The sequence below is a fragment of the Parapedobacter tibetensis genome (assembly GCF_024704835.1).
Classification (GTDB): domain Bacteria; phylum Bacteroidota; class Bacteroidia; order Sphingobacteriales; family Sphingobacteriaceae; genus Parapedobacter; species Parapedobacter tibetensis.
In genome coordinates, this window is the sequence record NZ_JAMXBE010000002.1 from 57,672 (window position 1) to 115,342 (window position 57,671).

Sequence of the window (57,671 nt, forward strand, 5' to 3'; positions counted from 1 at the left end):
GCGTAGCAAAACAATTGTCGACATTGAGGATGATATTGGGGTATTTTTCCTTGAATTTACCCAACCATTCCAAATCCACCAATTCCAGCCCGGGGTTTGATGGAGTTTCTAGAAAAATCATCCGCGTATTGGGCTGGATGGCTTTTTCCCAGTCATCCGGCTTGGATGCATCCACATAGGTGGTGGTGATGCCCCAACGTGGGAGCAATTTGGTGAATAGCTGGTGAGTGGATCCGAAAATTGCCCGGCAGGATACGATGTGGTCGCCGCTTTGGAGCAGCGCCGCAAATGAAGCGAAGACAGCAGCCATCCCCGAAGAAAAGGCAAGTCCAGCCTCAGCACCTTCCATGGCGCAAATCTTGTTGATAAATTCCGTGGTATTGGGGTTGGAATATCGCGAATACACGTTGCCTTCTTCCTCCTCAGCGAATATGGCACGCCCCTGTTCGGCATTATCAAAGACAAAGCTGGAAGTAAGGTATAAGGGTACTGCATGTTCGCGATATGGAGAGCGGTCTGCCTGCTCCCGAATGGCCTTTGTCTGTTCGTTCATGTCCGATTTTAATTGGACAAATTTAGCCAAAGTTGCGGGGATATGCAAATTAGCTTGATTACGGCAGGGTTAAAATGCTTTGGAAGAATTTAACCCTTCCTTTTATCCATCACCTATTTTTTCGTTCCCGCATTTGGTGATCCAACGAATATGGTCCTGACCCGATCACAAAGAAAACGACGAGCAGTGTAAGCACAATAATGGAAATCCATAATTCTGAATTGAGGAAGGTAAGTCCCCGTGTAATGTTTACGAAAAAGACGGCCCCAAATAAAATGGGTAGCTGAAAACCGATTGCTACACGGGTGATCAGACCAATGGCAATCAGTATGCCACCCACTAGATGAGAGAAGGCAATATAGTGCACTGCTCCCCATGTGTAAATGATGTGGGTTTCTTCGATTAGCCGCCTCAGTGACGTTGTATCGGCAAGGAATGTCACCCCTTTGAGAAAAATAATTATCCCTAATGCAATGCGGAGCACATCTAACCACCGGGGATGGTGGGTGTCGCCCCAATATTCGATTCTTTGGATGAGTTTCATGACTGGACCTCCTTTCAGATTAAACCGGCATTTGAATAAACTAAAGTTAGGGAACTTAAAATGAAATTCCAAACGGCGAGGTCAAAAGAGGGGATAACATATTAGCGGCATCTTATTGCCGATTGCTTTGTAACAAAAAAGCCTGCTTTTTGAGTCAAAAAGCAGGCTATCTACTATGAATAAATAATCACATGGTGACTATTTTTTAATATACATGACTTCTTTCACGGTTTTAACTACCTGAGTAATGCTGGGTAGCGCAGCTTGGAGCAAGGTAGGTGCATAAGGTATTGGCACATCCGCAGAGTTAATCCGTGTTACCGGAGCATCCAAGTAGTCAAATGCATCGCGTTGCACCTTATAGGCGATTTCAGAAGAGATAGCGGCCAATGGCCATGCTTCCTCCACGATGACTAAACGATTTGTTCGCTTTACGGAATTGATAATGGTGTCATAGTCGATGGGGCGTACTGTGCGCAGATTAATCAGGTCTACATCGATACCTTCTTTGGTCAGCTCTTCAACCGCGGGTTGTACCACGCGGGGCAGCATTTTGCCAAACGTTACCACCGTTACGTCGTTACCTGATTTTACAGTATGGGCCTTGCCGAGTTCCAGGTAATATTCCTCTTCGGGTACCTCACCCTTATCGCCGTACATCACTTCGGATTCCATGAAAATTACAGGATCCGGATCAATAATGGATTGCTTCAACAGGCCTTTCGCATCATAAGGATTGGCAGGCACCACCACTTTAAGCCCTGGCGTATTGGCATACCAATTCTCGAAATTCTGAGAGTGCTGAGCAGCTAGCTGGCCAGCATTTCCCGTAGGGCCGCGGAAAACCATGGGGATAGGGAATTGGCCGCCACTCATGGAGTACATCTTGGCGGCAGAATTGATCACTTGGTCAATGGCAACCAGTGAAAAGTTGAATGTCATGAATTCAATGATAGGTTTGAGCCCATTCATGGCGGCACCAATACCGATACCTGTAAAGCCAAGCTCCGAAATAGGCGTGTCGACAATGCGTTTGGGCCCAAATTCGTCAAGCATGCCTTGACTCACTTTATAAGCCCCATTGTATTCCGCCACTTCCTCACCCATCAAGAATATCTTTTCATCTTTGCGCATTTCTTCGTTCATTGCCTCACGAAGCGCTTCTCTGAATTGTATTTCTCTCATCAGTTGTATATCGTGTCAAAAATTTTCAGAACGCAAACCTACTACAAAAAATTGATATTTTTGATGCCCTCCTTGTCAAATTTTTGATAACCCTCCTAGGTTTTCCCAATGAGGAGATTCCCTTGTAGACCTCCTAGGTTTGCATGGTTATTGCAAATCGGCAAAGGTAGCCAACCAATGGTTTAGATTTGCTATGGCCAAAGGGATTCGCCAATTGTCCTTGTTACGGCGTTCTATATAATTTGAAATAGCGCGCACCTGTATGGCGGGTATCCCGGCCTGCTGGGCTGCGTAGAAAGCTGCGGCCCCTTCCATACTTTCTGTATCGGGGTTAATGCGGCGGATGACCTCATCAATCGTTCGTTCATTTCCATGCACTTTGTTGACCGTAATTCCTTTGCACGTTCGCAGTTCGCTGATAAGGGTATGACCATGATCCGTGCTGCCATAGAACGTATGTTGAGCCAGCCCCAACGTTTCGCTGTCGATAAAATGCGCTCCGTCTTCAACCCCCAATTCTGCCAATGTATCCTGATGGATGTGCACCACCTCGCCGAGGGCGATATTGTTGTCGAAACTACCGGCAATGCCCACATTAAGCAGCAGGTCATAACGAGTTGTGGCGAGTTTTTGGCCTACAGCAAACGCAGTGGCGATCATGCCCACACCAGTAACCAATATATCCATGCCCCGCCGTTGCTGTTCGGGCAATTGGATAAAAGGCAAAACCTCGCCTTCTGTAGCGGCTATGATCAATATGTTTTTCATGTTCTACTGACGAATGTACATAAAATGCACGGAATTTATACATTGCTGTGAGCTTAACCTTATAGCGCTATTATTTTACTACTTTTGCTAACCATGGCTTACTTCAGATTGCTATTATTGCCCTTTTCGGTATTGTATGGCCTTATTATATGGATGCGCAACCGGTTCTACGACTGGGGGTGGATTGGCAGTACGTCTTTCAATAATCCAATCATCGTGGTGGGCAACCTTGCCGTAGGTGGTACTGGAAAAAGCCCGATGACGGAATACCTGATCCGCTTGCTGGCAGGGAAATACAATATGGCAACACTGAGCCGTGGTTATGGCCGAAAAACCCAAGGTTTTTTGGAGGTTAGTGTCAATGATTCGGCAACCAAATGCGGGGATGAACCATTGCAGTTTAAGCACAAATTTCCTCACATCACCGTGGCTGTGAGTGAAAATCGGGTTAAGGGAATAGTCCGGTTGATCCAGAGCGGCCATGAAGCCATCGTTTTGGACGATGCATTCCAACATCGGGCATTACGCCCGGGATTTGCGATCTTGCTTTTCGATTACCAGTCCATGTGGCAACCCAAATGGCTGTTGCCTGCGGGCAACTACCGTGATTGCTTCCAAGAACGTCGCCGAGCTGATATCATGGTGGTGACCAAAACACCGGTCGAAGCCAGTAATCAGGAAAAGGAGCGTATCCGGCATAACCTATCCACATCACTAGATGTACCTGTGTTGTTTTCGAGTATTGGTTATGGCCCACTTATACCTATACTGCCGGAAGTAAGGGACGGAGCCACTCTTGACCGGGACATCTCCGTATTACTCATAACAGGTATTGTCAATCCCACACCATTATATGACTACCTTGCAACTCAGGTAAAGGACATCGTCCAACTACGTTATCCTGATCATCATCAATACACTTTGGCAGATATCCAAAAGATGGTCAATCGGTTTGATGAGCTGAAAAATCCACGTAAACTCATCATCACCACAGAGAAAGACGCTCAGCGTTTCTTGACACCCACACTTTCCAGCCATTTAACGAGTTTGCCGATGTATATGGTGCCGATTCGTATTACCTTTGAGAACGAGGATGAAGACACCTTCAGGGAGCTGGTATTAAACTACTGCGCAAACACTTTGGCAGATAATAACTTTTAAATCACTAACTTTGGGTATGGCCATGAATACCCATACCGCATCTATGCAAGCCTTGACAGCATCCATTGGCGCCCATCGCCCGTTGGACGAGCAGGAAATACAATTGATCTCTTCATTTTTCAAGCTGAAATCCGTCAAGCGGAAGACGCCGCTGCTACAAGCAGGTGAGGCGGCGCACCACCTGTATTTTGTCGTGCAGGGCATACTGCATATGTATTATGCCGATGAACAGGGATCGCTGCATTCGTGCTATTTTTTTATGCCCGGTGAATTGGCTACCGATTTGGAAAGTTTTTCCAAGAAGATTCCCGCCGGGAATTACATCGAAGCGCTGACCCGCGTAGATTACCTATACATTTCATGTAAAGATACGATATTGCTAATGCGGGAGTCTCCTGCATTCAATAAGTATATTTTAGATATTGTGGAGGCTACGGCAACGCAGAATATCAACCGAACGAAAGACCTGCTCAGTTTACAGCCGGAATCCCGTTACCAAAAACTACTGGCCACGCGGCCTGATATTATAAAGCAAGTCCCCCAGAAATATATCGCTCGATTTTTGGGCATGAGCCCCGAGAGTCTTAGCCGTATCCGTAGCCGCATTGTAGCGTAGTGAGCGTGATGCAGATTTCTTAACGTTCGTCAATCTTTTTAAGCGCCGTTCTTCCCAACTTTGCGGTAACAAAATAATGATTATGCATACTATATTAGGAGCCGGGGGCGCGATAGGTACCCCATTAGCCAGGAACTTGAGGGAAATCCATGGCAAATCCGTACGCATTGTGGGACGGAGACCGCAAAAGGTGAATGACGATGACGAAATCGTTGTAGCTGATTTGCTAAAAGCCGATGAGGTCCACCGCGCGGTGGCCGGATCTGCAGTAACCTATTTGTGTGTAGGGTTGCCCTATAAGCATAAACTTTGGAAACGCGATTGGCCGCGCCTGATGCGACATGTTATCGATGCCTGTAAGGCATATGGCTCCAAGCTGGTTTTCGTGGATAATGTATATATATATGCACCGGAGGCGTTGCCGCATATGACCGAGCAATCGCCTGTAGGTCCGGTGAGCAAGAAGGGTAAGGTGCGCCGACAGGTGAACGATATGCTCATGGCTGAGGTAGCCAAGGGCGAGTTGCAGGCGCTTATTGCACGCTCGGCAGACTTTTATGGTGTAGGTATTCGCAACAGTCTTTTGCTCGAATTGGTGTACAATAACCTCAAGAAGGGGAAATCGGCATTGTGGCAATGTGATAAAAATAAAATACATAGCTTTACCTACACACCCGATGCCGCCAAGGCGATTGCAGTACTGGGCAATAGCGAGGGAGCCTATGGCCGTGTATGGCATTTGCCCACGGCCAAAGACAAGCTTACGGGACAAGATTGGGTAAGGTTATTTGCGGAAGAACTCCAAGCTAAACCCAAGGTGTTTGTGTTGAGACGGTGGATGATGAAGCTGGTTGGTGTTTTTGTGCCACTGATGCATGAACTCGAAGAGATGAGTTATCAATATCAATATGATTATTTCTTTGATAGCAGTGACATTGAACGCACATTCGGATTAACAGCAACCCCAGTTGCGCAAGCCATCCGTGAAATTGTGGCGGTGGAACATCAATAGTTTGACGAATAAAAACTATTTTTCATCTATAAATGTAAGTTCTCAGTGGCAGATGAGAGAACGATAACTTGCATATAAGAGGCAAGTTATCTAAGTTTGCAGCTATGGATAATGATAAACCTCGCTTGGCGATCGATATGGACGAGGTGCTGGCCGACACCCATTATAAATTTCTGACCTTATTTCACCGTGATTTCGGTATCCCGATGGACCTTCATCAGGAACCCGGGAAGGAGCTTCATGAGAACCTTCCTGAGGAAATAAATGGACAGTGGGAATTGTATGTTAACGAAAAGGGATTTTTCCGAGATATCCCGCCAATGCCTTATGCTATAGATACCGTAAAGGCCTTATCTGAAAAGTATAATGTGTATATTGTCTCAGCTGCCATGGAATTCAGGAATTCATTGGAAGATAAATTTGATTGGCTCGGCGAGTATTTCCCCTTCATTGAATGGACCAATATCCTCTTTACAGGCGACAAAATCATATCGGCCAATATCTTGATTGACGACCGTACAAGGAACTTAAAAAATTTCAATGGCCGGAAATTGCTGTTCACCTCTCCCCATAATTTGCTTTTCAAGGAGTATGAACGGGTAAACAACTGGCAAGAAGTAGCAGAATTGTTACTTTGACATCGGTTAAACGCTCTCCCTTGATATAGGTCTTATCTATTATTACAATAACTTAAATTTGATAGACCATGAAAGGAAGTATCTTAACAGTGATGGTGGTATTGATGGCCATAGGGCTTTCATTCGCCCAGCAGCGGGGTGGCAGGGGCTTCGGTAATCCAGAAGAGAATGCCAAGCGGACCAGCGAACAATTGGAGAAGGAACTCAAGCTTTCTGCAGCTCAAAAAGATTCGGTGTATGCCTTTACACTAGAACAAAGCAAGGCGATGCAGCAAGCTTTCCAAAACAACCAAGATGGAGACCGGAGCCAAATGATGGGGAAAATGCGTGAACTTCGAGAGCAGACGGACAAAAAGATCCTTTCTGTGCTGGATGATGACCAAAAGAAGGGGTATGAAAAGATGGTGAAGGAACGGGCAAATCGGATGAGGCAAGGAGGTGGCCAGCGTGGTGGCGGCCGTAATGGATAACCAGTGGTTAAACGCAAAAAGCGGGCTGTTGTATATACAACAGCCCGCTTTTTTTATGTTATTCGCTTAGCTTGTCTTCAATTTCTTTTGGATATCCTGCACGTAGGATTTGAATTTCTTGTCTGTTTCAATGAGGTCTTCTACGGTTTGGCAAGCATAGATGACGGTGGAGTGGTCTCTACCCCCAAAGAAAGCACCGATGGATTTTAATGAGGTTTTGGTGTGGTTTTTGGCCAAGTACATGGAAATCTGCCGCGCCTGCACAATTTCACGCTTCCTCACCTTTGACTTGACCATTTCTATGGGCACCTCGAAATAGTCACATACCAGCTTCTGGATGTAATCCATCGAGATTTCCTTATGGGTGTTTTTGATGAAATTCTTCAACATGGATTTGGCCAGGTTAAGGTCAATCTCCTTTTTATTCAAGGTAGCCTGCGCCAATAATGATACCATGGCCCCCTCCAATTCCCGCACACTGTTGTCGATTTGGTTGGCCACATATTCAATAACGTTTTCGGGCAACTCGATGCCATCGGAATACATTTTCTTTTTGAGGATGGCCATGCGGGTTTCCAAGTCAGGGACCTGCATATCTGCAGAAAGCCCCCATTTGAATCGGCTCAATAAGCGTTCTTCTAACCCTGCCAAATCTTTTGGCGGCTTGTCGGAAGTGAGGATGATTTGTTTGCTGGATTGATGCAGGTGATTGAAAATATGGAAGAAGATGTCTTGCGTGCGTTCTTTTCCGGCGAAATTATGTACATCATCCATGATGATGACATCCATGGCCTGATAGAAATTGACAAAATCGTTGATGGTGTTGTTTTTCAACGAATCCACGAATTGTTGGCAGAATTTCTCGCAAGAGACATAGATGACCAATTTATCGGATAGGTTGCGTTTGATTTCATTGCCTATGGCCTGGGCTAAGTGTGTTTTGCCAAGCCCTACGCCACCGTATATCATCAATGGATTGAAAGAAGTACCTCCGGGTTTGCTGGCTACCGCAAATCCTGCCGACCGCGCCAAACGATTGCATTCGCCTTCGATGAAATTGTCAAAGGTGTAATGTTGGTTCAATTGTGGATCTACCTGTAGTTTTTTAAGACCGGGGATGACAAATGGATTCTTGATGTCTTTGTTTAAAGCCACGGGCACAGGGATGGACTGCCTTTTGGCTTCTGCCCCATTGCCACTTGAGGGTATATTGGTGGTATAAGGGTTGCTTGTGGAGGATTTTTCAACCACAATATTGTATTCCAATCTCCCATTTTCGCCGAGATGCTTCTTTATGGTCTTACGCAACAAACCTACATAATGTTCCTCAAGCCATTCATAAAAAAATAAACTGGGTACTTGAATAGTCAAAACGTTACCGTCCAATCGTACGGCCTTAACGGGCTCAAACCAGGTCTTGTAACTTTGGGCGGGAATATTGTCTTTAATGATTTGCAGACAACTATTCCAGACACTCGTGCTCGTTTTTTCCATTCGTCAATTCTTAATAAGTTGATTTACAATAAATGACCGAGAAAATGTTGATAACTCCTCTGTGAAACGAAGATGGCAAAAATTAATCAGCTAAAAAATTAAAAATTAAAATATTGGTTGTTTATCTGTAAATCAATAACTTAGATGTATTTTTTCGTAAAATTATTCAAGCAAAACACGGGCCTCGAAAATTCTTAACATTGTCTGGAAAGGGCATCAACAATGAATGGCAAACAAAAGCGGTCTCGCTATTGCATGCGTTAAAGTTAAGTAAAATTAAAGCAAACAAATAGTAAAAAAATAAATAAAAATGGAATCAGGTCAGGTAAGCCCAGCAGGGCTATTGGCTCTCTTTGATAATCAAATATGGGGATGCTGTTTCCGTATTGTTTGATTGACGCACCAAAAAAATGGAGGAAGCAGGTGTTATCGGGTTGTTATCCGTTTACGTTTCCAACCAACAAACCAATTGATTGCCAATGTCACAATGAGTATCAATAGTCCACCCAACTCTCGGGTTTCCTCTATCCACGGTTTGTCGGCCTTCATGCTTTGCACCAGATCTTTGGTCGGATGATGCTGAAACCAATCGATTACTCCCTGACTGAAAAAAAGGAGATATGCCGCATAGCCTAAGTAAACCACGATGCCTAGCAAATAGGCTTTTGGCAGGTATTTTTTTCTGGCAGCCAAATAGCATAGCAAAGCACCGTAAAGGTAAATAGGAATCCAGATATAGGGGTCTTCGTCGTTATACTGTAACGCTGCGCTTAACACAAACAGGATGCTGCATATGATATTGAAAGCTTTCATTTCGTTTATAAATTGACTAAAGGTATGAAAAAAACACCAATATGGGTTATTCCCCACTGCTTATGCCTCCAGTTCTTCATACGCACTCATCGGAGGGCAAGCGCAAATAAGTACCCGATCACCTTGCGAGTCGTTGACGCGACCCACAGATGGCCAAAATTTATGTTCACGCACAAAAGGTAAGGGGAAAGCCGCTTGCGATCGAGGATAGGGTTTATCCCAAACATCTGCACTCACCATGGCTACGGTATGTGGTGCACGCTTCAGCAGGTTGTCCACCTTGTCTGACCGACCATCTTCAATGGCGGCAATCTCTTCCCGGATAGCAATGAGCGCATCGCAAAAGCGATCCAATTCGGCTTTTGACTCTGATTCAGTGGGCTCCACCATGAGGGTGCCAGCCACGGGGAACGACACCGTAGGGGCATGGAATCCATAGTCCATGAGTCGTTTAGCTATATCGCCCACTTCCACTCCTGCTGTTTTGAAGGAGCGGCAATCCAATATCATCTCATGTGCACAACGGCCATTGGCCCCGGCATATAGTACCGGATAATGGTTTTCCAGCCGTGCTTTGATGTAGTTGGCATTCAAGATGGCATATTTCGTGGCGTTGGTGAGCCCCTCGGCACCCATCATGGCAATGTAGGCGTGCGATATCAGTAAAATCGATGCCGAACCCCAAGGTGCTGCTGATACGGCACTGATGCCTTGCTCACCGCTGACATCCACCACTTGGTGGTTGGGCAAGAAAGGCACGAGGTGTGCGGCCACTCCGATGGGTCCCATGCCAGGGCCACCTCCACCATGTGGGATGCAAAATGTCTTGTGTAGGTTAAGGTGGCATACATCTGCGCCGATAAGGCCTGGGCTTGTGAGGCCCACCTGTGCGTTCATGTTGGCGCCGTCCATATAGACCTGTCCGCCATGTTGGTGGATGATATCACATATTTCAATGATGGGCTCTTCAAAGACACCATGCGTAGAAGGATAGGTAACCATCAATGCTGAAAGATTACCAGCATGTATTTCAGCCTTGGCTTGGAGGTCGGCCACATCGATATTACCGCGTTCATCACATTTGACAACGACCACTTTCATGCCTGCCATGCTGGCGGATGCTGGGTTGGTGCCGTGTGCGGATGCAGGGATAAGCACCACATCGCGGTGCATGTCTCCCCGGCTTTCATGGTAAGCACGAATAACCATCAATCCGGCATATTCACCTTGCGCCCCTGAATTAGGCTGAAAACTCACCTTGGCGAAACCTGTAATTTCGCTCAGCCATTGGTCCAATTCACTGATGATTTGCATATATCCGCCAGTTTGGTCAGCTGGAGCGAAAGGATGCAGGCTGCCAAATTCCGGCCATGTGATCGGAATCATTTCGGTAGTGGCATTGAGCTTCATCGTGCAGGAACCCAAAGGAATCATCGAGTGGCAAAGCGAAAGGTCCTTGGTTTCCAATGACTTGATGTATCGTAGCATCTCATGTTCAGCATGGTAGCTGTTGAATATAGGATGCGTAAGGTATTCAGATGCACGCTGCAGCGATGGCGGTATATGGGGATGGATAGCAGCTGCGATAGCGGCCAAATCCACATCAGTGGCAGTTTTGCCCTTTATTTTGGCAAAAATACGCACTAATATTTCGATATCTTGGTAGGTGGTAGTTTCATCCACAGAAATTCCAGCGATCGTGCCTTGATAATAGAGGTTTACCTCATTGTTGAGCGCTTCGGCATGAAGTGGGCCGGCCAACTCGCCGAGTTCTATGCGTAGTGTATCAAAATACGTTTCATTGAGCTGTGTATAACCAAGCTGTTGCAAGGCATCATCCAAGAGGACTGCCAAACCATGTGTACGTTCGGCAATATTCAGTAAGCCCTTCTGCCCATGGTAAACGGCATAAAATCCAGCCATGATGGCAAGGAGCGCTTGGGCCGTACAGATGTTGGACGACGCTTTGTCCCGGCGGATGTGCTGCTCACGTGTTTGTAAAGCCATGCGTAGTGCATAGCCTCCGGTAGCATCTACCGTAACACCGATGATGCGGCCGGGAATGTTGCGTTTGTAGGCCTCTTTGGTCGCAAAATAGGCCGCATGTGGACCGCCGAAACCCATAGGGATACCAAAACGTTGGGTGCTGCCCACCACCACATCGGCTCCCCATTCACCGGGAGGCGTAAGGAGCACAAGGCTCAATAAATCGGCCACGGCACAGACCGAAATGTCTCGGGCATGCAATAGTTCGACAACGGTTTTATAATCCTGCACGGTTCCATCTCCCGCTGGGTATTGTACAAGTGCTCCAAAAATATTAGCTTCCTGAGGTATGTCATTGAGATTACCTACCAACAATTCTATCCCATAGGATAGCGCCCTGGTGCGTAATACATCCAAGGTTTGAGGGAAAATAGTTGAGGATACGAAGTAGGCGTTAGCTGCTTTGTTTTTACGGAGCCCATATTGCATAAACATGGCCTCAGCAGCAGCGGTGGCCTCATCCAATAAGGATGCATTAGCGATTTCCATGCCGGTGAGGTCGATGACCATCGTTTGGAAATTCAGCAGCGCTTGCAGCCGTCCCTGCGCAATCTCAGCTTGATAAGGCGTGTATTGGGTATACCAACCTGGGTTTTCAAACACATTGCGCTGGATAACTCCTGGAAGGATTACATCATAGTAACCTTGTCCGATATAGGATTTGAAAGCCTTATTTTTATCAGCTACTACTTTCATCCTGTTCAAGTAGGCCGTTTCTCCTAGGGCATTGGGCAAAGCAAGAGGGGGCTTTGCTCGGATTTGCACGGGCACGGTTTCGTCTACCAGCTGGTCGAGGTTTTGGAGGCCTAAAGCATCCAACATGGCGGTGGTTTCATCGGCGCTGGGGCCAATGTGCCGCTCTTCAAATTTTTCCTGAAAATGTATCTTACTCATTGGGTGTATGAAAAAGTAACCCCCTGTCCCTTTCTTCCGGCATACCTGAATATGGCCAAGGTGTTTGTCGGCAAGCAAACGAGTGGTTTTGCGCGTGCAAAGATACGGCTTTTGGAGCGAGAAATAAAGCGGAGGAAGCTTTTTGGAAATTAGTAGCGAAATACTTGGAATGTTACGAAATCATCAAACCACATAGGTTTCCATTGCATAGGTGATAACAAAAAACCTCATAGATTAACCCGCTAGCCTATCGCGCGGAAATCTATGAGGTTCGTCTTGTTAACTATTATTTAAGCTAATATCCGAATGGGTTCCTCCAACAGTGATTTGAGTGTTTGCAGGAATGCGGCGCCTGTGGCACCGTCTACCACGCGGTGGTCGCAAGTCAGGGTCACTTTCATGATGTTGCCGGCTACCACAGCTCCGTTTTTTACAACGGGTACTTGGTCAATTCCGCCGATGGCCAAAATACAGGAATCCGGCGCGTTGATGATTGCTGTAAATTCATCGATGCCAAACATGCCGAGATTGGACACGGTGAAGGTGGAGCCTTCCCAATCAGCTGGTTGCAATTTTTTTGCTTTTGCCCGTTGCGCAAATTCCTTCACTTCAGCGGAGATATGCGACAGGGATTTACCGTCTGCGAACCGGACAACAGGAACCAATAATCCTTCTTCCACAGCCACAGCCACACCGACGTTCACATGCTCATTATAGCGTATTTTATCACCTTGCCAAGAAGCATTTACATCAGGATGTTTTTTCAGCGCTGCCGCCGCTGCCTTGATGACGATATCGTTAAAGGATACTTTAACAGGGGCCACTTCATTGATTTTGGCCCTCGCCTGGATGGCGCTATCCATATCAATTTTTATGGTCAAATAGAAATGCGGGGTGACGAATGTTTCAGAGAGCCTTCTGCTGATGGTTTTCCGCATCTGGGTGACTGGTTTCTCCGTATAGCGCTCTTCCCCAACAAATTGAGGGATGCTGATGGTTGTGGCAGGGGTCTCGCCCGCTGCTGCTTGTGAAGCCGAAGGAGCCGCCTCCGCTTTGGCCGATGGTGTATACGATTCCACATCCTTTTTCACAATACGCCCACCATCGCCCGTGCCTTTGACGTCACCAAGGCTGATACCTTTATCCTTGGCAATTTTGCGGGCCAAAGGCGAAGCTTTCACCCGTGCACCGTCTTGCGTGGATGCTGATTCATCGCTTTCATCGGCCTGCGCCGGTTTGGGTTCTGCCGATTCGGTAGCCTCGTCTGTTGGTTTTTCTGCCTTTTTTGGTTTTTCCGGTTGTTGTTTGAGTAATGGGGTTATATCGGTTCCTTCCTTACCTACAATGGCAATGATGTCGTTTACTTTCGCCGCTTCGCCTTTTTCCACGCCAATGTACAACAGCGTACCATCGGCATAGGCGGTCACTTCCATGGTGGCCTTGTCGGTCTCCACATCGGCAATGGCATCGTCGCTTTTGATGGTGTCGCCTACCTTAAAGTGCCATTCGGCGATCACTCCTTCGGTCATGGTATCACTCAGCAATGGCATGGTGATGACCGTGGCACCTAATGACTCAGCGGTCACTTCTTCGCCTCCATCGTCTGCATTGTCTTCTACGTCGCTATCTGCCGCCTCTGCTGGTTCTGCCGGTTCTTTTGCTTCTTCCTTGGCGTTATCACCATGATCACTGGGCGAGCCTTCACTTTCTCCCTTCAACAATTCCTTGTAATCTTCACCTTCTTCGCCTAGGACAGCGATAACCGCATCTACCGGTACCGCTTCGCCCTCTTTGGGGCCAATATATAATAATGTTCCTTCTTGGTAGGATTCGAAATCCATGGTGGCCTTATCGGTTTCCACCTCTGCTATCAAATCGCCAGAACTGACTTTGTCGCCCACTTTTTTGTGCCACTTTGCGATTACCCCTTCGGTCATGGTATCGCTCATCTTAGGCATTTTTACTACTTCAGCCATGTTATCTTGAGGTTACTCCTTGTAATTATAAACGTTAGTTAGCTATTACCTAATCTCAGGCAGTAATAAATGGATAGTCAGTTTGCACATATACGTCTTTGTACAGCTCTTCCGGTTCAGGGTAGGGGGATTCTTCCGCAAACTTGACACATTTTTCGATGGTTTCCTTTACATCGGCTTCCACTTTGGCAAACCAATCTTCATCAGCATATTTCTTTTCTACGATGGCGGCCTTGGTGGTGATTAGTGGATCACGGCCCTTGTATTCTTCCAACTCTTCCTTGGTGCGATACTTTGCGGGGTCAGACATGGAATGACCTTTGTACCGGTAGGTGCGCATTTCCAAGAACGTAGGGCCTTCACCGGTGCGGGCACGTTGTACGGCCTCATCCATGGCATTGTGTACGGCTATCACATCCATGCCGTCTACGGGTGCACTAGGCATGTCAAATCCGAGTCCCATCTTGTAAATATCGATCATGTTGGTCGTACGGGCCACGGATGTGCCCATGGCATAGCCGTTGTTTTCACAAACGAAAATAACAGGCAATTTCCACAGCATGGCCATGTTCAAGGTTTCATTGAAAGCCCCTTGCCTAACGGCACCATCGCCCATATAACAAACGCATACATTGTCTGTGCCGTTGTATTTCTCAGCAAAGGCGATACCAGCGCCTAGGGGGATTTGCCCACCTACAATACCATGTCCGCCCATGAATTTATGCGCTTTGCTGAAAAAGTGCATCGAACCGCCCTTGCCTTTGGAACATCCGGTGGCTTTGCCATACAATTCAGCCATGGCAGCATTGGCAGGAACGCCTTTGGCGATGGCATGAGCATGGTCACGATAAGCCGTAATCATGGAGTCCTCTGGCCGTAGTGTAGACATGGCCCCAGCTACCACAGCTTCCTGACCGATGTATAGGTGACAGAATCCTCTGATTTTTTGCTGCCCGTATAATTGCCCGGCTTTCTCTTCAAATTTGCGCATGAGTAGCATGGTCTTATACCACTCCAAATAAGTCTCTTTTGTTATAGCTGTCGAACTCATTTCAAAGTTTTAGAAAATTCATTTTTTCGGAAGGCAAACTTAGGCAAAATTGTTGTTATATGCAATTTTACAGAAAGGCATACGACACAATTATTCACCACCTGCCAACGGCAAGAAAAGGATAAAATATAGGGGACAACAATGTTTCCAAGGCGATGCTATTGGTTTTGCATATAAATTATGTTAACTTTATTCGTTTTTTAAATTTTGATACACTATAAAATGGGATATCGCAACTATCGGCTAAGCGCAAACCGCATTGCCATTTTATCTATAGTTTTCTTGCTTTTCTCTGCTTTTATTGCCGTCAAGGACGACCTGTTCCTTATCAGCAAAAACCTAGATATTTTTTCTTCGGTTTACCGCCAAATAAGCCTCAATTATGTGGATGAAACGGATCCTAATACATTAATCAGAACTGCTGTGGATGCCATGCTTGACGACCTCGACCCTTATACCGAATATGTGCAGGAAACGGACGTAGAAGATTACAGGCTGAAATATGTGGATACCAAATACGGAGGTATTGGCGCGTCTATTTTTGAGCGAAACCGTCGCATCTATATTTTGGAACCCTATGCCGGATACCCAGCAGATCAAGCGGGGTTGCAGGCAGGAGATGAATTGGTAACCATCAGCGGCACAACGTTGGAGAACATGACAACCAGTGAGGTGAGCCATTTGCTACGGGGAATGGATAATAGTCAAGTCCAACTCCAAGTACGAAAAGCGGGAGGTGATGAACTGGAGGGGCTAACGATAACCCGTACGTCTATCCGCCAACCCAATGTGAGTCATGTGGCCATGCTGGACGAGGGGATTGGCTACATTAAGTTGGACAAATTTCTGGAGCAGTCGGCAAAGGAAATGGGAAATGCATTGGCTGATTTAAAACGGGAAAATGAACTCAAGGGCTTGGTGATCGATTTGCGTAATAACGGTGGCGGCATTTTACAGGAGGCTGTAAAAATCGTCAACTTGTTTGTGCCCCAGGGGGAGCTTGTGGTGAGCCAACGAGGAAAAAATGCTTCCAAGACCCATAGCTACCGTACAATGGCTGAACCCCTAGCCCCTGAAATCCCTATAGCGGTGCTTATCAATGGACATTCTGCCTCCGCGGCCGAAATCGTGGCTGGCGCATTGCAAGACTTGGATAGGGCCATTGTTATTGGCGAGCGGAGCTTTGGCAAGGGGTTAGTGCAACAGACATTCAATATCCCGTATAACAACTTGGTGAAGGTGACTGTCGCCAAATATTATACGCCATCCGGTCGATGCATCCAAGCGTTGGATTTTATCCATAGAGACACTGAGGGAAAATACACCAGGGTATCCGATTCGTCAATTAATTCGTTTAACACCAAAAATGGAAGGGTGGTATATGATGGCAGTGGTATCTATCCAGACATATCGGTAGAGAACGGGAAATACAGTCCCATTACTCAAACCTTGCTTAACCGCCACTTGATCTTTGATTATGCGACTACGTTCAAAGCAAAGAACCCGAGGATCCAAGGGATAGATAAATTCCATGCTGACGATATCCTGTATGATGATTTTATTCATTTTCTCGAAGACAAGGATTATCAATATTTTACCAAAACCGAAGAATCGCTCAAACGGCTGAAAGCACAGGCAGAGGCGGAAAAGAAACCAGCAGAAATCCTTCAGGAATTGGAATCGCTGGAGCGCAAAATCTATCAGAGTAAACAACATGACCTCATCAACCACCGTGAAGAAATCAAGGAAGTGTTAGGCAATGAAATTGTATCCCGCTACTATTATAAGGAGGGGAGGGTTACATTTTCCTTTGCATACGACGACCAATTACAGCGTGCCCTGAATCTGCTGAGTACCCCTATTAACGAATACCACAGTATTCTTGCCGGAGAAGGGCAGTATAAAATTATTGGTCGGCCTGAGACGCTTTTTGCTGTGGCGGAAACAAAAAATTAGGTATACGGGGGAGATTATACGCCGGAGGGATTACTCCCCTATGGCGTAATAATTAAACCCGATATCCGAAAGGTTGTTGTTTGCTAGGAGCTTCCTTCCATCGAACACGAAGGCAGGCTTCATCATGTTATCCTTGATGCGCTTCCAATCATAGCCCTTGAATTCATCCCACTCGGTAAGTACGGCGATGGCATGAGCACCTTGTATGGCTTCATATGGGGTTTCGATGACAGTTACCAGCCTCCGGTTTTCTTCTGGACTCCGGGTGCAAAGGTAATCAAGATCGGCATAGATTTGCTTGGCTGAAACCTTTGGATCATACACGATGATATTAGCCTCTTCGTCCAACAGGCTATCAGCCACATAGATGGCGGCCGATTCGCGGGTATCGTTGGTATCTTTCTTGAAGGCCCACCCGAGGAAAGCGATTTTCTTCCCCGATACGGTGTTATACATCGTCTGCACGATATTATCGGCAAAACGTTGTTTCTGGTGATCGTTCATGATGATAACCTGCTCCCAATAATGGGCCACTTCATGGAGGCCATAGCTGCGGGCGATGTACACGAGGTTGAGGATATCTTTCTGAAAGCATGAGCCGCCAAACCCTACGGATGCCTTTAAGAACTTGGACCCAATGCGGCTATCGGTCCCGATTGCACGTGAGACCTCGTCGACATTGGCTCCGGTTCGCTCACAGAGCTCGGAGATCGCATTGATGGACGAGACGCGCTGCGCAAGGAACGCATTGGCGGTAAGCTTGGAGAGCTCCGACGACCAGAGATTGGTCGTGAGCACCCGTTCGCGGGGCACCCATGTTGCGTAGATGTCTACAAGCGCATTGACAGCCTCAGGAGTTTCTCCGCCAATAAGCACACGATCGGGGTTATGGAGGTCTTGTACGGCAGTTCCCTCGGCGAGGAACTCGGGGTTAGAGAGAATATGGAAGTTGACACCGTTGCCGGTGTTATGTAGGATGCTTTTGAGGGCTTCGGCGGTACGGACAGGTAGTGTGGATTTCTCCACGACAATCTTGTCAGATGTGGCGGCGGCGGCAATCTGACGGGCGCAAAGCTCGATGAACTTGAGATCGGCGGCCATGCCCTTTCCCTTACCATAAGTCTTGGTCGGTGTATTCACGGAGATAAACACCATGTCTGCCTCGGCTATAGCGGTGTCCACATCAGTAGAGAAAAAAAGATTGCGTCCGCGCGCTTCGGCGACAACCTCAGCCAATCCGGGTTCGTATACGGGTAATTTGGTGAGGTCAGAATCGTTCCAAGCAGCGATCCGCGCTTCGTTGATGTCAACAATGGTAACAGTGATGTGCGGGCACTTTTGGGCAATGACCGACATCGTGGGGCCGCCTACATAGCCTGCTCCGATGCAGCAAATCTTTGTGATGTTCATGTTGGATGTACTATTATTTTGTGTTAATGCGTTGTCCGAATACTAGATACTAGGTAGTTGCACTGGGTCGGAACAAGTTCAATACCATTTCAGTAATGGTTATTTTCTTCGACAAGCAAAAATAAAAAAAAAATGCGGTTTTGAAATTAAAATTGCAGCTAAAGCGAATTAGTGAGATTAAATAAGGCCTAATTACCCCATAAGGCCTCGTTTTTTTTTGTTGTTTACCATAAATTAACATTATCTTCTTGATACTTGTTGCTTATTCTTTAATTTTACCATGCCAAATTTAGGAGGGCATCCGTGATAAAACAGGAAACAGTCGATAAAATATTGGATACAGCCCGTATTGAGGAAGTAGTGGGAAATTTTATGGAGCTCAAAAAGCGGGGTACATCACTTATTGGCCTCTGTCCGTTTCATAATGAAAAGACACCATCCTTCAATGTATCTGTGAATAAGGGCATCTACAAATGTTTTGGATGTGGAGCAGGGGGCGATGCTGTACGTTTTGTGATGGAGCATGAAAAGTATTCTTATCCTGAAGCCTTGAAATACCTTGCCCAAAAGTATCACATCGAGGTGGTGGAAACCGAGCGTACCCCTGAACAGCTTGCGGCACAAGATAAGCGGGAGAGCCTGTTTATCGTGACGAATTGGGCTGGCAAATTTTTCAGGGAAACATTGTGGGACACGGAGGAAGGCCGTACCATTGGCCTCAATTATTTCAAGGAAAGAGGTTACCGCGAAGATATCATCCAGAAATTCGAACTTGGCTATTCACCTGAAGGGTGGGCCGCGCTTTATGACCAAGCGAAGATAGCAGGGTATAAAGATGAATTCCTCGAAACAACGGGTTTGGTCATCCGCCGGTCTGCGGATCAGGAAGGTGCATATGACCGCTTTCGTGGGCGGGTGATGTTTCCCATCCATAACCTTACGGGAAGGATACTAGGTTTTGGTGGCCGTACATTGAAGACCGACAAGAAAACCCCGAAATATGTAAACTCACCGGAAAGTGAGGTATACCATAAATCGGATGTGTTATATGGTCTTTTTTTTGCCAAAAAGGCAATCCTCGATGCAGATCACTGTTACCTGGTGGAGGGCTATGCCGATGTGCTATCCATGCACCAGGCAGGTGTAGAAAACGTGGTGTCCTCATCAGGCACTTCGCTGACTAGTGGGCAAATACGGCTCGTTTCTCGATATACCAAAAATGTAACCATCCTTTATGATGGAGATGAAGCTGGTATCAAAGCATCGCTGCGTGGTACGGATATGCTTCTTGAGGAAGGACTCAACGTGAAGGTGCTGCTTTTTCCCGACGGCAATGACCCGGACTCCTATGTGCAACGATTTGGCTCTACAGCGTTCAAACAATACATCGCCGAACACCAACAGGATTTCATTTTCTACAAAACACATGTGTTGTTACGGGGTGCTGGCAACGACCCCGTGAAACGGGCGGAGATTATCCATGATGTGGTGGAAAGTATTGCGTTGATTCCTGATGCCATCAAAGCATCCGTGTTTGTACGGGAGTGCAGCACATTACTTGACATCGAGGAACGGATTCTGATTGCTGAACTCAACAAAATCCGTATTGGCAACGCGCGGAAATCCGGTCGGAAACCCGATACGTTACCGGCGCAACCAACCGCTATAGACCCTCCTGCCGAAGCGGGTGTCGAAGACAAAAATAGTGGCATGTCTTCTGATGTATTGCAGGAACGTGAAATTGTGCGGATTTTGCTGCACTACGGTAGTACGGCCGCCGCATGGGAAGCCAACAGTGAAATCCCGATAGCGCCGCTCTTACTTAGTGGATTGAGTGACCTTTCATTTGATGATCCGGCATGTTTGTTGGTGATCAACGTGTTTAAGGAATACATCGCGCGCAACGAGCTTCCAGATGAACGGGTTTTTGTAGCCCATCAAGACAGGCGTATCGCAGACTTGGCAGTTGATTTGCTTTCCTCAAAATATAGCCTTAGTCCAAATTGGAACGATGAAAAACGCAAAATATATGTTCCGCACGAGTCAGAGCGATTGGAAGATCTGGTGTATGGGGCTATTTACCGGATTAAGAAGCGGAAGGTAGAACAACAGATGGTCCGGATCAGGGAGGAAATGAAGACCGAAAAGGATGAAACCGATATGGAGCTGATGCTTGCAAACTACCAAAAGCTGAAAGACGTTTCGAAAATAATAGCCGAGAAATTAGGCACCATAGTCATAAAATAAATGCTTGACCACCTTCAAAAGGGTAAGAATGGAGAAGAAGTAGCGGCAGGGTTGCTGAAGCAACGAGGCTATCGGATTATCTGCCAAAACTGGCGCTATAAAAACCTCGAAATAGATATTGTAGCCCAAGAGGGCGACATATTGGTTTTCGTGGAGGTAAAAACCCGTTCACATCATGCGTATGGCATGCCCTACGAAGCTGTGGACAACGTGAAACAAGCGAAGCTTACCCGCGCAGCCAATCATTATATCGCTACCCATAGATATGGAGGGGAAATCCGGTTTGACGTGGTATCTATCTTATATTCCTCAAAGAATAAAACCTATGATACACGGTTGATTAAGGATGCGTTTTGGCCGGATTAGTTAGCCGTTATGAGACTGAAAGTGCTTATGTTTGCAACCATGAACAAATTCATTTACTTCCCAGCAGTGCTGATTGCGTTCATTGCATCATGCAATACGCAGAAGAATGCATCGAAATTCCGGTTCACAACACCGGAAGCAGGCATGGTGGTTAAAATCGGTGATGCCATTCCGCTGAAGTTGGAGTTTCCCAGTGATGTGTCCATCGATTCGATCGTATATTCGATGGATGATGAGGTACTGGCTCGAAAGACGGATAGCACACCTATAACCCTTGACACCGAAAAAGCGGCTTTTGGGAGCCGAACGATTAGTGCTCGACTCTATTATGGTGGCGAAGAGCGGATAGCATATAGCAACATTGTGGTGGTGCCCCCCACTCCGAAGCGCTATGGGTTCAAGGTTGTGAACGAATATCCCCATGATCCCAAAGCCTATACACAAGGACTGGAGTTCGATGACAATGGCGCCTTGTATGAGAGCACGGGAAACGAGAGTACCGGCCAAAATGGTAAATCTTCACTCCGTAAGATTAATTATCAAAGCGGAGAAGTGTTACGGCGGATTGATTTGGATGAAAATTACTTCGGCGAGGGGCTGACGATTGTCGGTGACAAAATCATCCAGCTCACTTGGCGCGAAAAGATCGGTTTTGTTTATAGCAAAAATAACTTTGCCAAGATTGGAGAGTTTCCATACGGTCAAAGCCCCGAAGGTTGGGGGCTTTGCTACGATGGCAATCGCCTCATCAAATCCGATGGCAGCAGCAAACTCTATTTCCTTAATAAGGACACCTACGTTGAGGAGGGGTTCGTCGAAGTATTCAATGATCGAGGGCCTGTAGATAGTCTCAATGAACTGGAATACATCGATGGCAAGGTGTACGCCAATGTTTATCAGGAAGATACCATTGTCATTATAAACCCGCAGACAGGGGCCATTGAAGGAGAAGCCAATCTTATTGGTATCTATCCGGATAAGGCAACCAGTAACAACGAGCTTAATGGCATTGCGTATGACCGACAGGGTGATCGACTTTTTGTGACGGGGAAACTTTGGAGCAAGCTTTATGAGATTGAGTTGATAGCACGGTAATGTTTAGTGATATCAAATACTTTTTTAAGTACCGGGAGAAAGCGGTTGACCGGACCATGCTGTATATCAGTTTGCTCTGTGCATTGGCGGTCTTGTTTCATGTGGGTTACAATAAAGACAAGGTTACCGCCCAATATTTCGATACCGTTAGCATCCGGCTGTTTTACGGGCTCTTTGCGTTGAATGTCCTTCGCACGATATTGTCCATTATCGTGGCAAAACGGGTGGAAGTGGCTCATTATGGTGGGCTGATACTCATGCTGTATTTTTCGATCGTTACATTGGCAAGGGTATCGGAGCATGGGGCTTTATCGTTTTTACAACAGGAAGAGTGGCTGTATCTGGGGGTTTTTGCCGTTTTTCTGACCGAACTATCCAAGAATAGCCTGTTTTTCGACAATTTTTATTTTAATCCCACTATTCTTTTCGTCATCAGTTTTTTGGTGCTGATTCTGATAGGTACGTTGCTCCTGATGTTGCCACGCACCACACACGATCAACCCTTGAGTTTTGTGGATGCATTGTTTATGGCCACAAGTGGGGTATGCATTACGGGGCTGTCGGTCATCGATGTATCTTCGCGCCTTACGATCTTTGGCCAATCCGTATTGATGGTACTCATTCAGGTAGGGGGCTTGGGCATCATGACCTTCACAGGCTTTTTCGGGTATTTCTTTTCGGGCGGGTTTTCGTATAAAAACCAATTGATGTACAGCGAAATCCTTGGACATAACAAGGTCGCCTCGGTAATCAATACCTTGTTTAAGATTGTATTTATTACCTTGTTTTTCGAAGCAATTGGAGCGGCGTTGATCTATTTTAGTATGGATGCTTCGGATTTTTCATCCAATGGCGAACGCTTGTTTTTCGCGGTATTCCATACCATATCGGCCTTTTGCAATGCGGGGTTTTCAATAATTAATGACGGTATGCACAACCCGATAATGCGCTTTAACTACAACCTACAGCTTGTCATCGCCATGCTGTTTATATTGGGAGGCTTCGGATTTGCCATTGTGCTGAACACCTATACCTTCATCAAACGCTGGGCAATCAATATTTTTAGGCGGATGTTTTATGGACGACCCTTTGTCTACAGGGCGTGGGTCATGAGTTTCAATTCGCGCCTGATTGCGTGGACAACCGCTATACTCATTGTTTTTGGGACAATAAGCACCGTTGTGTTGGAATATGACCAAACGCTGGCTGAACACAATACGCTGTGGGGTAAATGGGTTGCGGCCTTTTTCTCCGGGACCTCAACGCGTACTGCGGGTTTCAACGTATTGGATATGGAAGGGGTTACGTTTCCTACCGTTATGCTGACGATGTTGCTGATGTGGATCGGAGGGTCCCCAGGTTCTACGGCGGGGGGTATCAAAACCACCACATTTGCTGTTGCATTCCTCAATATTATCAGCTTGGCCAAGGGGAAGGATAGTTTGGAGATTTTCAAGCGAAAGATATCAAACGATGCCGTGAACAAGGCTTTTGCCATCATCATGTTGTCGTTGCTGGCCCTTGGGGTTTCTGTGTTTGCACTGACCATCACGGATGGCGACAAGGGACTGATGGATATTGCTTTTGAGTGTTTCTCGGCTTACGCCACCTGTGGACTCAGTTTAGGCATCACACCTGAACTCAGCGACGGGGGTAAAGTAATCATTACCTGTACCATGTTTATCGGTCGGGTTGGGCTATTGACCTTGTTGGTGGCCCTAATAAAAAACACCAGGAACATGAATGTTGCATATCCGCAAGAGAAGGTGTTATTTTAACGCGCTAAATTTATTCATATTATGAAGTACATTGTTTTAGGCCTTGGGAATTTTGGGAAGTCATTGGCCATTCGTCTCACCGAACTGGGGCATGAAGTGATTGGTGTGGACAACCGTATGGCTAAGGTTGAGCAGTTGAAGGAAAAAATTACCCACACCGTATGCATGGATAGCACGGATGTGGATGCGGTAAGTGCACTCCCCTTGAAGGATGCGCATGCTGTCATTGTGGCTATCGGAGAAGATGAGGGTGCTTCATTATTGACCACCGCGCTGCTGAAGCAACTCCCTGTGAAGCGGATCATTGGCCGGGTTGTTTCCGACCTCCAAAAGACGGTATTGGAGGCCATGAGCATTGACGAATACATCATGCCAGAGGAAGAGACGGCCGGTCGCTTGGCGATGCGTTTGGACAATATCGATATTGTGGATTCCTTCAAAATATCGGATAAGTATAGCATCATCGAAACCAAGGTGCCCGCGAAATATGTGGGGATGACCCTGAAGGAGGCCAATTTGACCAATAAATATAAAGTAATTGTGCTCACCACGCTTCAAACATCCGAGCGGCTTGAAAAGGGGAAAATGAAAATTTGCAAGGAGGCTACGGGCATAGCTAAGTCTGATACGGTGCTGGTAGAAGGAGACATCTTGGTCTTGTTTGGTGAGTTGAAGGATATCAACCGGCTTATCCAAAAAGGAGAGTGAACCTCTCCATTGCCATTTGCATATAAAAGCCATTTTATCTATGTTTGGCACTTGATCATTACAACCAATAGCAATACATGAAAACCTGGTTCAACAGTAATTCAACCCATCTGGCCATCATTGGCATATTCATCGCCATCAGTTTCCTGTATTTCCCCTCCGCGTGGCAAGGCAAGGTGCTGTATCAAAATGATGTGCTGCAAGCCCAAGCGGGACAAAAAGAAATCTTGGACATCAAGGAACGCGATGGGGATATGCCACTGTGGACCAATTCGATGTTTAGCGGGATGCCGACATACCAAGTGTTGATTGACCTGCCAAATAACATCGGCACCTATATCATGAGGGGGTTCAAGGGAATTTTTCCACATCCCATCGATGTGGTGTTGTTGTACTTGCTCGGATCTTATTTATTATTCAGTGTTTTGCGCATAAGGCCCTGGTTAGCCGCTGTTGGGGCTATTGCTTTCGCGTTCTCCTCGTATAATTTTATTTATATCGATGCAGGGCATGCCAATAAAACCTATGCGATTGCGTTCATGGCTCCGATATTGGCGGGAATCCTGTTGGCTTTCCGGGGTAAATACCTGTTGGGAACCGTCATATTGGCGTTTGCTATGGCCCTGGAAATCCGGGTAAACCATATCCAAGTGACGTATTACCTATTTTTGGTGGCGCTGATATTGGTGGGGATAGAACTCTATCATGCCGTCCGAGAGAAAAGGGTGCTAGGATTTGGCAAAGCCATAGCCTGTCAGGCCGGGGCTGTGATTATCGCCCTTGCCGTAAATGCATCCCTCCTTTGGCCTACTTATGAATATAGTAAGGAATCAATACGGGGGCAGGCAAATTTGAAGACGGAAGGTACTCAACGGTCCGATAATGGTGTAAGTCGCGAATATGCCTACCAATGGAGCCAAGGGGTGGGTGAAAGCCTTACGTTCTTGATTCCAAATGCCTACGGTGGAGGGATATCTACGCAGTTGGATGCAACGTCCAACGTGGCAAAATTGGTGATGAGCAAGGGGGTTGATCCCAATCAGGCAATGCAGTTTGTGGCCAATTTGCCAACCTATTGGGGAGAGAAAGAGTTCACCTCGGGTCCATGGTATTTTGGAGCAGGTATTGTCTTCCTGTTTATATTGGGGCTGGTCATCGTCAAAGGTCGGCTTAAGTGGTGGCTAGTGGGAGCTACAGCGTTGGTATTGTTGCTATCCTTTGGTAGACACTTTCCGTTGGTTTCCGATTTGTTCTTTGATTATTTCCCCATGTACAATAAGTTTAGAGCCGTCGAATCCATCTTGATTATGGCCGTGCTATTGGTGCCCATATTGGCTATATTGGCTATAAATGCAATTATTACCGATGGCAATACAATCAAGAACCTAAACAAAAAAGTACTATATGTTTTATATGGCGTGGGTGGTGTGACCTTACTTATTGCCATCCTGCCGGACCTCTTTTTGAGTTTCAAAAGTTCCAGCCACCAAGCCATGATTCAGCAATATGGCCAGCAGATGCGGGACAATACCTTTGCCAATGAAATGGTGGCAGCTTTGGTCAAGGATCGGGCAGCTTTGGCAAGGGCCGATGCTTTCCGTTCGCTGCTTTTCATTGTGGTTACATTTGCATTGGTATGGCTGCTGGTCAAAAACAAACTCAAGGCGCAAATGGCCGTGGTGTTACTTGGAGCAGTCACATTGATTGATTTATGGGGTGTTGATAAACGGTATTTGAATGAAGAGGGATTTGCAGACCAGCTGCAATTGACGCGGCAATTCAATGTGGAGCGCGAGGTGGACAAGCTCATCCTGATGGACAAAGATCCCAACTATCGGGTAATGGACCTGACGACAAATCCATTTGCCGATGCCCGTACATCCTATTTTCACAAGTCTATCGGTGGATACAGTGCTGCCAAGCTTATGCGCTACCAGGAAGTCATTGAAAGGCAGTTTGCAGGGGCCATCAATGAGGATGTGTTGGATATGCTCAATACACGCTATTTGATTACAACAGATAACCAAAACAGCCAACGGATCCAGCGGCGGAGTACGGCGGCTGGCAATGCTTGGTTTGTGGAAAAGGTGACCTTGGTGAAGGATAACGAGGAGGAGATGCAGGCCATCAACGGGTTTAACCCGCTCAAGGAAGCATTTATTCATGAGGAGTTTAAGCTGCACTTGGACGAGAAGCGATTGGGGCAGCCTGGGAATGCGAGTATTAAGCTTACTTCATACCGCCCCGATCGGCTGGTATACGAATACTCGACTCCCAATGATGCATTGGCAGTATTTTCTGAAGTATGGTATGACAAGGGGTGGAAGGCTTTTGTGGACGGGGAAGAACGCCCGATCTTACGGGCTAATTACCTATTACGGGCACTGCAATTGCCGGGAGGAAATCATGAAGTTGAATTTAAGTTTGAGCCGCGGTCCTATCACCTCGGCGAAACCATCTCCTTGATTGCGTCTATTGTGCTATTGTTGGGCTTGGGGGCTGTCATTTGGCTGGAGATCAAGCGTAAACCGGAGCAAGTGCCAACTAAAAAAGCTTAAGCTGCGGATCAGTTACCCTGAATGATCGTCGATGATGGGGGGTGAAACCATGTTGTAGAATGGCACTGCGATGCTGTATGGTGGGATACCCTTTGTTTTGCAACCAACCGTACTGCGGAAATCCATTGGCAAGCTCCCTCATGTGGTCGTCACGGTAGGTCTTGGCCAAAATAGAGGCAGCAGCGATAGACAGGTATTTGCCATCCCCTTTTACGATGCAGCAATGTGGGGTTTGCTGGTAGGGGATAAATCGATTGCCGTCAACGATAATGTATTCAGCCTTTAAATCTAATTGATCAAGTGCTCTATGCATGGCCAAATAGGAAGCATTATGGATGTTTATTTTGTCGATTTCCGCCGCGCTTACGCTGGCCACGGCAAAGGCCAAGGCTTCCGATTCGATGATGGGCCGCAATTCGTAACGTCGTATAGCGGACAGCTGCTTGGAATCTGTAAGTATTTCATGCCTGAAATCTTTAGGGAAAATCACTGCCGCGGCAAAAACAGGGCCGGCCAAACATCCTCTGCCTGCTTCGTCACAACCAGCTTCAACAAGAACGTCCTGGTGCTTGGATAGTAGCATTGTTTTCTTTCATTTCGTTAACAGGTAACAAAAATATACTTTTATCTTGAGGAATCAAGCGTATGTTTGATTTACGAGGAAGGCAATTAATCAAAGTTTAAATGCCTATATGTAATAATTCTTATACAATTAAACTTATCAATTATGCTAGTGTCAAAATCACACATTTTGTTAGTAACCATGGCTTTGAAAGCGCTTACAATAATTGTCTTGATGTTTGCTGTAACGAATCCCGTTTCCGCCCAGCGGAATAAAGGCAACGTACAGCAATCGTTGGATCGGGCTACCGACATTGTTATTGACGGCAAACTTGACGACTGGGGCGATACGTTGATTTACGAGTATACAACCCAAAACCTTCGATATCACATCAAGAATGATGACGACAACCTATATGTGGCCGTACGAGTGAACGATAAAGACCGGCAGATGCAAATTTTTGCGCAAGGGCTCGCCTTCATGGTTAATACCAGGGGCAAAAAAAGAGAGGGTCCTACGGTTTATTTTCCTGTTGCCGATCGATTGGCCCTCCGTTCGATCATGTCTGCCGACAACGATGACCGCCCCGATGACATGCGGAAAGGGGCACTGAAAGCCATCCGCGCCATTTATGTCATGCGGTTTGACGATGTGCTTGACGGACAGATTTCCTTGGAAAACACCTATGGTATCGATGCTCAAGCGACATTAGATACTACCGATGCAATGTGTGTAGAAATGGTGGTGCCGCTGGAGCGATTGGGTGTATCCATCAGCGACCAGGATGAGCTGGCCTTCAATGTGAAGATTAATGGGGTAATGGTGCCGGGGAGCGGCAGTTCGGCCAGCACCATGCGTAGGGGATACCCTTATGGCTATGGCTACGGTTATCCTTATGGTTATGGGCAGCAAACACCATCAAAGCCCCGGGAGGAGTCGGGCGTATGGGTAAAGGCTCCTTTGGCAAGAGAATAAAGATTTTTTTATAAATAACTAAATGACTACTTTCAATCAATCAGGTCTTAAACAAACCACGAAAGCATGCCTATTGGTTGCTTTATTTTTATCACTCGGTTTATCGGGGTTTTCGCAAATTAAGAAACGGGTTCAGGGTACGCTGAATAACCAAAGCGGGGAGGCTATCGTGGGAGCGTCCATCAAACTGATATCTGACCTCGATTCCGTACAGACAAGCTCGGGCAGAGGCGGACTTTTTTCCTTCAATAATATAAAGGGCGAACGTTTTGTGCTTACGGTGACCAGCTTGGGGTTTGATACCTTCCGGCAAAACTATGCCTTTGAATCAGGCAAAAGCGAATTGATGATGTCCATCAGCCTTAATGAATCAAGCCAGATGCTTGCAGAGGTCTCCATTACCGGGGTGGCGGCCATTACCGTAAAGGAAGATACCTTGGAATACCGCACCAAGGATTTGCGCCTGCGTGAGGGTGCTTTGGTAGAGGATGCGCTCAAGAAGCTTGATGGGGTGGAAGTGGACAAAGATGGCAATGTGACCGCGCAGGGCGAAACGGTGACCCGTGTGCGGATTAATGGCAAGGACTTTTTTGGGGGTGATGTGAAAACGGCTACCAAAAACCTTCCCGCAGAAATCATCGAGAAAATTCAGATTGTGGATGACTATGGAGACATGGCCAATATCACTGGTAACCGTACGGGGGATCCGGAAAGGATTTTAAACATCGAGATTGCACCGAGCCGAAATAATGGAGATTTTGGAAATTATCGGGTAGGCGGTGGAACGGAGGAACGGTACCAATTGACAGGAATGTACAGCATGTTTAAAGATGGCCTGCAGCTGTCTGCGCTGGGCAATCTCAATAATACGAATGCCTCGCTATTTGACTTCAACATCCGTGGTGGTGGCGCACGCAGAGGCCGCGGTGGAGGGGGAAGCTTCGGCCGCGGGTTTGGCGGCGGCTGGGGCGGGAGCAACGGGCTCACTAACACCGGCTCCATTGGATTTAATTACCGACAGGATGTGAATGACAAACTCACCATGTACGGCAATTATAGCTATGGGCACAATGATAATACGACATTGAGCAACACCTATGATTTTCAGGATTTCAGGGATACCGTGCTGATCAAAAATGGAAATACTAATAATGGGTCAATCGGAAACGACCACCGATTTGACTACAACATCGAGTACAAGCCCAATGACAAAGATTACATCAAGATTTCTCCGACGTTCAGTCTCCGAAGTGGCAATAGTAATAATGTGATTTTCAGGGATAATATATTGAACGAAAATTTGATTAATGAGGAGACCAATCTCAATAGCGACAAATCCTATTCCCCTAATTTCGGTGGCAGTGGGTTGTATAATCGAAGACTGAATGATCGGGGACGTAATGTGTTCGTCAATTTTTCCCTAAACTCTTCAAGTACCGACCAAGACCAGGAAAATATACGGGATGCGCTATTGTATGCAACCGCGGAGGAGGCTGAAGAGATTTATCAACGGTCGATCGTAGATCTGCGGAATAAAAACCTCAATGGGGGGGCCTCGTTGTCGTATATTGAACCACTGGGGAAAAACAGCAATTTGGAAGTCAATTATGATTATAACTTCGCGACTTATGATAATTCCAGAACGAACAATGCATATGACGCTGACGGAGGGTTGATCAATGATCCAAGCCTGACGTTCAGCCGTGATCTCGACTACACATTTTCCACGCATCGGGCAGGATTGACCTACCGCTACCGCACCGATAAATTGAACTATTCCATAGGTGCAAGTGCCCAGCCCAACCTGTTGCGCGGAGAAGCCAATGTGGATGGTGTCATCATTCCGATAAGCCGTAATGGATTTAACTTTGTGCCGGTAGCACGGGTGGAATATAAGTTTTCACGCTCCAAATCGCTGAATTTGAATTATAGCGGGCGCGCAAACGAACCGAGTTTCTCGCAACTGCAACCTTTTACGGATGCAACTAACCAAGCGGCACCCGTGACGGGCAACCCAAACTTGAACGCTGAGTTTTCGCATGAAGTCCGGTTGAATTACCGCAACTTCAATGTCAGTGGAGGCAATTCAATATTCGCCTCGCTTTCGGGTACGATGACGGAAGACCGTATCGTGACCAACCGCACTCAATACGTGGATTCCATTGGTGTCGTGCAGGCCACGGAATACCTCAATGCCGATGGCTTTTACAACGTGCGTGGATTCTTCAACTTTTCAAAGCCATTTTCCGATAGGAAATATGTGGTTTCTTTATCAGGATTTTCATCGTACAATAATAATGTATCCTATACAAGTTCCATTGAAAACATCGCTCGCAATCTGGTGCTTTCACCCGGCCTTAACTTGCAATACAATCCCAAAGAAACCATCGAGATCACGCCAGGGGTAAGGTACACCTATAATACAACGACCAATACTGTTTCGTCCCGCACGAATAGTGACGTGTCTACCTGGGCACTGACCTTGAATAGTATAATCAACATTACACCCACGTGGGTATGGGGTGGCGACTTTGCCAAAACCAGCAATACTGGCTATACCAGCGGCGTAGATGCCAACCCAGTAATCATTAATACATACATCGAAAAGCAGTTTTTCAAGGGGCGCAATGGGGCTATACGCTTCCAAGCCTATGACCTGCTCAATGAGCAAATCAATGTGTCGCGTAACGTCACCGAAAATGGGTATTTAGATAGCCGCAGCAATCGGTTAGCCCGCTACTTCATGCTTACGCTGTCTTATCGTTTCTCCAACTTTGCCGGTGGAAGCATGGGCATGGACGGCCCTGGAGGCCCGGGTGGATATCGGCGTGGTGGATGATTCTAAATAGCCCATTAAGTTTGAAGTTCAAACCTAACAGGTTTCAAAAACCTGTTAGGTTTTTTTGCTATCTTGCGCGGCTATGGAATATGGGCTTGTTCATCTACCTAATGGCATCAGGATAGTTCTGCATCCCGTTGCTTCATCGGTGTCTCATGCATGCATGATTATCAATGCTGGTGCTAGAGACGAGCAGGAGGGTCGCTATGGGTTAGCACATTTCATCGAGCATTTGTTGTTCAAGCAAACCGAAAAGCGGAGTACTAACCAGATTCTGAATCGCCTCGAATCCGTTGGAGGCGACTTGAATGCCTATACTACCAAGGAATATACCTGCATTCATGCCTCTTTCCTATCACCTTATTTAGCGCGAGCCCTGGATTTGTTCGAGGATTTGTTTTTTCATTCCGTTTTTCCAGCGCATGAAATGGAAAAGGAAAAGGGCGTAATTATGGATGAGATGGCGTCATATCTAGATAGCCCCGAAGAATCTATCATGGATGATTTTGAAGATCAAGTGTTTGAAGGGCATGGCTTGGGGCATAATATCCTAGGGACAGCCGCAGATTTGCAAGCCTTGTCCAAAACGGACATTGTCGATTTCATCCAACAAAACTACAACACCCATGAGATTGTCATCGGGATCAGTGGAAAATATTCCTTGAAGAAAGTTCGGGTCATGGCCGAAAAAATCTTAGGCTGGATACCTGATCATCATACACCTAGAAGAAGGCTGGTGCCTACGGAAATAAAACCGCAACGATTGACCCACCATAAACCCATCAACCAAACACATCATGTAATGGGGGCCAAGGCGTATAGCATCCATGATGAAAATAAGACCGGATTATTGCTGCTTAATAACCTGCTTGGGGGAATGGGGATGAGTTCACGACTCAATTTGGTTGTGCGTGAAAAACACGGCATAGCGTACACCGTGGAGTCTAACTACACCCCCTACTCGGATACCGGGCTTTTCCATATTTACTTTGGTACAGATGAGGAAAAAATGGATAGGGCACTGAAACTTGTGCACCGAGAGCTGAAAAAATTGCGTGAGCAGAAGCTTGGCGTATTGCAATTGTATCAGGCCAAGCAGAAGTTTATCGGCCAAATCGCATTAGGTGAAGAAAACCGCCTTAACCTTATTATCACGCTGGCCAAGAGCTTGCTGGATTATAACGAAGTACAAACCTTGGAAGAGGTCTTTGCCAAGATCAGCGCTGTTGAAGGGAGTCTCCTACTTCAGATTGCCAACGAGATCTTTGACGACAACAATCTTTCGTCACTGAGCTTCATGCCGGAATAATATGTATTGAATGAGACGTTATTTACGCAATACCTATTATGACCATTTGGATTCACCGAAAAGTCGGGTGTGTCTTTTAATAATTTAATAACCTACCTTCTTTGGTTTTAAGGCGTAAATACACGAAATTCGTCCAGTTAGCCTTAATTTATGTCTGAATATAAGGAGTATACGGATATTCAACTGGTCACTTTACTCAAAGTGCGCAATGAAGAGGCGTTTGCGGAAATTTTTGACCGGTATTGGGGTATTTTATACATCCATGCGCAACGGATGCTTCAAGACGAAATGTCCGCCAAAGACGTTGTTCAAGAGGTTTTTATCGGCTTGTGGAAGAAATCAGCCATCCTGAATGTCCATGATAATCTTTCTTCCTATCTGTTTGTCGCTGTGCGGAATAAGGTGCTAAACCTAATTCGGGATAATAAAGTCAGGACAGATTATACGGGCTTGTTTGCTATGTATATCGAAGAATATGCGCATGAGACCCTCGATCAGCTGTATGAAAAGGAACTGTTGGAAGTCATCGAGGAAGTGGTCCAGTCGCTTCCCGAAAGGATGCGGCAGGTATTTGAGTTGAGCCGGAAAGAATACTTGAGCCATCGGCAGATCGCTGAGCGGCTTCATATTTCCGAAAAAACGGTAAAAAGGCAGGTTAGTAATGCGTTGCAGGTTCTCCGTGCACAGCTGCTCGACAAATAGCTATCCACGCTCTACCATCCACCGTTAAAAATCTCCCTTAAATTAACTAATATAAAAAGACGATTGGTGCTACATCCATAGCGCCCCAGCCGTGTCATATCACTAAGAGCATTAACCATGAGGTGATGAACGACCAGGAAAGAGCTAAGGAATTAATTGATAAATACCTTCGAAACGCGTGTACAGAGGAGGAAAGGGCGCTCGTAGAGCGGTTTTATCTGGATCAGTTCAGGAACCAGTTGCTGCCAACGGATGCGCCGTCCGACCGGCTCAAGGTTTCCCTTTGGGAACAGGTCTCGGAGGCCACAGCGGGCAAAAAGAGGAAACCGAAACCCTTGATTTGGCGATGGCCACGAGTGGCGGCAGCGGCGGCACTCGTGTTTCTGGCCGGATCGACACTGTATTTTTATGTGGGCCATATAAAACCGGAGGTGCAGGAAGATTGGATCGCAGGGGATGTAGGCCCCGGTGGAAACAAGGCCACCCTTGTTCTTGCCGATGGCCGCCAGATTGAACTGAGCGAGCATCAAGAAGGGGTTATTTTCCATCGCAACGAAGTGACTTACGATGATAATACCGCTGTTGCCGTGCTTCCATCGGGAGAAGGGGTGTTGCCGTCCGATCTTTATACCCTAAGCACACCGCGGGGCGGGCAGTACCGGTTGACCTTGCCCGACGGGACTGGTGTATGGCTGAATGCCGCTTCCTCCATTACGTACCCCGCCGCCTTTGGGGAAGGCGAACGCCGGGTGGAGCTGACTGGTGAAGCGTATTTTGAAGTGACCCACGACACGGCACAGCCTTTTATCGTGGAAACAGCAGGTCAGCAAGTGGAGGTTTTGGGTACACATTTCAATATCAATGCGTATCCGGACGAGGAGGTTAGCAAAACAACCCTGCTGGAAGGAGCGGTGCGAGTCTCCCTCTCCGAATCCCAGGTTTCGCGCCAGCTAGAACCCGGTCAACAGGCGAATATACAGCATGAGGTCATCCAGGTGGAGGACGTCGTTGACCCCGCTGACGCTATCGCTTGGAAAGAGGGCAAGTTTGCCTTTGACGAGGAATCGCTGGAAAGCATCCTGAAAAGGGTAGCCCGCTGGTATAATGTTGAAGTGGAGTATAAAGCCCCTCAAGCCAAGAATATTAGGTTTGGGGGCACCATGTCGCGGTTCGATAACATGTCAAAAGTACTCTCGAAGCTGGAGATTACTGGTGACGTTCAGTTTGAGATGATTCAGGGGAAAACGTCTAGGATTCTTGTGCGTATGAAATCAGATAAACGGTAATAATTAATTAACTAATTAACGGAATAATTTAAATCATAATCATGTCATGAAATACGAACAACCACCTTAAACCCGCCGGTCGGAAGCAATCAAAAAGGATCCCGGAAGTAATCCGGAATCCCTTAGCTCTGCCATGGTAGCCCACAATGTGGGTAGGAATAATTAATGAATATTAACTAATCTCGGTGGTGTATCAGCGCTGGAAACAAAGGGACACCGCCAAACGAGCAGATAAACAAATGTATAAAATTTATACGGATAAATTTTCATGCCCACATTCGGCCAACCATCCGGTCCTAAAAAAGATAATCATGTGGATGAACCTGACAACGATTTTGCTTACGATATCGATGATCCAGGTAAGCGCTGCCAGTTATGGACAGCGTGTCACCTATTCAGCGGATAAGGTCACCTTGAAAAAAATGTTCAGGGAGATTACCCGGCAGACGGGCTATGATGTGGTATATGCCATGGATAAGCTGGACAACAGTCAATCCGTCCGGGTTGATTTTAATGATGCGCCGCTGGAGGAGGTATTGACGTATTGCCTACAGGAACAGGTGCTGACGTACACCATTGAAGACAAAACCATTCTGATTAAAAATAAGGATGGTGTTCCCACGCAACAAAATGGAAATCTATTTTCTGAACGTCATAACAAGGAAGCGCAAGTTACGGTCAAGGGCCGTGTCATAGACGAAACAGGCACTTCTTTGGCGGGAGCGACGGTACGTGTGAAGGAAACCGGAAGGGCTACTTCAGCGGATACGGAGGGAAACTTTACGATTAACGCGGAGAGCGACCAGATCCTGGAAGTATCCCTCATCGGCTACCTGACGGAAGAAGTCCCCATCCGAGGACGCACCCAAATCGTCGTCCGGTTGAGGGAGGGCATTACCGATATGGACGAAGTGGTCGTGGTGGGCTACGGGACACAGAAAAAGATCAACCTTACCGGTGCTGTCTCAGAAATTCAGGGAAGTGTACTGGATAACCGACCGGTGGCAGCGGCGAGTACCGGACTTCAGGGTTTACTTCCGGGCGTCACCATCACCTCCTCGTCTGGGCAGCCGGGCAGTCCGAATACGAGTATCCTGATAAGGGGAGTGAGTACCATCAACAGTCAGACCGAACCGCTAATTCTGATCGACGGCGTAGCGGGTGGGGATATCAATCTGATCAATCCAAGCGACATTGAGCGGGTGACCGTGTTGAAGGACGCCGCGTCGTCGGCCATTTATGGTGCCAGGGCCGCGAACGGGGTTATTCTGATCACCACCAAAAAGGGCAAAAGTGAAGGTAAGACCGCACTAAACTACTCCGGCTATTTTGGCGTTCAAACCCCGATATCGATGCCTGAATTGGTGAATGGACGGGAATACATGATGCTCGAAAATGAAGCCCGTAGTGCCCGGGGGGTGGCCATCCCGTATTCGGATGAGGCATTTGCGAGATACGACTCCGGGGATTTCCCTAATGACTACGCAAACACGGATTGGGTAGACGAGACCTTCAAGGCTTATTCAACACAACAGGGCCATAATTTCGATGTCAATGGTGGCGCTGGACAAACGTCGTATTACATGTCTTATGGACTCCTTGATCAGACTGGGCTGGTAGTGGGTGATCCGTACGCTTCTACACGGCACAATGTACGGCTACGGTTAAATACAGCCATCTCCGACCGTCTTCGGCTGGATGGGAACCTGAGTTTCATTGATTATTCTAGGCAAGACGCTGGAGGTTCCGGGACAGGCGGAGTCTTTCGTTTGGTGCAGCGGATCTCTCCGCTGCTCCCCGTTTGGTGGCAGGTACCCACGGATGGCGGTGGTTGGGAGGATTCACCCTATTGGTCGTATGGATCGGTGGGCAATCCGGTACGTGTGGCCCATGAATCGGGATATACCAAGAACTCTTCAAGAACATTCAACGGTAATTTCAATGCAACGCTCGACCTGATCGACGGCATGTATGCCAACGCACAATACGCTTACAATTATTACGCCAGTAGTGTGAAAGACTGGAGCCCGACGATGCCTCGATTCTCGGCCAATGGTACGCCCCATGCTGCAAATGATAACGCGGTGAATACCATAGCTGAAACGCAACGAAGCATCTTGACCCAAACGTTTGTGAGCACCTTGAATTACGAAAAGCAACTGGCAAAGCATGAGCTGAAACTCCTGGGTGGATTCTCTCAGGAATGGGCATATCAGCCGCTGCTTTCGGCGTCCCGTCAGAACGTGTTGCTAGAAGGTGTGGAAGAAATCAATGCGGGAACCGAAAATGTGGTCAATAGTGGCATGGCCGATCACTGGGCCCTACGCTCTTATTTTGGTCGACTGAATTATAGTTTTGACAATAAATACTTATTCGAAGCGAATGTGCGGTATGATGGGACATCCCGATTTGCCAAGGCAAACAGATGGGGGCTATTTCCTTCTTTTTCTGCAGGATGGAATTTTTCGCAAGAAAACTTCATGGCGTTCTCCAAGTCGGTGCTGAGCTTCGGAAAGCTGAGGGCTTCCTGGGGCGAGCTCGGAAATCAAAACATCAGCAACACCTATTATCCTTACTTGACCGAAATTGTGCATCAGGCTAGGGCTTATCCGATTGGCAATCGTGAAAACGTAGGCTTCATACAGAATGCGTTGGCCAATGAAAACATTCAGTGGGAGAGCATCAGAATGCTCAACCTCGGGATAGACCTCCGGCTATTCCGCGACCGGCTGGACCTATCATTCGATTGGTTTGAAAAAAACAACATGAATGCGTTGCTCAGACCAATCTACCCAACGGTCATTGGCATCACCACCGCCGCTAACCTTCCCTTTGAGAACATCGGTTCCATCGAAAATAGGGGCTGGGAGCTGAGCGTTGGCTGGCAAGACCAGGTAGGCGCCATCCGCTATGGGTTGACAGCTAATGTATGGGATGCCAAGAACAAGATTACCGATTTAGGAAATAGTGTTCCTTCGTTGGGAAATAATATCAGACGTGTTGGCGATCCTATTAATGGCTATTACGGCTATTTGACCAATGGCTTGGCCCAAATTGCCGATTTCGGCGCATACAACGATGTGACCGGGCGGTATACAAACCCTAATTTTGCCTTAATCAGCGCCTATGGTGATGTCATTCAGCCGGGAGACATCATTTACCGTGACGTTAGCGGACCCGACGGTATAGCCGACGGGATCATCGATAATTACGACAAGGTGGTTTTTGGGGATCCGTACCCTCGGTATTCGTATTCGCTACGGACATTCTTGGAATGGAACAATTTCGATCTTGCGCTCTATTTCCAAGGGGTGGGAAAGGTGAACGGCTATTTAAGTGAAGAAGCCCGTCATGCCTTTACCAATGACTATTCCATTCCCAAAACGGCTCACATGGATCGCTGGACACCAGACAACGTTGGGGCTTCCTATCCCCGGATGTACTACCAGCCGAACCACAACATCGTCTTTTCGGATTATTGGCTCGAAAATGCTTCTTATCTCCGGCTAAAGAATGTACAGGTAGGATATAGGCTTCCGGTACGCTTCGCGGAGAAGGTTGGAGCGAACCGGTTGAAAGTATACCTGTCTGCCGAAAACCTGTTTACGATCACGAACTATTTCGGTGGCTTCGACCCGGAAGTGAGGGAAACGTCTGGGGATGCTTATCCTCAAATGAAGACATTTGTATTCGGAGTTCAGGTCGGTTTTTAACATTTAAATCTCATAACAATGAATCGTTTTAAGTATATAACTTTAATGGTCGTGCTGCTCGTCTGCGGTTGTAACGACAGCTTTCTTGACCGGTATCCGTTGGACACGGCCACCCATGCAACCTATTGGAAAACCGAATATCAGTTAAAAGCAGCACTGTATCCGTGTTATGAAGGACTGCGGTATGATTTGATCATGAATCCGAATATCTTTGGAAACGATGTGGTGTGGGGAGCGTTGAGCAGTGGTTTGGTCTCCATTCCGGGCGGGAGGCATACGGCGTTGGACGGTTTTCCTTTTACTTCTATTTGGGGGTATTGTTACCAGAATATATTCGTATGCAACAATTTTCTCGACCATTATGACGCGGCAGAAATCGATCAGGATATCAAGGATGCTTATGCAGCGGAGGTGAGGGTAATCCGGGCATTGCAGTATTTCTGGCTGACTTCATATTGGGGCGACGTACCATTGGTTACGGAGGTAATTAACTCTTCCGAAGCCTATGGTCCCCGTAACCCAAGAAGCGAGGTTATCCAGTTCGTCTTAGACGACTTGGACTGGGCCGCAAGTAAGTTGGGCCCGGACATCGCAACCGGGGAAAATGTTGGCCGGATCAATCGTTGGGGAGCCCTTGCAGTAAAAGCCCGGATCGCGTTGCAGAATGAGTTATGGGAAGTTGCCGCCGCCACGGCGAAAGAGATCATGGACAACAGCCCGCACGCACTGTATCCCGATTACGGGGCATTATATCACCTGGAGGGCAATGCCGAGGTAAATCCCGGCAACAGGGAGGCGATTATCTATAGCCTGTACGTCGATGACATCCGGATGCACAATATGACCAACTATACCTGTACGGGTGTAGACTATATCCGGATAAATCCTTCCAAGCGGCTGGTAGATGCCTTCTTATGTACCGATGGCAAACCGGCAAAAACAGGATTGGAATATTACGATCGGACGGACGTCGAGGTTTCTGATCTATATACGTACCCAGAACAACACTATTCCGATTATTTCACGGAAAGAGACCCCCGGATGTCGATGACACTCTATACGCCCGGAGACGAATGGCCGGGGCGGGATGACGGCGACGCGGATGTGGATGTCACGAATCCGGTTTTTCAGCTACCACGGTTTGCTGTATTGCAAAACAACAACCGGTTGGGGGCAAATGGGCTGACCGGATTTTATTTCAAAAAGTACAATACCCCCGAGCTGGCCGGCGCCACAAACCGTGATCATAATAATCTCAATGTGATACGGTACGCTGAAATACTGCTCATCTATGCGGAAGCATTGTTCAATATACAGGGAGAAACACTGACTCAGGCGCAGATAGACATGACGGTAAACCAGCTCAGGGCGCGGGTGGATATGCACCCGATGCTGCTCACCGAGTTGGATGCTTGGGGCATGGACCTGAAAACAGAACTTCACCGGGAGCGCCGGGTAGAACTGTCCATGGATGGTATGCGGTATTTTGATATCTTACGATGGAGAGAGGGGGAAATCATGTTGGGTAAAGCGATGGTCGGCCCAAGCCTGACGGTCTGCCTTAACGATTTGGGTGCAAGCCCGTTCCCGGGTAATGGTGTCGATGAGTTTGGGGATATTATTTATCAAAAATCGGTTGCCGAGGGAGGGCTTGACCATTTTGATCCTAATAAGCACTATTTGTGGCCTGTACCCAACGCCGAGCGCGAAAAAAATCCGGCACTGGGACAAAATCCGGGGTGGTAATATGCGCAATTTTCTTTTCATTTTCATTTTTTTCTTCTCAGGGGCAGCGGTGGCACAGACCGCGCCCCCTGTTCGGCTAAAAGTCCTATGTTATAACCTGCGTTTTGGTGAACTCGCCTCCCTGGAGGAGCTGGCCGGGTTCATCAAGGCGCAGGATCCCGATGTGGTGGCCCTGCAAGAGGTGGATTGCCGCACCTACCGTGGCCGTACCCCGGAACAACATGGGAAGGATTTCATTACCGAGCTGGGCTTTCGGACAGGGATGCTGACTGCCTTTGGCAAAACCATCCCTTATGCCGGCGGATATTATGGCATTGGCATTTTGTCGAAATATCCGTTGGCTTCAGTCGAGCGGATTTATCTGCCGAAGACGGCGGACGGGAAAGAACAGCGAGCCGTGCTGGTGGCCGATATCGAATACCGAGAAGGGCGCTATTTCACATTTGCCAGCACGCATTTGGACTATGTCAATAACCAAGTTCGGCAGGCTCAAGTGGAGAAATTGAATGAAGTGCTAACGTCTAGAGCACATCCGGTGATATTGTGTGGTGATTTCAACGCCCGTCCACATTACGAAGAAATAGCCCATGGTATGGCCTCATGGAGACCGCTGGACAATACGGAATTCACTGTTCCCGCGAATAACCCCCTATATAAAATCGATTATATTTTTGGCTATCCGAAAGAAAGATGGAAGAGTATTGAGGCGGTCACTTATCCGGTGCAATTGTCGGATCATTTACCGTTAGGTGCTCTCGTGGAGCTGCATGAATAACCGGAGGCTGCCTCCGGTAGATTCTTTTGCTTAAGTTTCAGCTATAAAACCTGTCGTTACTCGTAATTGTCTGTCTTTATCGGTCTCAGTGATTGTGCTGCAATTCAGCGGCAGATGAGCAAACGATAAAACAGATGTTTTTTCCCTATGGATTGATATTTTAACTGCCTAAATGATATCTTTGCAGACATCCAAAATAGCGAACCTGTATTGAATTAACTGAACAACGATATGAAACCTGCATGAATTGCCATTCACAAAAAGACATAAACTTAGCGAAGCGATTTCTTGAACGCCGCTGAAAACAAATAGAAAGTGAAAAATAATTCATGCAAGCTTCATTGTCATTAAAAAGCAAACTGCGAAGCATTCATTAATACCAAAGAAAGCAGACAAAGCATTAATAATTATTCTAATGAAACCATCATGATTTTTCAGACCACACAGTGGGATGAATAAACCGAGCTTGCGAGCTCTTGAACACCCATTTAGCAAACACTTGTGAAAAATCTGATAGCTTCATCGCCTTTTAAAAACAAATTATATACAGATGAAAAAAGCATATATATTCCCCGGACAGGGTGCCCAATTTGTGGGTATGGGACAAGACCTATACAACCATAGCGATGAGACAAAGTTTTTGTTTGAGCAAGCCAATGAGATCTTGGGTTTTCGGATCACGGATGTGATGTTTGGCGGCACGGAAGAGCACTTGAAACAAACTAACGTGACCCAACCAGCCATTTTCTTGCATTCTGTGATTTTGGCCAAGGCATTAGGCAAGACTTTTGACCCTCAAATGGTTGCAGGACATTCCTTGGGAGAATTTTCGGCATTGACTGCGGCCGGTGCATTGAATTTTGAAGATGGATTGAGGTTAGTAGCTGCCCGTGCCAACGCTATGCAGAAAGCCACGGAAATTCAACCATCTGCCATGGCTGCCATCTTGGGGTTGGATGATTTTGCGGTGGAAGATATATGTCAACGGGTAAGCGATGTGGTCGTCCCTGCAAATTACAATTGCCCTGGCCAATTGGTTATTTCGGGTAGTATCGCCGGTGTGGACAAGGCTTGTGAATTGTTAGTGGAAGCAGGGGCGAAACGGGCATTGAAACTCAATGTAGGTGGTGCATTCCATTCGCCATTGATGGAGTCGGCGAAAGTGGAGCTGCAGGCTGCAATAGAAGCTGTGGAAATCCGAGAACCGATATGCGCGGTTTACCAAAACATCGATGCCAAGGCGTACACGAATCCAGTGGCAATAAAGCACAACCTCATTGAACAACTTACTGGACCTGTACGCTGGACACAAACCGTATTGCACATGATTGAGGACGGAGCGACGTCATTCACCGAGATAGGGCCGGGGAATGTGCTGCAAGGATTGGTGAAAAAAATAAACCGGCAAGCGGAAACTGAAGCAGCTTCCTTATAAAAGAATAAATTAAAACCTCATAGGTTTCGCCCGCACTGATTGCCCGAACGTAAACCTATGAGGTTTGTAGCTACCTTGTTATAACCCAAAAGCAGCCTTCACCTTATCCACATAATCCAGCTTTTCCCAAGTGAATAGTTCTACCTCTTGGGTGGTAGTTTCACCATTGCTGCTTTCAAATGTCTTGGTAACGATACGTGGCTCGCGCCCCATATGCCCATAGGCAGCCGTTTCCGAATAAATGGGGCTACGTAGCTTGAGCCGGGTTTCGATGCCGTAAGGTGTCATATCAAACAGTTCATGGATTTTACTGGCGATTTGACCATCGGTGAGCCCCACCTTGGCAGAGCCATAAGTATTTACATAAATACCGATGGGGTCTTTCACGCCGATTGCATAGGATACCTGTACCAGTAGTTCGTCTGCCACACCAGCGGCCACCAAGTTCTTGGCGATGTGCCTGGTGGCATAAGCAGCGGAACGGTCTACTTTCGATGGGTCCTTGCCTGAAAAGGCTCCTCCGCCGTGGCCCCCTTTGCCACCATAAGTGTCTACGATGATTTTCCTTCCAGTCAATCCGGTGTCGCCATGTGGTCCGCCGATGACGAACTTACCCGTAGGGTTAATATGGTATTTGATGTCATCTGTGAAAAGCTGTTGCAACTCCGGCTTCAACTGTGATTTTACCCGTGGAATTAAAACATGAATGATGTCTGATTTAATTTGTTCAAGCATAGCTGTTTCCGAATCAAACTCGTCATGCTGGGTAGATATCACAATGGCATCGATGCGGATAGGTTTATGGTCATCACTATATTCGAGGGTTACCTGAGCCTTGGCATCTGGCCTTAAATACGTGATTTCCTTGTTCGCACGGCGTAGCGCAGCTAGCTCATATAGCAGCCGGTGCGAAAGGTCGAGCGCTAAAGGCATCAGGTTTTCAGTCTCATTGCTGGCGTATCCAAACATCATACCTTGGTCTCCGGCACCCTGTTCCTGCTTTTCTTTGCGATCTACGCCTTGGTTTATATCAGGTGATTGCTCATGTATTGCTGACAATACCCCACAAGAATTGGCTTCAAACATGTACTCGGATTTGGTGTATCCAATACGTTCAATTACGGAGCGGGTGATTTTCTGCACGTCGAGGTATATATTGGACTTCACTTCGCCGGCCAAGACCACTTGCCCAGTGGTTACTAAGGTCTCGATGGCCACGCGCGCGTCGGGATCCCAAGCGAGGAAATGGTCAATGAGGGAATCAGAAATTTGATCGGCTATCTTGTCTGGATGTCCTTCCGAAACCGATTCTGAGGTAAATAAATAAGGCATAACTAATTGTAAATCAGTATTATAATAGAAGTTATAAAAATTACCGTGAATGGTTAATTGCGATGGGGAAGTTATGGTGCAAAACAAACAATAAGGTAGGTTTTAGCACTTTTTTACCGTGGTTGCAATCCTAAGCGGTCTACGACACCGCCATACGCAAATCAATCCACAATTCACGCTGCAAACTTAGATAAACTTGCCTTTATATGCAAATATACCTATACGATAAATGGAGAGCGAAGGGTGATGTGACCATATTAAATTTTCATTAAATAATTTTGCTTATTAAAGAATGTTGTATTTTGCAGGTACATTTGTGGCCAACTATATGGAAAAAAGGAAGCGCATTCTATTTGTTATCAATCCGATATCGGGAGGTAAGAAGAAGAAAGGCTTTGAAAAGCGGGTCAGTGAAGACCTCGATGCGACTACGTACACAGCAGAGTTTGTCCATACACGATATGCTAATCATGCCTATGAGTTGGGCGTGCAAGCGGTTGCAGCAGCTATAGATGTGGTGGTGGCGGTGGGTGGTGATGGTACAATCAATGAAATCGCTTCTGCATTGAATGGTACCGATACCGTATTAGGAATCGTGCCTGAGGGATCCGGCAATGGGTTGGCGTTGTATTTGGGTATTCCACTTAATGAACGTGCCGCAGTCCGCAGGTTGAACCGGTTTGAACCGATAACCATTGATAGTGGCACGATAAATGGCCATTTGTTTTTCAATATGGCGGGTATAGGATTCGATGCATCGGTAAGTGATCGATTTGCCAATGACAACATTAGGGGAGCGATCGGTTATCTGAAGGCTGTGTTGAGCGAAATCAGTACCTATAAGCCCAAGCAGTATACGTTAGACATTGATGGGAAGACTTTCAAACGAGAAGCATTTATGATTAGTGTGGCTAATTCACCACAATATGGGAATAATGCCTATGTTGCACCACAGGCTTCCATAACGGATGGAATATTAGACGTATGCATCATCCATAAATTCCCGTTATATATATTTCCAATGATGTTGTTTCACTTGTTCAACAAGACGGCCGACCAATCTGAATATGTGGAAATCATCCCGGGCAAGCAAATCCATATTGAACGGCAAACGGCAGATGCAGTGCACGTGGATGGTGAACCAAAAGAAATGGGCACAGTGCTTGATATCGCGGTGAATCCAAGTACATTGAAGATCCTGTGTTGATGATGGAATGTAAGGTAAATTATGACGAAGAAAAGGCAGAAGTATAGTGGTATTGTATATTCTACAAATGAAACATTTGAATATCAATCGGATGAGGACGCCGGTCAAGTAGGAACATTACCTAATAGCCGGCAAGACCTTCGGGTGATGTTGGATAAGAAAATGCGTGGAGGGAAGGTAGTGACCTTAGTAAAGGGATTCACCGGTACGCCGGCGGATTTAAGTGCTTTGGGTAAGCAACTTAAGCAAAAATGTGGCGTGGGAGGCAGTGTTAAAGATGAGATGATCCTCATCCAAGGCGATTTCAGGCAACGTATTTTACAAATTTTAATAGATGCTGGGTATCGCGTGAAAATATCGGGTGGATGATAGGTGAAGGTTTAAGAGGTAACAATTAAATTATATTAAGCGAAGTATAGCGTAAAAGAGTATATTAAATATTTGATAAATAATGATTTACGATTTGTGCAATGAATTGTTTCAAATTTCTATAAATGTAGGAATGCCATTTAAGCCCAGCTAAAACCATATTTATTTGAAGGATTAATTTGCAATTACAAAAAAAAATAGTTTTCATTGTAAAAAAATTGCTTCCAGATTACAGAAGCAATGTTTGTTTAGGGTGTGTTGATGCTGCTGCTGCGCACCCCTTATGTAAAGCTTAAGATTTTACGAACAATTATTGACAAGGATTTTGTTTTTAGTTTAAAACGCTATATTTGCTTTAACCATATACGGTGGTTAACAATGGATTAATTTGCACAAATTACATTAAATATCATATTCAACAACATTAAAATCTAAAAACTGAGAAAAATGGCAAACGCACCAAAAACAAGTACAACAAAACAAGAAAAGGGCAGCACAGGTTCGAATATTTTTGCAAGCCTATCAATTATTTTCTGTTTAGTCATCGGCGCTTTGGTTTGGAAGTACATCATGGGAGATCCAAACAATTTTATTGACAACAATCCAGAAAACCAACCGAAGCCTGGTAATTACTTCGGCATGGTCTACCACGCAGGTTTTGTGGTTCCAGTCTTATTAGGCGAATTCCTGATGGTGTGGGTATTTGCTATCGAACGCTTTATCGTAATCGGCAGAGCTTCAGGTAAAGGCAACGTAGGCAATTTTGTTCGCAAGGTTCAGTCACTCATTGGCGGCGGGAATATTGATTCAGCAATTGTGGAGTGTGACAAGCAAAAAGGCTCAGTAGCAAACGTAATCAAGTCTGGACTGCTTAAGTATAAGGATGTTTCTGCCAATCCTGACCTTGACACGGAACAGGCAACAGTTGCTATCCAAAAGGAAATTGAAGAAGCCACCGCATTGGAGATGCCGATGTTGGAAAAGAATCTTACCGTTATAGCTACCTTGGTATCCATTGGTACATTGACCGGACTATTAGGTACGGTAACCGGTATGATCAGGGCGTTTGCGGCTTTGGCCACAGGTGGTTCTCCTGATTCAGCAATGTTGGCAAATGGTATTTCCGAAGCGTTGGTAAATACGGCTACGGGGATTGGTACTTCCACGGTTGCGATTATATTTTATAACATTTTCACTTCGAAAATTGATACGTTGACCTATTCCATTGATGAAGCAGGTTTCTCCATCATACAAACCTATGCTGCGAGCCACAAATAGGAATAAAACTTCAACCCAGGTTATGGAATCTGGGGTGAAGTTGCATCTTATCAATAAAGTTAGTGAATTAAAATTACCGTTATGCCTAGGGTAAAAGTTAAAAGAACCAGTACGACAATAGATATGACCGCCATGTGCGATGTATCTTTCCTGCTGCTTACATTTTTTATATTGACGGCTACAGCACGTCAGCCGGAGCCACTTCAGGTGGATACTCCGGCATCTACAACCCAAACGAAGGTGCCCGATGACAACCTTGCAATGATAATCGTGGGCGATGACGGAAAATTGTTTTTTGGTGTAAAAGGCCGTGAGACCAGGAGTCGGATGCTTGAGCTGATGTCGGAGAAGTATTCGACCCCGTTTAGCCAGGAGGAAAAAGAACGGTTTTCTTTGATCGAGTCTTTCGGTGTACCGATGGGCAACCTGAAGCAGATTATTGCAATGGATGGAAACGACCGCGTGACTCCGGGGTTGCAGCCGGGGATACCGGCAGATACAACCGATGCCATAACCAATGAGCTATATCATTGGATTTATTCGGCACGGGTGGCCACAAAGGAGCTTCAGAATGTAGATATGCGCGTTTCCATCAAGGGTGATGCAGCAGAGAAATATCCAGCGATTAAGAACGTAATCGATATCCTCCAAAGCCAGAAACTGAACAAGTTTAGCTTGATTACAAGCTTGAGGAATGAAGATTTCTAGTGAAGAAGGATTGTTTAACAAACTAAGATTTTAATGCAATGGCAGAATTAAATCAAGATGGCGGTGGCGGTAAAGGCGGTGGTAAGGTTAGAAGCAAGAAAGCAGGCGGCAGGGTCGATCTCACTGCGATGGTGGATTTGGCATTCTTGCTGATTACATTCTTCATGCTGACCACATCACTCAATAAGCCCAATGCAATGGATGTAGCCATGCCGGATAAAAACGAAGAAGATCCAGAAGATAGGCTGGAAGTTGCCGATACACGGACAATGACTTTATTGCTTGGATCCAATAATAAGATTGAGTGGTATTTAGGTGAGTTTAGCAATCCCATTGAAGGTCCTGAAATCGTGGATTTCGGCAAGGATGGTATTCGTCCGGTATTGTTAAAGAAACAGGAGGAAATACGCCAAAAAACTGGTCAGGACTTGATTATCGTATTGCGACCCAGCGATAAATCAACCCATCGTAACCTGGTAGATATTCTCGATGAGATGAACATCGTGAAAGCTCCAATATATATGATTGGGACAATCAGTGAGGCAGAAATAGAGGTGTTGGAACGCGATGGCCTGTATAATGATTAATCACCACATAAAACAATAAATTATGCTTGGTTCTAAATTAGATATTTTTAAGAAAGAATGGCTTGATGTGGTGTTCGAGGGACGAAACAAAGAGTACGGGGCTTATGACCTCCGTAAGCTGTCGCCCAAAGCCACTAACATCGGGCTTGTGGTGGCCACAATAGCCTTTTTGTTGCTATTGCTGGCGCCAGCGATTGCGCGCTGGATTGGTTTGGATTCCGGACAAGGAGAGGTTACCGAGCGGATTTTAGAGACGGAAGTGACGCTTTCTGAACCGCCTCCGGTAAACGAGGAGGAACCTCCTCCTCCCCCTCCTGTGGAGCCACCACCACCGCGGGTAGACCAGGTTCGGATGCCCGAACCGAAAGTTGTTCCAGCCGAGCAAGTGCAAGACGAGGAACCGCCTACGGTAGAGCAGCTGAAGCTTGCTGACCCCGGATCTAAAACCATTGAAGGTGATCCGAATGCTGAGATACGCATTGATTTGCCTGTTGGCGAGGGAAAAATTGATGCTGAAGTGACGGAAAGTGGAGGAAGTGATCACATTTTCCAGTCGGTGGAGATAAACCCCGAACCGCCTGGGGGAATGAAGGCTTTTATGGATTGGGTGTCCAAAAATTACCAGTATCCGCAGGCAGCAATGGATGCGGGGGTGAACGGGCAAGTGCAAATTTCTTTCGTGGTAGAAAGGGATGGAAGCCTGACGGATTTGAAAGTGACAAGAGACTTAAAGTACGGTACCGGTGATGCCGCATTGAAGTTGCTTCAGAAAGCACCAAAATGGAGCCCCGGTATTCAGAATGGAAGACCTGTACGGGTGGCTTACACGCTACCTATAAAGCTTAATCTTCAAAATTGACACAAGATCACCATAGCAATAGTAATGGCCCGCAGTACAGAAGACAGAAATCGCCAACTAAGCGGTTTCTGTCCGTTTTGGGGCTATTCATGTTCGGGTTTTATTTTGCGTTAGGAGTGACGATTATCTTTTGGAAGGATTTTCCGCTTCGATTGGAGTACACTTATCGGGTGTTGTTTGGGGGATTGTTGATAGTATATTCTTTTTTTCGTTTTGTACGGCTGTGGCAGAATAGGTGATGATGGATAACGACAGGAATTTTTGCCAATGTGATGTTTTTTTTCCATAAGTATGAAAAAATTACTATTATTACCAATCATTTTTGGTTCTTTAGTTTTTCTGTGGTCTTGCAATAGCAGATCACCCAAAGAAAGCAAGACCATAGTGAGTGGGCAGCTGGAGGTATTGGTAGACGAAAGCTTACTGCCTATCATGGAAGAGCAGGTCGCCGTTTTTGAACACCTGTATAAGCAAGCGGATGTGTTCTTGTTGGATGGTCCTGAAAACCAAATCATTACCAAGCTTTTAAATAATTCGTCTGAAGTTGCTGTTTTGACAAGGCTGTTGACGGATGAAGAGAAAAAGTTCTTTGAGGCTAGGCAATTCCAGCCACGGGTGAATAAGTTTGCTACGGATGCCGTAGCGTTGATTGTCAACAAAAATAATCCCGACTCGACATTGACGGTGGATGATCTTATCGGCATGATGCAAGGTAAACCATCCTCCGATCGTTTGAATCGGCTCGTGTTTGACAATCCTAATTCAAGTACTGTCCGTTTCTTGAAGGAGCTGGCTGGAGTGGATTCATTACCTAGTACAGGAATATATGCATTGAAATCCAACAGTGAAGTGTTGAAGCATGTATATGAAACACCCCAGTCTATAGGCGTACTGGGAATTAATTGGATTGTGAGGCCCGATAGCAGTTTACAGAAGTACGTAGAAGGAGTGAAAGTCTTGGCGGTAAAAAATCAGGAAGGGAAACCGGGAGGTGATGGTTATTATAAACCTTCCCAATCAAACCTGGCAGAAGGGTATTACCCGTTATCGCGTTCTGTTTACATCTTAAATGCGGAACCACGTCGCGGTTTAGGCATGGGGTTTGCAGCATTTTTGTCGGGTATATCAGGCCAACGGATTATATTGAAATCAGGGTTGATGCCTGACAGTTTGCCACCAAGAGAGATTATTATCAGGTAGTATAAATATTAAACACTAAATAAGATGAAAATGATGAAGAAAGCAATGATATGGGGTATATCCCTTGCTTTTATGATTACCGGAGTGCGGGCGCAAAGTTTGGACGATGCGAAGAAGGCAATGGATGCGGAGCAGTTTGCCAAGGCTAAGGGGATGTTGGAGACACTTGTCAAGAACCAATCCAAGGAAGGCGACAATTATTTTTATTTGGGGCTTGTGTATTTGCACAATGAACACTTGGATTCGGCTTTGGCCATATTTGACCAAGGATTAGTCGCAGATTCCAAAAACAAGTTAAATATAGTAGGACAAGGTATTGTAGAATTGTATAAAGGGAATGAAAGCGCTGCAAGTGCCAAGTTTTCGGAAGCTACGGAAAGACTAAAACGTAGGGATTACTTGGAATTGTATCATATTGGTCGTGCGAATATTGACGCTGAAACACCCAATTATCAGAAAGCAGTTGAGTATTTGAATCAGGCAAAAGAAAAAAACCAAAAGGATCCATTGATTCCACTGGCGCTGGGTGACGCTTATTTTGGGCTGAAGAATGCTAGCATGGCCTATAAAAATTACCGGGATGCTTCGACATTGGACAACACACTTACTCGTGCACGCGTCCAAATGCAAGTGATCACTAGGGGCTCTCACGCATGGCAAGAAGCTATTGACGGATTGAAGAAGATAGCCTCCGAGGTGCCCGACTATGCACCTACCTACCGTGAGCTAGCCGAAACCTACCATGGTTGGGCGCGTACGGCTACGGATATCGAGGACTACAACGCACGTAATAAGGAAGCGGTGGAGTATTACAAGCAATACATGGATAAGACGGACTACTCGGTAGATTCACGTATCCGCTATGCCGACTTCTTGGTATATGCCAAAGATTATGACGAATTGCAGGTACAGGCCGCTGAATTGGCCCAATTGGAGGATGTTAATCCAAAAATATTGCGTTATTTGGGATATTCTGCTTATGAAAAAGAACAGTATCAGGAAAGTAAAGAGGCACTGGATAGAATGTTTACTCGTATGGAGCCCGAGCGGATCATTCAGCTCGATTACTTGCACCTTGGAATGGCTGACTTAAAGCTTGCGAGTAATGGCGATACGAATGAAGCACTTTTTAATGAGGGAATAGCTCAATTGAAGAAAGCCGTGGCAGCGGATTCATCGATAGCGGATGACTTGCATGATGTAGGTTTGGAACTCTTCACCGGCAAGAAGTTCATTAATGCATCGAAAGTGTTTGAAATAGCCGCATCGACACCGACATCGAGGAATTTCATTTATGATAATTTCTTCTTGGGGTATTCCTTATACTATGCGGTAGCTACCACGCCTGTAGCCGAGCGTGGTGAAGAGGAACTTGCATTATTGCACCAAGCTGATACCGCCTTCGGTGTGGTGATTGACAAAGCACCTACTACGCAGGATGCTTACCTCTTCCGTGGCAATGTGAGCAACTTATTGGACGACCCCGAGAATCCAAAGGGGTCGGCAGAGCCCTATTTCCTGAAATATATCGAAATGGTGAAGGAAAAAGGTGACGCGGAAGTTCAGAAGAACAAGGTTAGATTGGTTGATGCCTATAGCACCATTGCGGTAGTAAGCGTGAAGCGGGGCGAGTACCAAAAAGGTAGGGAGTTAATCAGTGAGGTTTTGAAACTGGATCCTGAAAATACTTGGGCTAAAAGTACTTTGCGATACTTAGAGCAAGAGACGGCTGCTTCGCCGGATACTACAGGACAGCAGTGATCGGTTTAACTTCTTAAGAATGTTTTTAAAGCGCTAATTTTCGAATTAGCGCTTTATTTTTTAGCTTTGTCGCATCTTAAAACTGGTAATATGGAATCGGAAATAATAAGTACACCCCACGATTATCTGCCTATACTGATCCAGCTGATCGTGGCGGCAGGGTTTGGCGTAGGAACGATCATCATTACGCACCTCATTGGACCCAAGGTAAGGACTGAAAATAAACTGGGGGCGTTTGAATCGGGTATAGAGGTGATTGGAAACGCCCGTCAGCCATTCTCCATCAAGTATTTTATGGTGGCGATCTTATTCGTGATTTTTGATATCGAAGTGATTTTCATGTACCCATGGGCGGTAAACTTCCGGGAATTTGGACTTTCTGGATTGCTTGAGATGTTTGTTTTCATGGGATTGTTGCTTTTGGGCTTCATCTATGTGATTAAAAAGAAGGCCTTAGAATGGGATTAATCATATATTAGAACGTTTCTAAATAATATAATTGACCCTATAAGCGGCCAATATATCGTAAATTTGCAGCTCATCTATATCAGCATATAGGTGGGTTTTTTTTGTCAGGTAAAGACTGGAGTTAGCATGAGTGATATTAAATTAGCAGAAGCACCCCCAGGTGTAGAAGGGTCGGGTTTTTTTGCAACCAAGTTGGACAAGGTTATTGGATTGGCGCGAGCCAATTCGTTATGGCCGTTGCCATTTGCGACCTCCTGTTGTGGTATCGAATTCATGGCAACAATGGGCTCTACTTATGACTTAGCCCGTTTCGGTGCGGAGCGTCCAAGTTTTTCCCCCCGGCAGGCGGATATGTTATTGGTGATGGGTACCATTGCAAAAAAGATGGCACCAGTACTCCGACAGGTATATATCCAGATGGCTGAGCCACGCTGGGTGATTGCCGTAGGGGCATGTGCATCGAGCGGTGGTATTTTCGATACTTACTCCGTATTGCAGGGTATCGATGAGGTCATTCCGGTGGATGTGTATGTGCCAGGCTGCCCACCACGCCCTGAAGCCATTTTGGACGGGGTAATTCGCTTGCAGGAAATCGTGAAGAACGAACCGCTAAACAGACGTAATTCGCCTGAATACAAAGCTTTACTCGAAAAATACGGAATACATACACATGGCTAAACTCGATAACCAAACTGTATTGCACTATCTTGTGAAACGGTTTGCCGACGATATCCATCATGTGAGTGAGCCATATGGATTGCTCACCATCGAAACGGATACAACACATATTTTGGATGTCCTTGAGTTTTTGAAAACTGACAAAAATTTGCAGTTTGGTTATTTGACAGATATAACTGCCGTACACTACCCCGATCTGGATAAGGAGTTTGCAGTAGTGTATCATGTGCATAGCTTGGTGAACAACATTCGCATTCGAATCAAGGTTTTTCTTGATGGGAATTATCCTGCTATTCCTACGGCCACCGTATTATGGAATGGGGCTAATTGGATGGAGCGCGAAACCTATGACTTTTTCGGGATACAGTTTGTGGGGCATCCCGATTTACGCCGCATATTGAATGTAGATGATATGGAGGTATTTCCCATGCGGAAAGAATACCCATTGGAAGACCCCAATAAAGTGGATAAGAAAGATTATTTCTTTGGTAGATAAGGCATCATGAGCGATTCGATTTCCAAAATACATAACAAGCCCGTTTACATAGACAACGATCCGCAGGATGAGTTGTTTACGCTCAATTTGGGGCCTACGCACCCAGCTACGCATGGCGTATTCCAGAATGTGCTGCAGGTAGATGGTGAACGCATTGTAAGTGGGATATCCACCATTGGCTACATCCACCGCGCATTTGAGAAAATAGCCGAGCATCGTCCATATTACCAAATCACTCCGCTTACGGATCGCCTCAACTATTGCTCCTCGCCCATCAATAACATGGGCTGGCATATGACGGTTGAAAAACTGCTGGAGATCGAACTGCCCAAGCGCGTACAATACATGCGGGTCATCGTAATGGAACTAGCACGTATTGCGGACCATATTATTTGCAATGGCATATTGGGAGTAGATACAGGAGCCTTTTCCGGATTCCTATACGTGATGCAGGAACGGGAGTTTATCTATGAGATCTTTGAGGAAATCTGTGGTGCAAGGCTTACCACCAACATTGGGCGTATTGGTGGATTTGAACGTGACTTTAATGAAACGGCATTTGCCAAAATAAGGGAGTTCTTGAAGCGGTTTCCTCCGGTGCTGAAGGAATTTGAGGAACTCTTCAGTCGTAACCGTATATTCATTGACCGTACAGCCAATGTGGCAGCTGTCGATCCAGAGACTGCATTGAGCTATAGCTGGAGTGGCCCAATATTGCGAGCTACGGGGGTTGATTATGATGTACGGGTAAACGAGCCGTATTCTTCCTATGAAGAGTTTGAGTTTGATATCCCCGTTGGAACCAAAGGGGATGTATATGACCGGTATCTCGTGCGCAACAATGAAATGTGGGAAAGCTTGAAAATTATCCAGCAAGCTTTGGATAAAATCGAGAACGAACCCAAGGGTGTTTTCCATGCCGATGTGCCTGAATTTTACTTGCCTCCCAAAGAACAGGTGTATAACAATATGGAGGCGTTGATCTACCATTTTAAAATCGTAATGGGCGAGATAGATACCCCGAAAACGGAAGTGTATCATTGTGTGGAAGGCGGCAATGGAGAGTTGGGTTTTTACCTTATTAGTGATGGTGGTAGGTCGCCCTATCGGTTACATTTCCGTAGACCGTCATTCATCAATTATCAGATGTATGCGCCCATGAGTAGTGGGATGCTGCTTTCTGACGCCATCATCAACATGAGTAGTTTAAACGTTATAGCAGGAGAATTGGATGCTTAATGTGAAACATAATGAACCCGTCGAGTTCACGGAAGAAATGCTAGGCAAATTTGCAGAAATCGTGGCGCGCTATCCTGAAGGGCGTCAAAAGTCAGCTTTATTGCCTATTCTGCATGAAGTACAGGCAAAACAGGGCTGGCTAAGTGTGCCCGCGATGGATAAGGTGGCGGAATACCTGCAATTGGAACCCATCGAGGTATACGAGGTGGCTAGTTTCTATACCATGTTTTTCCGGCAACCGCGAGGTAAATATGTATTAGAGATATGTCGCACCGGACCCTGCTGTTTGGTAGGTGCTGAACGCATCATGAAGCACATCGAAAGCAAGTTGGACGTGAGGGAAGGGGAAGTGACCCCGGATGGGCAGTTTAGTTGGCGCGGTGTGGAATGCTTAGCTGCATGTGGCTATGGACCTGTGCTGCAAATCGGTCCGGAATATACCTTCTATGAAAACCTCACGGAGGAGAAGATAGACAAACTTATAAATGAACTTAGGAATAAAGCTGAAGGCCGAGCGCTGACCGCAGAAAGCTGATTATTATGGCTCGTAAGTTATTATTGACACATATCGATGTTCCAGGCATCAATACTTTTGAGGTATACCGCCAAAAAGGAGGCTACCGCGCTGTGGAGAAGGTGCTTAAGACACTCACACCGGAGGATGTGGTGGAGGAAGTCAAGAAGTCTGGCCTACGAGGGCGTGGTGGAGCGGGGTTCCCCACAGGCATGAAATGGAGCTTCTTGGCCAAACCCGAAGGTGTCCCCCGTTACCTGGTATGTAATGCAGACGAATCGGAGCCAGGAACGTTCAAAGATCGGTACCTGATGACGCATATCCCCCACGCGTTGATTGAAGGAATGATTGTATCGAGCTTTGCTTTAGGCGCTAATACATCATATATTTATGTACGGGGTGAGATGATGCCGCAGATACGCATCCTCGAAAGAGCCATTACCGAAGCGAAAAATGCTGGATTCCTTGGCAAGAACATATTGGGGTCAGGGTATGATTTGGAACTGTATGTACAGCCCGGGGGTGGTGCTTACATCTGTGGCGAAGAAACAGCGTTATTGGAATCCTTGGAAGGTAAAAGGGGCAATCCTCGGATTAAACCACCATTTCCCGCTATATCTGGCCTCTATAACTGCCCAACGGTGGTAAATAATGTTGAATCTATTGCTGCTACAGTTCCCATCATCAATGACGGAGGTGAAGAATATGCTAAGATTGGTGTTGAGCGCAGTACAGGAACCAAATTGATTTCTGCTGGTGGAAACCTGAACAAACCTGGCGTTTATGAAATCGAATTGGGCCTACCTGTAGAAGAATTTATTTATTCGGATGAATATTGTGGAGGCATTGCCAACGGCAAATACCTCAAAGCGGTGGTGGGCGGAGGGTCTTCAGTACCTATTTTACCGGCTAATCTGATCATGAAGACCTTGAAAGGGGAATCCAGGCTAATGACCTATGAGTCATTGGCTGATGGCGGGTTTCAAAGTGGCACCATGTTGGGGTCAGGAGGCTTCATCGCTTTTGATGAAGATCAATGCATTGTAAAGAATACGTGGAATTTCACACGATTTTACCACCATGAGAGTTGCGGGCAGTGTTCACCATGCCGTGAAGGTACGGGTTGGATGGAGAAAGTATTGCATAAGATTGAGCATGGACAGGGCACATTTAACGATATCGATTTGTTGGTGGATGTGGCCAAAAAGATTGAAGGTAATACAATCTGTCCGCTTGGTGATGCCGCGGCATGGCCAGTGGCCAGCGCCATCCGGCATTTCAGGGATGAGTTTGAATGGCATGTGACTAACGGCCAGGAGGCGCAAATGCGCAACTATGGCCTGGCACATTATGCAGACCCATTGGAACCGGTAATTTAAGGGAAGCATAAATACGAATTAGATATACAAGCTACAGAAGAGGCTAAATGCTGATAGCTGATAGCTGAAAGCTAAAACAAATGGCTGAAGACGTAAAATTCAAGGTAAGCATAGACGGTATTCCGGTGGAAGTAGCCCCTGGCACCACGATATTGAATGCCGCACGCCAAATTGGTGGTGATATTGTGCCTCCAGCTATGTGCTATTATTCTAAATTGGAAGGTAGCGGGGGAAAATGCCGTACTTGTTTGGTGAAGGTAAGTAAAGGATCTGAGAAAGACCCACGTCCTATGCCCAAGCTAGTCGCTTCATGTCGCACGACGGTGATGGATGGTATGGAAGTGCAGAACATCACCTCCCCCGAAGTGTTGGAAGCCCGCAAAGGTGTTGTGGAAATGTTGCTCATCAACCATCCGTTGGATTGCCCGATTTGCGACCAAGCTGGGGAATGCCATTTGCAGGATTTGGGTTATGAGCATGGCCTTGCCGAGACACGCTATGAATTTGAGCGCCGTACCTTTGATAAAATCGATATTGGCGATAAGGTACAGCTGCACATGACGCGTTGTATACTTTGCTATCGTTGCGTGTTTGTGGCAGACCAGCTTACCCCACAGCGTATGCATGGGATACTGGGACGTGGAGATGCGGCCGAAATTTCCACTTATATAGCGAAGGCAATAGATAACGATTTTTCAGGCAATGTGATTGATGTGTGCCCTGTAGGCGCTTTAACGGATAAGACGTTTCGCTTCAAAAACCGGGTATGGTTTACTAAGCCGGTGGAAGCTCACCGAGACTGCCCTTCTTGCAGCGGCAAAGTGACCTTATGGTACAAAGGTGAAGAGGTGCTTCGCGTAACGGCACGCAAGGATGAATATGGCGAGGTGGAAGACTTTATTTGCAACACCTGTC

48 protein-coding genes (2 of these 48 cut by a window edge) are annotated in these 57,671 nt (G+C 46.4%); 36 read left to right on the forward strand and 12 right to left on the reverse strand.

The features are described 5' to 3' along the window. The 4 genes from NF543_RS02925 to mqnB all read right to left on the reverse strand — a co-directional run. Positions 1–553, reverse strand: the 5' end (the start) of a protein-coding gene (locus NF543_RS02925) for a trans-sulfuration enzyme family protein (RefSeq protein ID WP_257666604.1). 614 nt of this gene lie to the left of the window's left edge; the window shows 553 of its 1,167 coding nt (coding positions 1–553); its start codon is at positions 551–553; its stop codon lies beyond the left edge, outside the window. A gap of 109 nt (positions 554–662) precedes the next feature. Next, positions 663–1,097, reverse strand: a complete 435-nt coding sequence (locus NF543_RS02930) for a DoxX family protein (protein ID WP_257666605.1) — start codon at positions 1,095–1,097, stop codon at positions 663–665. Positions 1,098–1,295: 198 nt separating this feature from the next. Continuing rightward, positions 1,296–2,282: a pyruvate dehydrogenase complex E1 component subunit beta gene (locus NF543_RS02935; protein WP_257666606.1), complete on the reverse strand. Its 987-nt coding sequence runs from the start codon at positions 2,280–2,282 to the stop codon at positions 1,296–1,298. Positions 2,283–2,429: 147 nt separating this feature from the next. Next, entirely contained in the window at positions 2,430–3,050 is a 621-nt protein-coding gene (gene mqnB / locus NF543_RS02940; RefSeq protein WP_257666607.1) for a futalosine hydrolase, read from the reverse strand. Between the two features lie 93 nt (positions 3,051–3,143). Here mqnB and lpxK point away from each other — a divergent pair, with 93 nt between their 5' ends. From lpxK to NF543_RS02965, 5 genes are all read left to right on the forward strand, one after another. Continuing rightward, complete coding sequence (lpxK, locus tag NF543_RS02945; protein ID WP_257666608.1) at positions 3,144–4,211, forward strand: tetraacyldisaccharide 4'-kinase; 1,068 nt, start codon at positions 3,144–3,146, stop codon at positions 4,209–4,211. A 22-nt stretch (positions 4,212–4,233) separates the two neighbouring features. Continuing rightward, positions 4,234–4,827 (forward strand): Crp/Fnr family transcriptional regulator, encoded by a 594-nt coding sequence (locus NF543_RS02950; RefSeq protein WP_257666609.1) that lies wholly within the window; start codon positions 4,234–4,236, stop codon positions 4,825–4,827. An 82-nt stretch (positions 4,828–4,909) separates the two neighbouring features. Further along, complete coding sequence (locus NF543_RS02955) at positions 4,910–5,839, forward strand: NAD-dependent epimerase/dehydratase family protein (protein WP_257666610.1); 930 nt, start codon at positions 4,910–4,912, stop codon at positions 5,837–5,839. Between the two features lie 104 nt (positions 5,840–5,943). After that, a complete protein-coding gene (locus tag NF543_RS02960; protein WP_257666611.1) occupies positions 5,944–6,477 on the forward strand; it encodes a 5' nucleotidase, NT5C type in 534 nt (177 codons plus the stop codon). Positions 6,478–6,545: 68 nt separating this feature from the next. Continuing rightward, positions 6,546–6,947 carry a DUF4890 domain-containing protein gene (locus NF543_RS02965; protein WP_257666612.1) on the forward strand — a complete coding sequence of 134 codons (402 nt, stop codon included), beginning with the start codon at positions 6,546–6,548 and terminating at the stop codon, positions 6,945–6,947. A 66-nt stretch (positions 6,948–7,013) separates the two neighbouring features. Here NF543_RS02965 and dnaA read toward each other — a convergent pair whose 3' ends face one another. From dnaA to pdhA, 5 genes are all read right to left on the reverse strand, one after another. Continuing rightward, the gene (gene dnaA / locus NF543_RS02970) at positions 7,014–8,441 is read right to left on the reverse strand and encodes a chromosomal replication initiator protein DnaA (RefSeq protein WP_257666613.1); all 1,428 of its coding nucleotides are present in this window, start codon (positions 8,439–8,441) and stop codon (positions 7,014–7,016) included. A 426-nt stretch (positions 8,442–8,867) separates the two neighbouring features. After that, entirely contained in the window at positions 8,868–9,254 is a 387-nt protein-coding gene (locus NF543_RS02975) for a transmembrane 220 family protein (RefSeq protein WP_257666614.1), read from the reverse strand. Between the two features lie 60 nt (positions 9,255–9,314). Next, the gene (gene gcvP, locus NF543_RS02980) at positions 9,315–12,194 is read right to left on the reverse strand and encodes an aminomethyl-transferring glycine dehydrogenase (protein ID WP_257666615.1); all 2,880 of its coding nucleotides are present in this window, start codon (positions 12,192–12,194) and stop codon (positions 9,315–9,317) included. A 290-nt stretch (positions 12,195–12,484) separates the two neighbouring features. Beyond that, complete coding sequence (locus NF543_RS02985; protein WP_257666616.1) at positions 12,485–14,170, reverse strand: dihydrolipoyl dehydrogenase family protein; 1,686 nt, start codon at positions 14,168–14,170, stop codon at positions 12,485–12,487. Between the two features lie 55 nt (positions 14,171–14,225). Continuing rightward, entirely contained in the window at positions 14,226–15,221 is a 996-nt protein-coding gene (gene pdhA, locus NF543_RS02990; RefSeq protein ID WP_257666617.1) for a pyruvate dehydrogenase (acetyl-transferring) E1 component subunit alpha, read from the reverse strand. Between the two features lie 207 nt (positions 15,222–15,428). Between pdhA and NF543_RS02995 the strand changes: the two genes are divergently transcribed. Continuing rightward, on the forward strand, positions 15,429–17,177 hold the full coding sequence (locus NF543_RS02995; RefSeq protein WP_257666618.1) for a S41 family peptidase: 1,749 nt from the start codon (positions 15,429–15,431) through the stop codon (positions 17,175–17,177). 30 nt (positions 17,178–17,207) lie between these two features. Here the strand turns inward: NF543_RS02995 and NF543_RS03000 are convergent, their stop codons facing one another. Then, the gene (locus tag NF543_RS03000) at positions 17,208–18,587 is read right to left on the reverse strand and encodes a UDP-glucose 6-dehydrogenase (protein WP_257666619.1); all 1,380 of its coding nucleotides are present in this window, start codon (positions 18,585–18,587) and stop codon (positions 17,208–17,210) included. A gap of 303 nt (positions 18,588–18,890) precedes the next feature. Here NF543_RS03000 and dnaG point away from each other — a divergent pair, with 303 nt between their 5' ends. The 6 genes from dnaG (at position 18,891) to NF543_RS03030 (ending at position 27,339) form a co-directional block, all read left to right on the forward strand. Beyond that, entirely contained in the window at positions 18,891–20,834 is a 1,944-nt protein-coding gene (gene dnaG, locus NF543_RS03005) for a DNA primase (RefSeq protein ID WP_257666620.1), read from the forward strand. Beyond that, entirely contained in the window at positions 20,835–21,200 is a 366-nt protein-coding gene (locus NF543_RS03010) for a YraN family protein (RefSeq protein ID WP_257666621.1), read from the forward strand. A 39-nt stretch (positions 21,201–21,239) separates the two neighbouring features. Next, entirely contained in the window at positions 21,240–22,295 is a 1,056-nt protein-coding gene (locus tag NF543_RS03015) for a glutaminyl-peptide cyclotransferase (RefSeq protein ID WP_257666622.1), read from the forward strand. Further along, the gene (locus NF543_RS03020) at positions 22,295–24,073 is read left to right on the forward strand and encodes a TrkH family potassium uptake protein (protein WP_257666623.1); all 1,779 of its coding nucleotides are present in this window, start codon (positions 22,295–22,297) and stop codon (positions 24,071–24,073) included. The genes NF543_RS03015 and NF543_RS03020 overlap by 1 nt, the downstream gene beginning before the upstream one ends. A gap of 21 nt (positions 24,074–24,094) precedes the next feature. Continuing rightward, positions 24,095–24,781: a potassium channel family protein gene (locus NF543_RS03025; RefSeq protein WP_257666624.1), complete on the forward strand. Its 687-nt coding sequence runs from the start codon at positions 24,095–24,097 to the stop codon at positions 24,779–24,781. 77 nt (positions 24,782–24,858) lie between these two features. Next, positions 24,859–27,339, forward strand: coding sequence for a YfhO family protein (locus NF543_RS03030; RefSeq protein WP_257666625.1), 2,481 nt, complete (start codon positions 24,859–24,861; stop codon positions 27,337–27,339). Here the strand turns inward: NF543_RS03030 and rnhB are convergent. Next, a complete protein-coding gene (gene rnhB / locus NF543_RS03035; protein ID WP_257666626.1) occupies positions 27,326–27,922 on the reverse strand; it encodes a ribonuclease HII in 597 nt (198 codons plus the stop codon). The genes NF543_RS03030 and rnhB overlap by 14 nt on opposite strands. 144 nt (positions 27,923–28,066) lie before the next feature. Here rnhB and NF543_RS03040 point away from each other — a divergent pair, with 144 nt between their 5' ends. The 9 genes from NF543_RS03040 (at position 28,067) to fabD (ending at position 42,681) form a co-directional block, all read left to right on the forward strand. Next, positions 28,067–28,876 carry a DOMON domain-containing protein gene (locus NF543_RS03040; RefSeq protein WP_257666627.1) on the forward strand — a complete coding sequence of 270 codons (810 nt, stop codon included), beginning with the start codon at positions 28,067–28,069 and terminating at the stop codon, positions 28,874–28,876. A 22-nt stretch (positions 28,877–28,898) separates the two neighbouring features. Further along, the gene (locus NF543_RS03045; RefSeq protein WP_257666628.1) at positions 28,899–31,715 is read left to right on the forward strand and encodes a TonB-dependent receptor; all 2,817 of its coding nucleotides are present in this window, start codon (positions 28,899–28,901) and stop codon (positions 31,713–31,715) included. Positions 31,716–31,797: 82 nt separating this feature from the next. Next, positions 31,798–33,024 carry a M16 family metallopeptidase gene (locus tag NF543_RS03050; RefSeq protein WP_257666629.1) on the forward strand — a complete coding sequence of 409 codons (1,227 nt, stop codon included), beginning with the start codon at positions 31,798–31,800 and terminating at the stop codon, positions 33,022–33,024. A 150-nt stretch (positions 33,025–33,174) separates the two neighbouring features. Then, a complete protein-coding gene (locus tag NF543_RS03055; RefSeq protein WP_257666630.1) occupies positions 33,175–33,726 on the forward strand; it encodes an RNA polymerase sigma-70 factor in 552 nt (183 codons plus the stop codon). A 125-nt stretch (positions 33,727–33,851) separates the two neighbouring features. Continuing rightward, positions 33,852–35,012, forward strand: a complete 1,161-nt coding sequence (locus NF543_RS03060; RefSeq protein ID WP_257666631.1) for a FecR family protein — start codon at positions 33,852–33,854, stop codon at positions 35,010–35,012. Positions 35,013–35,251: 239 nt separating this feature from the next. Then, positions 35,252–38,725: a TonB-dependent receptor gene (locus tag NF543_RS03065; RefSeq protein ID WP_257957426.1), complete on the forward strand. Its 3,474-nt coding sequence runs from the start codon at positions 35,252–35,254 to the stop codon at positions 38,723–38,725. An 18-nt stretch (positions 38,726–38,743) separates the two neighbouring features. Further along, positions 38,744–40,471 (forward strand): RagB/SusD family nutrient uptake outer membrane protein, encoded by a 1,728-nt coding sequence (locus NF543_RS03070; protein ID WP_257666633.1) that lies wholly within the window; start codon positions 38,744–38,746, stop codon positions 40,469–40,471. 1 nt (position 40,472) lies between these two features. Further along, entirely contained in the window at positions 40,473–41,246 is a 774-nt protein-coding gene (locus tag NF543_RS03075; protein WP_257666634.1) for an endonuclease/exonuclease/phosphatase family protein, read from the forward strand. 550 nt (positions 41,247–41,796) lie between these two features. Beyond that, complete coding sequence (gene fabD / locus NF543_RS03080) at positions 41,797–42,681, forward strand: ACP S-malonyltransferase (RefSeq protein ID WP_257666635.1); 885 nt, start codon at positions 41,797–41,799, stop codon at positions 42,679–42,681. 78 nt (positions 42,682–42,759) lie between these two features. Here the strand turns inward: fabD and metK are convergent, their stop codons facing one another. After that, the gene (gene metK, locus NF543_RS03085; protein ID WP_257666636.1) at positions 42,760–44,013 is read right to left on the reverse strand and encodes a methionine adenosyltransferase; all 1,254 of its coding nucleotides are present in this window, start codon (positions 44,011–44,013) and stop codon (positions 42,760–42,762) included. Between the two features lie 292 nt (positions 44,014–44,305). On the opposite strand from metK, the gene NF543_RS03090 reads away from it, so the two are divergent. The 15 genes from NF543_RS03090 to NF543_RS03160 all read left to right on the forward strand — a co-directional run. Next, a complete protein-coding gene (locus tag NF543_RS03090) occupies positions 44,306–45,220 on the forward strand; it encodes a diacylglycerol/lipid kinase family protein (RefSeq protein ID WP_257666637.1) in 915 nt (304 codons plus the stop codon). A 21-nt stretch (positions 45,221–45,241) separates the two neighbouring features. Next, positions 45,242–45,589, forward strand: coding sequence for a translation initiation factor (locus tag NF543_RS03095; protein WP_257666638.1), 348 nt, complete (start codon positions 45,242–45,244; stop codon positions 45,587–45,589). Positions 45,590–46,036: 447 nt separating this feature from the next. Further along, the gene (locus tag NF543_RS03100; protein WP_257666639.1) at positions 46,037–46,867 is read left to right on the forward strand and encodes a MotA/TolQ/ExbB proton channel family protein; all 831 of its coding nucleotides are present in this window, start codon (positions 46,037–46,039) and stop codon (positions 46,865–46,867) included. Positions 46,868–46,948: 81 nt separating this feature from the next. Then, a complete protein-coding gene (locus NF543_RS03105) occupies positions 46,949–47,575 on the forward strand; it encodes an ExbD/TolR family protein (protein WP_257666640.1) in 627 nt (208 codons plus the stop codon). A gap of 38 nt (positions 47,576–47,613) precedes the next feature. Further along, positions 47,614–48,162 (forward strand): ExbD/TolR family protein, encoded by a 549-nt coding sequence (locus NF543_RS03110; protein WP_257666641.1) that lies wholly within the window; start codon positions 47,614–47,616, stop codon positions 48,160–48,162. Between the two features lie 22 nt (positions 48,163–48,184). Next, positions 48,185–49,021: an energy transducer TonB gene (locus NF543_RS03115; RefSeq protein ID WP_257666642.1), complete on the forward strand. Its 837-nt coding sequence runs from the start codon at positions 48,185–48,187 to the stop codon at positions 49,019–49,021. 291 nt (positions 49,022–49,312) lie between these two features. After that, a complete protein-coding gene (locus tag NF543_RS03120; RefSeq protein ID WP_257666643.1) occupies positions 49,313–50,221 on the forward strand; it encodes a PstS family phosphate ABC transporter substrate-binding protein in 909 nt (302 codons plus the stop codon). Between the two features lie 30 nt (positions 50,222–50,251). Beyond that, positions 50,252–51,982, forward strand: coding sequence for a tetratricopeptide repeat protein (locus NF543_RS03125; protein ID WP_257666644.1), 1,731 nt, complete (start codon positions 50,252–50,254; stop codon positions 51,980–51,982). Between the two features lie 90 nt (positions 51,983–52,072). Beyond that, positions 52,073–52,450, forward strand: coding sequence for an NADH-quinone oxidoreductase subunit A (locus tag NF543_RS03130; RefSeq protein WP_257666645.1), 378 nt, complete (start codon positions 52,073–52,075; stop codon positions 52,448–52,450). A gap of 126 nt (positions 52,451–52,576) precedes the next feature. Next, positions 52,577–53,128: an NADH-quinone oxidoreductase subunit B gene (locus NF543_RS03135; RefSeq protein WP_257666646.1), complete on the forward strand. Its 552-nt coding sequence runs from the start codon at positions 52,577–52,579 to the stop codon at positions 53,126–53,128. Continuing rightward, positions 53,121–53,624, forward strand: a complete 504-nt coding sequence (locus NF543_RS03140; protein WP_257666647.1) for an NADH-quinone oxidoreductase subunit C — start codon at positions 53,121–53,123, stop codon at positions 53,622–53,624. Before NF543_RS03135 ends, NF543_RS03140 begins: the two co-directional genes overlap by 8 nt. A 6-nt stretch (positions 53,625–53,630) precedes the next feature. Continuing rightward, positions 53,631–54,863, forward strand: a complete 1,233-nt coding sequence (locus tag NF543_RS03145) for an NADH-quinone oxidoreductase subunit D (RefSeq protein WP_257666648.1) — start codon at positions 53,631–53,633, stop codon at positions 54,861–54,863. Continuing rightward, positions 54,856–55,398 (forward strand): NADH-quinone oxidoreductase subunit NuoE family protein, encoded by a 543-nt coding sequence (locus tag NF543_RS03150; protein WP_257666649.1) that lies wholly within the window; start codon positions 54,856–54,858, stop codon positions 55,396–55,398. Before NF543_RS03145 ends, NF543_RS03150 begins: the two co-directional genes overlap by 8 nt. A gap of 5 nt (positions 55,399–55,403) precedes the next feature. Next, positions 55,404–56,756: an NADH-quinone oxidoreductase subunit NuoF gene (gene nuoF, locus NF543_RS03155; protein ID WP_257666650.1), complete on the forward strand. Its 1,353-nt coding sequence runs from the start codon at positions 55,404–55,406 to the stop codon at positions 56,754–56,756. Positions 56,757–56,836: 80 nt separating this feature from the next. Further along, on the forward strand, positions 56,837–57,671 hold the 5' portion of the coding sequence (locus NF543_RS03160) for an NADH-quinone oxidoreductase subunit G (RefSeq protein ID WP_257666651.1). It continues 176 nt past the right edge of the window; the window shows 835 of its 1,011 coding nt (coding positions 1–835); it begins with the start codon at positions 56,837–56,839; the stop codon falls past the right edge of the window.

Excerpts from the sequence above, each read along its gene's own strand:
- NF543_RS03130 (WP_257666645.1), top strand. The coding sequence starts at position 52,073 with ATGGAATCGGAAATAATAAGTACACCCCACGATTATCTGCCTATACTG.
- NF543_RS03060 (WP_257666631.1), top strand. The coding sequence starts at position 33,852 with ATGAACGACCAGGAAAGAGCTAAGGAATTAATTGATAAATACCTTCGA.
- NF543_RS02960 (WP_257666611.1), top strand. The coding sequence starts at position 5,944 with ATGGATAATGATAAACCTCGCTTGGCGATCGATATGGACGAGGTGCTG.
- NF543_RS03090 (WP_257666637.1), top strand. The coding sequence starts at position 44,306 with ATGTTGTATTTTGCAGGTACATTTGTGGCCAACTATATGGAAAAAAGG.
- fabD (WP_257666635.1), top strand. The coding sequence starts at position 41,797 with ATGAAAAAAGCATATATATTCCCCGGACAGGGTGCCCAATTTGTGGGT.
- NF543_RS03050 (WP_257666629.1), top strand. The coding sequence starts at position 31,798 with ATGGAATATGGGCTTGTTCATCTACCTAATGGCATCAGGATAGTTCTG.
- NF543_RS02975 (WP_257666614.1), bottom strand. The coding sequence starts at position 9,254 with ATGAAAGCTTTCAATATCATATGCAGCATCCTGTTTGTGTTAAGCGCA.
- dnaA (WP_257666613.1), bottom strand. The coding sequence starts at position 8,441 with ATGGAAAAAACGAGCACGAGTGTCTGGAATAGTTGTCTGCAAATCATT.
- NF543_RS03100 (WP_257666639.1), top strand. The coding sequence starts at position 46,037 with ATGGCAAACGCACCAAAAACAAGTACAACAAAACAAGAAAAGGGCAGC.
- mqnB (WP_257666607.1), bottom strand. The coding sequence starts at position 3,050 with ATGAAAAACATATTGATCATAGCCGCTACAGAAGGCGAGGTTTTGCCT.
- NF543_RS03025 (WP_257666624.1), top strand. The coding sequence starts at position 24,095 with ATGAAGTACATTGTTTTAGGCCTTGGGAATTTTGGGAAGTCATTGGCC.
- NF543_RS02935 (WP_257666606.1), bottom strand. The coding sequence starts at position 2,282 with ATGAGAGAAATACAATTCAGAGAAGCGCTTCGTGAGGCAATGAACGAA.
- metK (WP_257666636.1), bottom strand. The coding sequence starts at position 44,013 with ATGCCTTATTTATTTACCTCAGAATCGGTTTCGGAAGGACATCCAGAC.
- gcvP (WP_257666615.1), bottom strand. The coding sequence starts at position 12,194 with ATGAGTAAGATACATTTTCAGGAAAAATTTGAAGAGCGGCACATTGGC.
- NF543_RS02950 (WP_257666609.1), top strand. The coding sequence starts at position 4,234 with ATGAATACCCATACCGCATCTATGCAAGCCTTGACAGCATCCATTGGC.
- pdhA (WP_257666617.1), bottom strand. The coding sequence starts at position 15,221 with ATGAGTTCGACAGCTATAACAAAAGAGACTTATTTGGAGTGGTATAAG.
- NF543_RS03115 (WP_257666642.1), top strand. The coding sequence starts at position 48,185 with ATGCTTGGTTCTAAATTAGATATTTTTAAGAAAGAATGGCTTGATGTG.
- NF543_RS03105 (WP_257666640.1), top strand. The coding sequence starts at position 46,949 with ATGCCTAGGGTAAAAGTTAAAAGAACCAGTACGACAATAGATATGACC.
- NF543_RS02965 (WP_257666612.1), top strand. The coding sequence starts at position 6,546 with ATGAAAGGAAGTATCTTAACAGTGATGGTGGTATTGATGGCCATAGGG.
- nuoF (WP_257666650.1), top strand. The coding sequence starts at position 55,404 with ATGGCTCGTAAGTTATTATTGACACATATCGATGTTCCAGGCATCAAT.
- NF543_RS03020 (WP_257666623.1), top strand. The coding sequence starts at position 22,295 with ATGTTTAGTGATATCAAATACTTTTTTAAGTACCGGGAGAAAGCGGTT.
- NF543_RS03045 (WP_257666628.1), top strand. The coding sequence starts at position 28,899 with ATGACTACTTTCAATCAATCAGGTCTTAAACAAACCACGAAAGCATGC.
- NF543_RS02955 (WP_257666610.1), top strand. The coding sequence starts at position 4,910 with ATGCATACTATATTAGGAGCCGGGGGCGCGATAGGTACCCCATTAGCC.
- NF543_RS03140 (WP_257666647.1), top strand. The coding sequence starts at position 53,121 with ATGGCTAAACTCGATAACCAAACTGTATTGCACTATCTTGTGAAACGG.
- NF543_RS03120 (WP_257666643.1), top strand. The coding sequence starts at position 49,313 with ATGAAAAAATTACTATTATTACCAATCATTTTTGGTTCTTTAGTTTTT.
- rnhB (WP_257666626.1), bottom strand. The coding sequence starts at position 27,922 with ATGCTACTATCCAAGCACCAGGACGTTCTTGTTGAAGCTGGTTGTGAC.
- NF543_RS02985 (WP_257666616.1), bottom strand. The coding sequence starts at position 14,170 with ATGGCTGAAGTAGTAAAAATGCCTAAGATGAGCGATACCATGACCGAA.
- lpxK (WP_257666608.1), top strand. The coding sequence starts at position 3,144 with ATGGCTTACTTCAGATTGCTATTATTGCCCTTTTCGGTATTGTATGGC.
- NF543_RS03010 (WP_257666621.1), top strand. The coding sequence starts at position 20,835 with ATGCTTGACCACCTTCAAAAGGGTAAGAATGGAGAAGAAGTAGCGGCA.
- NF543_RS03065 (WP_257957426.1), top strand. The coding sequence starts at position 35,252 with ATGTATAAAATTTATACGGATAAATTTTCATGCCCACATTCGGCCAAC.
- NF543_RS03000 (WP_257666619.1), bottom strand. The coding sequence starts at position 18,587 with ATGAACATCACAAAGATTTGCTGCATCGGAGCAGGCTATGTAGGCGGC.
- NF543_RS03015 (WP_257666622.1), top strand. The coding sequence starts at position 21,240 with ATGAACAAATTCATTTACTTCCCAGCAGTGCTGATTGCGTTCATTGCA.
- NF543_RS03125 (WP_257666644.1), top strand. The coding sequence starts at position 50,252 with ATGATGAAGAAAGCAATGATATGGGGTATATCCCTTGCTTTTATGATT.
- NF543_RS03150 (WP_257666649.1), top strand. The coding sequence starts at position 54,856 with ATGCTTAATGTGAAACATAATGAACCCGTCGAGTTCACGGAAGAAATG.
- NF543_RS03055 (WP_257666630.1), top strand. The coding sequence starts at position 33,175 with ATGTCTGAATATAAGGAGTATACGGATATTCAACTGGTCACTTTACTC.
- NF543_RS03075 (WP_257666634.1), top strand. The coding sequence starts at position 40,473 with ATGCGCAATTTTCTTTTCATTTTCATTTTTTTCTTCTCAGGGGCAGCG.
- NF543_RS03040 (WP_257666627.1), top strand. The coding sequence starts at position 28,067 with ATGCTAGTGTCAAAATCACACATTTTGTTAGTAACCATGGCTTTGAAA.
- NF543_RS03070 (WP_257666633.1), top strand. The coding sequence starts at position 38,744 with ATGAATCGTTTTAAGTATATAACTTTAATGGTCGTGCTGCTCGTCTGC.
- NF543_RS03110 (WP_257666641.1), top strand. The coding sequence starts at position 47,614 with ATGGCAGAATTAAATCAAGATGGCGGTGGCGGTAAAGGCGGTGGTAAG.
- NF543_RS03135 (WP_257666646.1), top strand. The coding sequence starts at position 52,577 with ATGAGTGATATTAAATTAGCAGAAGCACCCCCAGGTGTAGAAGGGTCG.
- NF543_RS02930 (WP_257666605.1), bottom strand. The coding sequence starts at position 1,097 with ATGAAACTCATCCAAAGAATCGAATATTGGGGCGACACCCACCATCCC.
- NF543_RS03145 (WP_257666648.1), top strand. The coding sequence starts at position 53,631 with ATGAGCGATTCGATTTCCAAAATACATAACAAGCCCGTTTACATAGAC.
- NF543_RS03095 (WP_257666638.1), top strand. The coding sequence starts at position 45,242 with ATGACGAAGAAAAGGCAGAAGTATAGTGGTATTGTATATTCTACAAAT.
- NF543_RS03030 (WP_257666625.1), top strand. The coding sequence starts at position 24,859 with ATGAAAACCTGGTTCAACAGTAATTCAACCCATCTGGCCATCATTGGC.